The organism is Streptomyces sp. NPDC087300 (assembly GCF_044744425.1).
Taxonomy (GTDB): Bacteria; Actinomycetota; Actinomycetes; order Streptomycetales; family Streptomycetaceae; genus Streptomyces.
This window is the reverse complement of the sequence record NZ_JBIUYI010000007.1, coordinates 508227-565232: the sequence shown is the minus strand read 5'-3', so window position 1 is coordinate 565232 and position 57006 is coordinate 508227. Positions and strand designations below refer to the sequence as shown.

Annotated in this window: 46 protein-coding genes (2 of these 46 running past the window's edge); 18 read left to right on the top strand and 28 right to left on the bottom strand. The window is 71.7% G+C overall.

Going from position 1 to position 57006, the window contains the following annotated elements; translation table 11 throughout:
- Nucleotides 1-73, top strand: the end of a protein-coding gene (locus ACIO9J_RS30810; protein ID WP_402006777.1) for an RDD family protein. The gene continues 887 nt to the left of window position 1, outside the view; 73 of the gene's 960 nt are visible here — the last part of the coding sequence; its start codon lies off the left edge, out of view; the stop codon is at nt 71-73.
- Nucleotides 74-92: 19 nt separating this feature from the next.
- Here ACIO9J_RS30810 and ACIO9J_RS30805 read toward each other — a convergent pair whose 3' ends face one another.
- Nucleotides 93-707: a hypothetical protein gene (locus ACIO9J_RS30805; protein WP_402006774.1), complete on the bottom strand. Its 615-nt coding sequence runs from the start codon at nt 705-707 to the stop codon at nt 93-95.
- 201 nt (nt 708-908) lie between these two features.
- Nucleotides 909-2363, bottom strand: a complete 1455-nt coding sequence (gene ahcY, locus ACIO9J_RS30800; RefSeq protein WP_402006771.1) for an adenosylhomocysteinase — start codon at nt 2361-2363, stop codon at nt 909-911.
- Between the two features lie 365 nt (nt 2364-2728).
- Here ahcY and ACIO9J_RS30795 point away from each other — a divergent pair, with 365 nt between their 5' ends.
- Nucleotides 2729-4816: a fructose-specific PTS transporter subunit EIIC gene (locus ACIO9J_RS30795; protein WP_402006768.1), complete on the top strand. Its 2088-nt coding sequence runs from the start codon at nt 2729-2731 to the stop codon at nt 4814-4816.
- Between the two features lie 97 nt (nt 4817-4913).
- Here the strand turns inward: ACIO9J_RS30795 and ACIO9J_RS30790 are convergent, their stop codons facing one another.
- The 7 genes from ACIO9J_RS30790 to ACIO9J_RS30760 form a co-directional block, all read right to left on the bottom strand.
- Nucleotides 4914-5873: a cation diffusion facilitator family transporter gene (locus ACIO9J_RS30790; protein ID WP_402006765.1), complete on the bottom strand. Its 960-nt coding sequence runs from the start codon at nt 5871-5873 to the stop codon at nt 4914-4916.
- Between the two features lie 110 nt (nt 5874-5983).
- Nucleotides 5984-7135 carry a mannose-6-phosphate isomerase, class I gene (gene manA, locus ACIO9J_RS30785; protein WP_402006762.1) on the bottom strand — a complete coding sequence of 384 codons (1152 nt, stop codon included), beginning with the start codon at nt 7133-7135 and terminating at the stop codon, nt 5984-5986.
- A 58-nt stretch (nt 7136-7193) separates the two neighbouring features.
- Nucleotides 7194-8393: an SIS domain-containing protein gene (locus tag ACIO9J_RS30780; protein WP_402006759.1), complete on the bottom strand. Its 1200-nt coding sequence runs from the start codon at nt 8391-8393 to the stop codon at nt 7194-7196.
- 93 nt (nt 8394-8486) lie between these two features.
- On the bottom strand, nt 8487-8663 hold the full coding sequence (locus ACIO9J_RS30775; protein WP_098242904.1) for a Trm112 family protein: 177 nt from the start codon (nt 8661-8663) through the stop codon (nt 8487-8489).
- A 916-nt stretch (nt 8664-9579) separates the two neighbouring features.
- On the bottom strand, nt 9580-10944 hold the full coding sequence (locus tag ACIO9J_RS30770; protein WP_402006755.1) for a phosphomannomutase/phosphoglucomutase: 1365 nt from the start codon (nt 10942-10944) through the stop codon (nt 9580-9582).
- A 135-nt stretch (nt 10945-11079) separates the two neighbouring features.
- Nucleotides 11080-12696 carry an L-lactate permease gene (locus ACIO9J_RS30765; protein ID WP_402006752.1) on the bottom strand — a complete coding sequence of 539 codons (1617 nt, stop codon included), beginning with the start codon at nt 12694-12696 and terminating at the stop codon, nt 11080-11082.
- A 174-nt stretch (nt 12697-12870) separates the two neighbouring features.
- On the bottom strand, nt 12871-13293 hold the full coding sequence (locus ACIO9J_RS30760; RefSeq protein WP_402006749.1) for a DUF3499 domain-containing protein: 423 nt from the start codon (nt 13291-13293) through the stop codon (nt 12871-12873).
- 262 nt (nt 13294-13555) lie between these two features.
- Here ACIO9J_RS30760 and ACIO9J_RS30755 point away from each other — a divergent pair, with 262 nt between their 5' ends.
- Complete coding sequence (locus ACIO9J_RS30755) at nt 13556-14017, top strand: metallopeptidase family protein (RefSeq protein WP_402006746.1); 462 nt, start codon at nt 13556-13558, stop codon at nt 14015-14017.
- Nucleotides 14018-14125: 108 nt separating this feature from the next.
- On the opposite strand, the gene ACIO9J_RS30750 is transcribed toward ACIO9J_RS30755, so the two are convergent.
- The 3 genes from ACIO9J_RS30750 to ACIO9J_RS30740 all read right to left on the bottom strand — a co-directional run bounded on the left by ACIO9J_RS30750 (nt 14126) and on the right by ACIO9J_RS30740 (nt 19827).
- The gene (locus ACIO9J_RS30750) at nt 14126-15616 is read right to left on the bottom strand and encodes a DUF5719 family protein (protein ID WP_402006743.1); all 1491 of its coding nucleotides are present in this window, start codon (nt 15614-15616) and stop codon (nt 14126-14128) included.
- Nucleotides 15613-19248 (bottom strand): glycosyltransferase, encoded by a 3636-nt coding sequence (locus ACIO9J_RS30745; protein ID WP_402006740.1) that lies wholly within the window; start codon nt 19246-19248, stop codon nt 15613-15615. The genes ACIO9J_RS30750 and ACIO9J_RS30745 overlap by 4 nt, the downstream gene beginning before the upstream one ends.
- Nucleotides 19249-19563: 315 nt before the next feature.
- Nucleotides 19564-19827: a WhiB family transcriptional regulator gene (locus ACIO9J_RS30740; protein WP_016642094.1), complete on the bottom strand. Its 264-nt coding sequence runs from the start codon at nt 19825-19827 to the stop codon at nt 19564-19566.
- 620 nt (nt 19828-20447) lie between these two features.
- Between ACIO9J_RS30740 and ACIO9J_RS30735 the strand changes: the two genes are divergently transcribed.
- The 3 genes from ACIO9J_RS30735 to ACIO9J_RS30725 are packed head-to-tail and all read left to right on the top strand — an operon-like array spanning nt 20448 to nt 23255.
- On the top strand, nt 20448-20963 hold the full coding sequence (locus ACIO9J_RS30735) for a cysteine dioxygenase (protein ID WP_402006736.1): 516 nt from the start codon (nt 20448-20450) through the stop codon (nt 20961-20963).
- 34 nt (nt 20964-20997) lie between these two features.
- Nucleotides 20998-21954 (top strand): 2-phospho-L-lactate transferase, encoded by a 957-nt coding sequence (gene cofD / locus ACIO9J_RS30730; RefSeq protein ID WP_402006733.1) that lies wholly within the window; start codon nt 20998-21000, stop codon nt 21952-21954.
- Entirely contained in the window at nt 21951-23255 is a 1305-nt protein-coding gene (locus ACIO9J_RS30725; RefSeq protein ID WP_402006730.1) for a coenzyme F420-0:L-glutamate ligase, read from the top strand. The genes cofD and ACIO9J_RS30725 overlap by 4 nt, the downstream gene beginning before the upstream one ends.
- 274 nt (nt 23256-23529) lie before the next feature.
- Here ACIO9J_RS30725 and ACIO9J_RS30720 read toward each other — a convergent pair whose 3' ends face one another.
- The 3 genes from ACIO9J_RS30720 to ACIO9J_RS30710 all read right to left on the bottom strand — a co-directional run bounded on the left by ACIO9J_RS30720 (nt 23530) and on the right by ACIO9J_RS30710 (nt 27208).
- Nucleotides 23530-24534, bottom strand: a complete 1005-nt coding sequence (locus ACIO9J_RS30720) for a DNA-3-methyladenine glycosylase family protein (protein WP_402006728.1) — start codon at nt 24532-24534, stop codon at nt 23530-23532.
- Nucleotides 24535-24599: 65 nt separating this feature from the next.
- A complete protein-coding gene (locus ACIO9J_RS30715; protein WP_402006726.1) occupies nt 24600-25682 on the bottom strand; it encodes a sugar phosphate nucleotidyltransferase in 1083 nt (360 codons plus the stop codon).
- Between the two features lie 104 nt (nt 25683-25786).
- A complete protein-coding gene (locus ACIO9J_RS30710) occupies nt 25787-27208 on the bottom strand; it encodes a peptidoglycan recognition protein (RefSeq protein ID WP_402006723.1) in 1422 nt (473 codons plus the stop codon).
- A gap of 137 nt (nt 27209-27345) precedes the next feature.
- On the opposite strand from ACIO9J_RS30710, the gene ACIO9J_RS30705 reads away from it, so the two are divergent.
- From ACIO9J_RS30705 to ACIO9J_RS30690, 4 genes are all read left to right on the top strand, one after another.
- A complete protein-coding gene (locus ACIO9J_RS30705; protein WP_402006720.1) occupies nt 27346-28098 on the top strand; it encodes a TIGR03089 family protein in 753 nt (250 codons plus the stop codon).
- A 679-nt stretch (nt 28099-28777) separates the two neighbouring features.
- Complete coding sequence (locus ACIO9J_RS30700) at nt 28778-30052, top strand: LCP family protein (RefSeq protein ID WP_402006718.1); 1275 nt, start codon at nt 28778-28780, stop codon at nt 30050-30052.
- Between the two features lie 311 nt (nt 30053-30363).
- Nucleotides 30364-32079 carry an LCP family protein gene (locus ACIO9J_RS30695; RefSeq protein ID WP_402006839.1) on the top strand — a complete coding sequence of 572 codons (1716 nt, stop codon included), beginning with the start codon at nt 30364-30366 and terminating at the stop codon, nt 32077-32079.
- Between the two features lie 134 nt (nt 32080-32213).
- The gene (locus ACIO9J_RS30690; protein ID WP_402006715.1) at nt 32214-33890 is read left to right on the top strand and encodes an LCP family protein; all 1677 of its coding nucleotides are present in this window, start codon (nt 32214-32216) and stop codon (nt 33888-33890) included.
- A gap of 85 nt (nt 33891-33975) precedes the next feature.
- Here ACIO9J_RS30690 and ACIO9J_RS30685 read toward each other — a convergent pair whose 3' ends face one another.
- On the bottom strand, nt 33976-35013 hold the full coding sequence (locus tag ACIO9J_RS30685; protein WP_402006712.1) for a glycosyltransferase family 2 protein: 1038 nt from the start codon (nt 35011-35013) through the stop codon (nt 33976-33978).
- Nucleotides 35014-35270: 257 nt separating this feature from the next.
- Here ACIO9J_RS30685 and ACIO9J_RS30680 point away from each other — a divergent pair, with 257 nt between their 5' ends.
- Nucleotides 35271-36641 carry an LCP family protein gene (locus ACIO9J_RS30680; protein ID WP_402006709.1) on the top strand — a complete coding sequence of 457 codons (1371 nt, stop codon included), beginning with the start codon at nt 35271-35273 and terminating at the stop codon, nt 36639-36641.
- 30 nt (nt 36642-36671) lie between these two features.
- Here the strand turns inward: ACIO9J_RS30680 and ACIO9J_RS30675 are convergent, their stop codons facing one another.
- Nucleotides 36672-37220, bottom strand: a complete 549-nt coding sequence (locus ACIO9J_RS30675) for an acyl-CoA thioesterase (RefSeq protein WP_402006706.1) — start codon at nt 37218-37220, stop codon at nt 36672-36674.
- A gap of 127 nt (nt 37221-37347) precedes the next feature.
- Here ACIO9J_RS30675 and ACIO9J_RS30670 point away from each other — a divergent pair, with 127 nt between their 5' ends.
- The gene (locus ACIO9J_RS30670; protein ID WP_402006703.1) at nt 37348-38706 is read left to right on the top strand and encodes an LCP family protein; all 1359 of its coding nucleotides are present in this window, start codon (nt 37348-37350) and stop codon (nt 38704-38706) included.
- A 221-nt stretch (nt 38707-38927) separates the two neighbouring features.
- Nucleotides 38928-40046: a dipeptidase gene (locus ACIO9J_RS30665; protein ID WP_402006700.1), complete on the top strand. Its 1119-nt coding sequence runs from the start codon at nt 38928-38930 to the stop codon at nt 40044-40046.
- Nucleotides 40047-40059: 13 nt separating this feature from the next.
- Here ACIO9J_RS30665 and ACIO9J_RS30660 read toward each other — a convergent pair whose 3' ends face one another.
- Nucleotides 40060-40482, bottom strand: coding sequence for a VOC family protein (locus ACIO9J_RS30660; RefSeq protein ID WP_402006697.1), 423 nt, complete (start codon nt 40480-40482; stop codon nt 40060-40062).
- 30 nt (nt 40483-40512) lie between these two features.
- The gene (locus ACIO9J_RS30655; protein ID WP_402006694.1) at nt 40513-40881 is read right to left on the bottom strand and encodes a VOC family protein; all 369 of its coding nucleotides are present in this window, start codon (nt 40879-40881) and stop codon (nt 40513-40515) included.
- A gap of 91 nt (nt 40882-40972) precedes the next feature.
- On the opposite strand from ACIO9J_RS30655, the gene ACIO9J_RS30650 reads away from it, so the two are divergent.
- Nucleotides 40973-41479, top strand: a complete 507-nt coding sequence (locus ACIO9J_RS30650) for a CGNR zinc finger domain-containing protein (protein WP_402006691.1) — start codon at nt 40973-40975, stop codon at nt 41477-41479.
- A 307-nt stretch (nt 41480-41786) separates the two neighbouring features.
- Here ACIO9J_RS30650 and ACIO9J_RS30645 read toward each other — a convergent pair whose 3' ends face one another.
- Nucleotides 41787-43130, bottom strand: a complete 1344-nt coding sequence (locus ACIO9J_RS30645; RefSeq protein ID WP_402006688.1) for a UDP-glucose dehydrogenase family protein — start codon at nt 43128-43130, stop codon at nt 41787-41789.
- Between the two features lie 177 nt (nt 43131-43307).
- Here ACIO9J_RS30645 and ACIO9J_RS30640 point away from each other — a divergent pair, with 177 nt between their 5' ends.
- Nucleotides 43308-44465, top strand: coding sequence for an acyl-CoA dehydrogenase (locus ACIO9J_RS30640; RefSeq protein WP_402006685.1), 1158 nt, complete (start codon nt 43308-43310; stop codon nt 44463-44465).
- A gap of 195 nt (nt 44466-44660) precedes the next feature.
- On the opposite strand, the gene ACIO9J_RS30635 is transcribed toward ACIO9J_RS30640, so the two are convergent.
- From ACIO9J_RS30635 to ACIO9J_RS30625, 3 genes are read right to left on the bottom strand one after another with little or no spacing between them, the layout of a single operon-like run.
- The gene (locus ACIO9J_RS30635) at nt 44661-45845 is read right to left on the bottom strand and encodes a dipeptidase (protein ID WP_402006682.1); all 1185 of its coding nucleotides are present in this window, start codon (nt 45843-45845) and stop codon (nt 44661-44663) included.
- A gap of 4 nt (nt 45846-45849) precedes the next feature.
- On the bottom strand, nt 45850-46383 hold the full coding sequence (purE, locus tag ACIO9J_RS30630; protein WP_402006679.1) for a 5-(carboxyamino)imidazole ribonucleotide mutase: 534 nt from the start codon (nt 46381-46383) through the stop codon (nt 45850-45852).
- Nucleotides 46380-47498, bottom strand: a complete 1119-nt coding sequence (locus ACIO9J_RS30625; RefSeq protein ID WP_402006836.1) for a 5-(carboxyamino)imidazole ribonucleotide synthase — start codon at nt 47496-47498, stop codon at nt 46380-46382. The genes purE and ACIO9J_RS30625 overlap by 4 nt, the downstream gene beginning before the upstream one ends.
- 246 nt (nt 47499-47744) lie before the next feature.
- On the opposite strand from ACIO9J_RS30625, the gene ACIO9J_RS30620 reads away from it, so the two are divergent.
- Nucleotides 47745-48254 carry a GtrA family protein gene (locus ACIO9J_RS30620; protein ID WP_402006676.1) on the top strand — a complete coding sequence of 170 codons (510 nt, stop codon included), beginning with the start codon at nt 47745-47747 and terminating at the stop codon, nt 48252-48254.
- Nucleotides 48255-48288: 34 nt separating this feature from the next.
- Here the strand turns inward: ACIO9J_RS30620 and ACIO9J_RS30615 are convergent, their stop codons facing one another.
- Both ACIO9J_RS30615 and ACIO9J_RS30610 read right to left on the bottom strand, forming a co-directional pair.
- Nucleotides 48289-49566 (bottom strand): ATP-binding protein, encoded by a 1278-nt coding sequence (locus ACIO9J_RS30615; protein WP_402006673.1) that lies wholly within the window; start codon nt 49564-49566, stop codon nt 48289-48291.
- Between the two features lie 161 nt (nt 49567-49727).
- Entirely contained in the window at nt 49728-50405 is a 678-nt protein-coding gene (locus ACIO9J_RS30610) for a response regulator transcription factor (RefSeq protein WP_055544110.1), read from the bottom strand.
- Nucleotides 50406-50874: 469 nt separating this feature from the next.
- Between ACIO9J_RS30610 and ACIO9J_RS30605 the strand changes: the two genes are divergently transcribed.
- Both ACIO9J_RS30605 and ACIO9J_RS30600 read left to right on the top strand, forming a co-directional pair.
- Nucleotides 50875-52371: a peptide MFS transporter gene (locus ACIO9J_RS30605; RefSeq protein ID WP_402006669.1), complete on the top strand. Its 1497-nt coding sequence runs from the start codon at nt 50875-50877 to the stop codon at nt 52369-52371.
- Nucleotides 52372-52482: 111 nt separating this feature from the next.
- A complete protein-coding gene (locus ACIO9J_RS30600) occupies nt 52483-53313 on the top strand; it encodes an alpha/beta hydrolase (protein ID WP_402006666.1) in 831 nt (276 codons plus the stop codon).
- 265 nt (nt 53314-53578) lie between these two features.
- On the opposite strand, the gene ACIO9J_RS30595 is transcribed toward ACIO9J_RS30600, so the two are convergent.
- The 3 genes in view from ACIO9J_RS30595 to ACIO9J_RS30585 are tightly spaced (at most 5 nt apart) and all read right to left on the bottom strand, a layout consistent with a single transcriptional unit that may run on beyond the window.
- Nucleotides 53579-54937, bottom strand: coding sequence for a hypothetical protein (locus tag ACIO9J_RS30595; RefSeq protein WP_402006833.1), 1359 nt, complete (start codon nt 54935-54937; stop codon nt 53579-53581).
- A complete protein-coding gene (locus ACIO9J_RS30590; RefSeq protein ID WP_402006663.1) occupies nt 54937-56100 on the bottom strand; it encodes a hypothetical protein in 1164 nt (387 codons plus the stop codon). Before ACIO9J_RS30590 ends, ACIO9J_RS30595 begins: the two co-directional genes overlap by 1 nt.
- Before the next feature lie 5 nt (nt 56101-56105).
- On the bottom strand, nt 56106-57006 hold the 3' portion of the coding sequence (locus ACIO9J_RS30585) for a hypothetical protein (protein WP_402006660.1). The gene runs 128 nt beyond the window's last position; only the last 901 of its 1029 coding nucleotides appear in the window; its start codon lies off the right edge, out of view — the gene reads right to left on this strand; the stop codon is at nt 56106-56108.

Sequence of the window (57006 nt, the reverse complement as noted above, 5' to 3'; positions counted from 1 at the left end):
CGCGCCCGCATCTTCGGCCCCGGCTTCTGAGGAGGCCGGGCCTCCCGCCACTGGGTTCGCGCCGCCCGCGTAGCTGGTGGAGCCGGGCGGCGTCAGGTGAAGGCGGACGGCGGGGTTTCGAGGTGTTCGAGCTCGATGCCCGGGGCCGCGAGGACGACGTCGCCGGTGAGGTGGACGGCGTGCTGTTCGCCGGTGTCCAGGGCTGTGACCTGGTATTCGTCCACGGTCAGCGGGCCGTTGTCAGTGGCGTGTGCTTCGCTTTTCAGCAGGGTCCAGGACTGGTCGAGGGTGCGGGGGGCCAGGACCGGGTCCGTGAAGGCGACCAGGCGCAGGCGGGTCGCGGGGGAAGCGGGGGTCAGGCGCAGGAGCCGGGCCGTCGCGACGAGGAAGGCGGGGGATGTGCCGGTGAAGGCGTGAGCGGGGGCGTTGTTCTCCGTGGCGTGTTCGCCGGTGGAGTCGGTGCGGACCCAGGTGACGCCGTTGAGGGCGGCGGCGCGGACCTGCCAGTCGCCGGCGTGGAGTTCGAGGCGGATGGGGCGGCCGCGGTCGTCGAGTGCGAGGTCGACGGAGCCGGCTGGGTCGCCCGAGGGGGTGGTGCGCTGGGAGACGTAGCGCCAGCCGGAGGGGCCGGGGGCGCAGTGGAAGTGTTCTTCACCGAGGGGGGTGTGATCGTGCGGATCATGGAGCGAATAACGGCCGCGGGGCATGGGTCTCGGTCCTCGGTCCTGTTCCTGGCGTGAGTCTCGTCGGGCTTTGGCTTCTCGGGCTCTGGGTCGTCGGGCCTTGACTCGTCGGGCGTTTTGGCTCGTCGGCCGCAAAGCTTCGGCTCGTCGGCCGCAAAGGGGCAGGCCCCCGCCGCGGGGGCGAGGGCCTGCTGAAGTGGTGCTGACCGGTGGCCGGTCGGACCGTCAGTAGCGGTAGTGGTCGGGCTTGTACGGGCCCTCGACCTCGACGCCGATGTACGAGGCCTGCTCGGGGCGGAGCGTCGTGAGCTTCACGCCGAGCGAGTCGAGGTGCAGACGGGCGACCTTCTCGTCGAGGTGCTTGGGGAGCACGTAGACGTCGGTCGGGTACTCGTCCTGCTTGGTGAACAGCTCGATCTGGGCCAGCGTCTGGTCCGCGAACGAGTTGGACATCACGAAGGACGGGTGGCCCGTCGCGTTGCCCAGGTTCAGCAGACGGCCCTCGGAGAGCACGATGAGGACCTTGCCGTCGGGGAACTTCCAGGTGTGGACCTGGGGCTTGACCTCGTCCTTGACGATGCCCTCGATCTTCGCGAGGCCGGCCATGTCGATCTCGTTGTCGAAGTGGCCGATGTTGCCCACGATCGCCTGGTGCTTCATCTTGGCCATGTCCGAGGCCATGATGATGTCCTTGTTGCCGGTCGTGGTGACGAAGATGTCGGCCTTGTCGACGACCTCGTCGAGCGTGGTGACCTGGTAGCCGTCCATCGCCGCCTGGAGCGCGCAGATCGGGTCGACCTCGGTGACGATCACGCGGGCGCCCTGGCCGCGCAGGGACTCCGCGCAGCCCTTGCCCACGTCGCCGTAGCCGAGGACGACCGCGGTCTTGCCGCCGATGAGGACGTCGGTGGCGCGGTTGATGCCGTCGATCAGGGAGTGGCGGCAGCCGTACTTGTTGTCGAACTTCGACTTGGTGACGGCGTCGTTGACGTTGATCGCCGGGAAGAGCAGCGAGCCGTCACGGTGCATCTCGTAGAGACGGTGGACGCCGGTCGTGGTCTCCTCGGTCACGCCGCGGATCTCCGAGGCGAGCTGGGTCCACTTCTGCGAGCCCTCGGTGATGGTGCGGTTGAGGAGCTGGAGGATGACGCGGTGCTCGTCGTTCTCGGCGGTGTCGACCGCGGGGACCTTGCCGGCCTTCTCGTACTCGACGCCCTTGTGGACGAGGAGGGTGGCGTCGCCACCGTCGTCCAGGATCATGTTCGGGCCGCCGGTGGGGGTGTTCGGCCAGGTCAGCGCCTGCTCCGTGCACCACCAGTACTCGTCGAGGGTCTCGCCCTTCCAGGCGAAGACCGGGATGCCCTGGGGGTCGTCCGCGGTGCCGTTCGGGCCGACCGCGATGGCGGCGGCCGCGTGGTCCTGGGTCGAGAAGATGTTGCAGGAGACCCAGCGGACCTCGGCGCCCAGGGCGACCAGGGTCTCGATGAGGACGGCGGTCTGCACGGTCATGTGCAGCGAGCCCATGATGCGGGCGCCGGCCAGCGGCTGGGTGGCGGCGAACTCCTTGCGGATCGACATCAGGCCGGGCATCTCGTGCTCGGCGAGGGTGATCTCCTTGCGGCCGAATTCGGCGAGGGAGAGATCGGCGACCTTGAAGTCCTGGCCGTTGATGAGAGTCATGAGTGAGCTGCTCCTCGTGGATGGGTCGAGGGTGGACATGGCTGACCTGCGGCATCGGGCACAGGGGTGCGCCGGCGCGCGCAGCGCAGTCCGTCGGAGGCCCTCTCTCCCTCGGACGATCCGTGCGTGGACCGCCCGACCGCCATCAGCAGCGACGTCTGGCTCCCCACAAAGCTACACCGATTGGCCCAGGGAGCCCCAGCCCGCCTCCAGGCACGTCATCACTGGCACAGAGGCCGTCAGACCCGGACGATATGGGACCTTTGCGCTTTTGATCCTGCGCTTATGTGTTGCAGGATGCCTTGAGATCGGGAACATGTGCGCGATCTTGTTCGGCAAAAGTGTTTGGGCGTTAGGAGATCCACGTGACCAGTCCGGCCGACCCCCCGATAGGCGGGGCCAGCAGCGAGCAGAAGAAGTTGAAGCTGCTCGCGGTGACCGCCTGTCCGACCGGCATCGCTCACACGTACATGGCCGCGGAGAAGCTTTCGCAGGCCGCGGCGAGCCTCGGCATCGACATGAAGGTGGAGACGCAGGGTTCCATCGGGGCCGAGAACGTCCTGACTGACAACGATGTCAGAGACGCCGACGGCATCATCATCGCAGCCGACAAGGACGTGGACCGCAGCCGGTTCGTGGGCAAGCGCGTGCTGTCCGTCGGGGTGTCCGAGGGCATCAGCCACCCCGAGCGGCTGATCGAGCAGGTGCGCAGCGCGCCCGTGCACGGCGGGGGCGGTGGTGGCGGTTCCGCCGAGCCGCTCTCCGGCGGTGGCGGCGGCAAGGAGCGGAGCCTCGCGTACAAGGCGCTGATGAACGGCGTCTCGTACATGATTCCGTTCGTGGTGGTGGGCGGTCTGTTGATCGCCATCTCGCTGTCGCTCGGCGGGCACACCGACCCCAAGGGCGGGCTCGTCATCCCGGACGGCTCGTTCTGGATGCACGTCAACCAGATCGGTGTCATCGGCTTCACGCTGATGGTGCCGATCCTGTCGGGCTACATCGCGTACGCGATCGGGGACCGGCCCGCGCTGGTGCCGGGCATGATCGGTGGCTGGATCGCCAACACCGGTGATCTGTACGACTCCAAGGCGGGCGCGGGCTTCATCGGAGCCATCGTCACCGGCTTCCTGGCCGGTTATCTGGTGTTGTGGATCAAGAAGGTCAAGGTCCCGAAGTTCGTCCAGCCGATCATGCCGATCATCGTGATCCCGATCGTGGCGACCACGGCGCTCGGGCTGTTCTTCATCTACGTCATCGGGAAGCCGATCTCGTGGATCTTCGAGCATCTGACCAGCTGGCTCAGCGGCATGACCGGGACCAGCGCGATCCTGCTCGGCGCGATCCTGGGGCTCATGATCGCGTTCGACATGGGTGGTCCCGTCAACAAGACAGCGTTCCTGTTCGGCGCGGGACTCATCGCGACCGGCAACCAGACCGTCATGGGCATGTGCGCCGCGGCGATCCCGGTCATGCCGCTCGGCCAGGGGCTCGCGACGCTGATCCGCAAGCGCCTCTACACCGAGCAGGAACGGGAGACCGGACTCGCCTCCTTGTTCATGGGCTTCTTCGGGATCTCGGAAGGCGCCATTCCATTCGCCGCCGCGCGGCCCGCGCAGGTCATCCCCGCCAACATGCTCGGCGGCGCCGTCGCCGGTGCCATCGCCGGCATGGCGAGCGTGAAGGACGCGGTGCCGCACGGTGGCCCGATCGTGGCGGTGCTCGGTGCCGTCGGCGGCGTGCCGATGTTCTTCGTGGCCATCGCGATCGGCTCGGTCGTCACCGCGCTCACCACCGTGACGCTGGTCGACCTCAGTGAGCGCAAGCGGCGCGGCGCCCCGCTGGTCGACGTGCCGGGCGGGCCCGAGCCGGTGCTCGCCGGGGTCGGCGCGGCCGCGGGCGGCGCGGCGGTCGCGGCAGGCGGTCTCCAGAAGGCTCCGGAGGCGTCCACCGCACCGGCGCCCGCACCGGCACCCGCACCCACTGCGGCCCCCGCCGACGAGGTCCTCTCCGGCTATCTCACCGAGCAGACCGTCAAGGTCCAGCTGGCCGCCGACGACAAGGAGGCGGCGATCCGCGAGATGGCCGCGCTGCTCGCCGGGACCGGCAAGGTCAACGACGTCGAGGAGCTGGTGCAGACCGCGCTGCGGCGCGAGGCGCAGGGCACCACGGGTCTGGGCGAGGAGATCGCGATCCCGCATGCCAAGACGGACGCCGTGGACTCACCGCTCGTCGGGTTCGCGCGGTCGGCCGAGGGCATCGAGTGGGGCGCGCTCGACGGTACGAAGGCCAAGCTGATCTTCATGATCTCCGTGCCGGAGGCGGCCGCCGGGGACGAGCATCTGCGGATCCTCGCCCTGCTGTCGCGGAAGCTGATGGACACCGGCTTCCGTGAGCGGCTCGAGGCGGCGCCGGACGACGCCGCGATCCTCGACGTGCTGCGCGAGGTCCGGTAGACCACGGCATTACGCAGGCGCAGACAGCGATGGGGCCCCGCACCACACCGGTGCGGGGCCCCATCGACGTACGTAACGACGTACGTACGGAGCGGTCTCAGTGGGCGCCCGGTGCCTTCGCCGGGTTGGTGCCCTGGGCCGCGGCCGCCTCGCTGTAGATGTCCGGTTCGAGGTAGATCACCCGGGCGATCGGGACCGCGGCGCGGATGCGCTCCTCCGCGGCGTTGATCGCGGCGGCCACCTCGGATGCCGTGTCGTCGTGCTGGACGGCGATCTTCGCGGCGACGAGCAGCTCCTCGGGGCCGAGGTGCAGCGTGCGCATGTGGATGACCTTGGTGACCGTGTCGCCGTCGACCAGGGCCTTCTCGATCTTGCCGACCTCCTCGATGCCCGCGGCCTCGCCGAGCAGCAGGGACTTGGTCTCCGCGGCGAGGACGATCGCGATGAGGATCAGCAGGATGCCGATGCAGAGCGTGCCGATGCCGTCCCAGACGCCGTCCCCGGTGGCGAGCGCGAGGCCGACGCCGCCGAGGGCGAGGACCAGGCCGACGAGCGCGCCGAAGTCCTCCAGGAGGACGACGGGCAGCTCGGGCGCCTTGGCGCGGCGGACGAACTCCTTCCAGGAGAGGTCGCCGCGCAGCGGGTTGGACTCCTTGATCGCCGTACGGAAGGAGAAGCTCTCCGCGATGATCGCGAACACCAGGACCCCGACGGGCCAGTACCAGTGCTCCAGCTCGTGCGGGTTCTTGATCTTCTCGTAGCCCTCGTAGATCGCGAACATGCCGCCGACCGAGAAGAGGACGATCGAGACGAGGAAGGCGTAGATGTAGCGCTCGCGGCCGTAGCCGAAGGGGTGTTGCGGGGTCGCCTCGCGCTGGGCCTTCTTGCCGCCGAGGAGCAGCAGGCCCTGGTTGCCGGAGTCGGCGAGCGAGTGGACGCTCTCGGCGAGCATCGACGACGAGCCGCTGAAGATGAACGCGACGAACTTCGCCACCGCGATCGCGAGGTTCGCGGCGAGTGCCGCGACGATCGCCTTTGTTCCGCCTGACGCGCTCATAAGTGCGGGGTGTCCCTTCGCCTTCGTACGTAACGACCACGGCGCCGGGTCAGTGCTTTGCCCGGCCTTTGCGGTGGGTCATTGTTGCAGCACGAGAGGGCGTTGGTACGTCAGGCCACCACAGTGGCACGGAAAACCGTGCCGACTCCGGACACTTCGGCCTTTTCGCCCGCCGGGACGAATGCGGACTCACCGGGCGCCAGGGCCAGTTCGCCCGCGCGGACCGAGCCCGCCGTGCAGAGCAGGATCTGCGGGGTGGCGGCGGTGAGGTCGTGCGGGGCGGCGCCCTCGGGCAGGACGAAGCGGGAGAGGCGGAACTCGTCGATCGGGGTGTCGTAGACCTCTTCGCCGTCGGGGGACGCCTCGGGGCGCAGGACGCCGGGGTCGGCCGCCTCGAAGCGGACGATGCGCAGGAGTTCGGGCACGTCGACGTGCTTGGGGGTCAGGCCGCAGCGCAGCACGTTGTCCGAGTTGGCCATGATCTCGACGCCGAGTCCTTCGAGGTAGGCGTGCGGGACGCCGGCGCCGAGGAACAGGGCCTCGCCTGGCTGCAGTTGCACGTGGTTGAGGAGCATCGCCGCGATGACGCCCGGGTCGCCGGGGTAGTGGTGGGCGATTCCGGCGTACGCCGTGTAGGCACCGCCCAGGCGGCGGGCGGCCGCCGTGACCTCGTCGACCGTCTCGGCCATCTGCTCGGGGTCGGCGGTCAGGACGGCCGTCAGGACCTCGCGGAGCGCGGCCTCTTCGGGGTGCGCGCGCAGCAGGTCGACGTACGGCTTGAGGGAGTCGACGCCGAGGCCCTCCAGGAGCGCGGCGGTCTCCGCGGGGTCGCGGAAGCCGCACAGGCCGTCGAACGGCGTGAGGGCGCAGATCAGTTCGGGCTTGTGGTTGGCGTCCTTGTAGTTGCGGTGCGCGGCGTCGATCGGAACGCCGCGGCGCTCCTCCTCCGCGTAACCCTCCTTCGCCTGCGCGAGGTTGGGGTGCACCTGGAGGGAGAGCGGGGCGCCCGCGGCGAGGAGCTTGAGGAGGAAGGGCAGGCGGGGGCCGAACTTGGCGACGGCCTCCTTGCCGAGCTCGTGCTCCGGGTCCGCGTCGATGACCTCGTTGAGCGCGCCGCGCTCGGTGCGCGAGGGCGCGCCCGGGTGGGCGCCCATCCACATCTCGGCCTGCGGCTCCCCGGTCGGCTCGGCGCCGACGAGCTCCGCGATGGCGGTGGTGGAACCCCAGGCGTAGGGGCGGATGGTGTTGGTGAGGCGGTCCACGGAGGGGGTCTCCCTTGCTACGTACGCGAATGCTGGACTGCGACCGGGATCGGTCCGGTCATGATCGGTCCCCCGAGGCGAGCGCCAGGTAAACGGCGGCGAAATCCGTGACGGCGATCAGCTCCGCCAGGGCTTCGAGCTCTTCGGTGCTCTCCGGTTCGAGCTCGCTGAGCGCGACGTCGTGGCCGTGCGCGAGCTCGCGGGCCGCGGGCGTCGCGGTGAGCCCGCCCGCGTCGGCGGGGCGGTCGCGGAGCAGGACCACGCGGGCGCGGAGGGCCGCCGCGTCGTCGACGCGGTCGCGGAAGAAGTCGTCGGTGTCCTCGCCGCCGGTCGGATTGCCGGCGAGCAGGGCGCCGTGCGCGGGCAGCGCCTCGGGCAGCTCGGCGGCGAGGGCCGCGTGCCCTGCGAGCTCGGCGAGCGTGGCGGCGAAGCGGCGGCCCGCCGCGCCCGCGGACTGGCCCTCGGTCCAGATGAGCGGCAGCGCGTCGGAGAGCTCGACGGCGAGCGTCTTGGCGGGGTTGCTGTACGTCGTGATCGCCGGACCGCAGCGTTCCGCGACGCTGTCGAGCCGGTCGGCGACCTTCTGGAGGGTGTCGACGGGGGCGGTGATCAGGCCCGTCCTGTCGAGCAGCACGAGCAGCGGGACGAGCAGCGCCCACAGGGTTCCCGGGGCGCCGGGTGCGGCCTCGTCCTCCACGCGGCGCGCCTCGTAGGAGGCGGCGAGGCGGGTGGTCTCGTCGTGCGCGCCTTCGTAGGCGCCGTACGGGGATGTGGCCATCGGGACCGTCAGGCCGTGGCTGCCGTCCACGCCCTCGGCGAGCGGCGAGCGGGCGGGGGCGACGGCGACGACCGTGCAGCCGCGCCGGTACGCCTGCTCGGCGAGGAGCGAGAGGCCGGGCTCGGAGCCGTCGGGGGTGGCGATGAGCAGCAGGTCGACGGGGCCCACCCAGCCGGGCAGGGCCCAGCGCAGGGCGCCCGCGGCGGGGGCGACGCCCGTCGGGGCGAGGCGGACGACGGGGCAGCCGCCGCCAGCGAGGCCGCCGAGCAGATCGGCGACGCAGGCCGCGGCGGTGCCGGGGCCCGCGATCAGGATGGCGCGGGGGCGGCCGTCGGGCTTGAGGTCGGTGAGGCCGGCCTCGGCGGAGTGCCGGACCGCCGTGCGGACGCGGGCGCCCGCCTCCGCGGCGGCCCGCAGCAGCCCGCGGCGGTCCGCGCGGGTGAGTGCCTCGGGGACGTCAAGGAGTGACTCGTCGAGCATGGGGCCTCCGATCGCCGTGCGCGGCTTCCTGCCTGTGCTGGTCGGGCGCCGTCCCGCGCCGGGGGGTGCCGGGCGGGGCAGCGGGCCGCGCCGTTACGCGGGGCGGCGGGCCTCGTCGACCAGGAGCACGGGGATGCCGTCGCGGACCGGGTAGGCGAGGCCGCACTCCTTGGCGTCCGCCGTGCAGATCAGCTCGGTGTCCGTCTCCTTGAGAGGGGCGTGGCAGGCCGGGCAGGCGAGGATCTCCAGGAGGCCGGCTTCGAGCGGCATGGGGTGGGTCCCTTCAAGCTGAACGAGTGGGTTGTCGCACGACCGCGGTGCGGGCTGCCGTGGTGCGGGATTCCGGGCGGGATCCATGCGGTGGCGGCTCGGGATGCGGCCTGGTCAGCCTACCTCCGTGCGGGGCGGGGCGGAGGGGTCTGGAGGGGTGGGGTGGGGGCGGCGGGTGGGCGGGCGGCGTCCGGGACCGTCGGGCAGGGGCCGGACGGGGCGGAGGAGCCGGCAGCCCACGATCGGCGGGCGGTGCGGGCCGACCGGCCGGGACCTTGGGCGGAGGCGCTCCGGCGTGCGGTGGCGGAGGCCGTTGGCAGGGAGTCGGGGGGCGTGCGTGCGCCTGTGGCTGGCCACTGCGTGGGCGGTGCGAATCGGCAGGTCAGAGGCTTGGGTGGGGGCGAGCCGGGTGCCGGACGGCTAGGGAATTGGGCGGACGGGAGTTGGGGGGACGGGAGTTGGGGGGACGGGAGTCGCGGGGGACGGGGAGGCGGGTGGTCACGGTGCCGGGCGGCCAGGGCGTCGGGCGGCCACGGTGCCGGACGGCCAGGGCACCGGGCGGCCACAGTGCCGGACCCACGGCACCGGACGGCCACCGCCCCGGACAGCCACAGTGCCAGACGGCCAGGGCACCGGGCGGCCACAGTGCCGGACGGCCACGGCACCGGACGGCCACCGCCCCGGACAGCCACAGTGCCAGACGGCGACCGCGCCACGCGGCTACCGCGGAAACTGCCCACACGTCAGTGCCCGACCCCCGCCGTCACCGGGACGGACGGCGGGGACTGGCCGGACACGGTCTTCGGCGAAGGCGGTCGGCGCGAGCCGTGGTCCGTGGTCCGTGGCCCATGGCCCATGGCCTGTGAACCGTGGCCCATGGACCCGCGCCGAGGCCTCGACGAGGCCTCGGCAAGCGTCAGCCGCGGATGATCGACAGCGCCTCGTCGCGGGCCTTGGCCATCGTCGTCTCGTCCCTCGCCTCCACGTTGAGGCGCAGCAGGGGCTCCGTGTTCGAGGCGCGGACGTTGAACCACCAGTCGGCCGCGGTCACCGTGAGGCCGTCGAGCTCGTCGAGGGTGATGCCCTCCTGGCCCTCGTACGTCGTCTTGATCGCGGCGAGGCGCGCGGCCTGGTCGTCGACCGTGGAGTTGATCTCTCCGGAGCCCGCGTACCTGTCGTACTGCGCGACTAGCGCGGACAGCGGTCCGTCCTGGCCGCCGAGGGCCGCGAGGACGTGGAGCGCGGCGAGCATGCCCGTGTCCGCGTTCCAGAAGTCCTTGAAGTAGTAGTGCGCGGAGTGCTCGCCGCCGAAGATCGCGCCGGACTTGGCCATCTCCTCCTTGATGAAGGAGTGGCCCACGCGCGTGCGCACGGGCGTGCCGCCGTTCTCCTTCACGACCTCCGGGACCGACCAGGAGGTGATGAGGTTGTGGATGACGGTGCCCTTGCCGCCGTTCCTGGCCAGCTCGCGGGAGGCGACCAGGGCGGTGATCGCCGACGGGGAGACCGGGCCGCCGTTCTCGTCGACCACGAAGCAGCGGTCCGCGTCGCCGTCGAAGGCGATGCCGAGGTCGGCTCCCTCCGCGCGCACCCGCTCCTGGAGGTCCACGATGTTGGCCGGGTCCAGTGGATTGGCCTCGTGGTTGGGGAAGGTGCCGTCCAGCTCGAAGTACATCGGGACCAGTTCGAGGGGCAGTCCCTCGAAGACGGTGGGGACCGTGTGCCCGCCCATGCCGTTGCCCGCGTCGACGACGACCTTGAGCGGGCGGATGGCGGTCAGGTCGACCAGGCCGCGCAGGTGCGCCGCGTAGTCGGTGAGGGTGTCGCGCTGAGTGAGGGTGCCCTGGCGCGCCGCGCTCTCGGGGACACCGGTCTCGCTCCAGCTCTCCACCAGGGCGCGGATCTCCGAGAGGCCGGTGTCCTGGCCGACCGGGGCGGCGCCCGCGCGGCACATCTTGATGCCGTTGTACTGGGCGGGGTTGTGCGAGGCCGTGAACATCGCGCCCGGCAGGTTCAGCGCGCCCGACGCGTAGTAGAGCTGGTCCGTCGAGCAGAGGCCGATCTCCGTGACGTCGACGCCGCGCGCGGCCGCACCGCGCGCGAAGGCGCGGGAGAGGCCCGGCGACGAGGGGCGCATGTCGTGCCCGACGACGATGGCCTCCGCTCCCGTGATCGCTGCGAAGGCCGCCCCGAACAGCTCGGCGAGCGACTCGTCCCACTGATCCGGGACCACCCCGCGGACGTCGTACGCCTTCACGATCTGGGACAGATCAGCAGTCACGGCCAACCCTCTCTACGGTTCTGCTAGCTCAGCGAGTACGGAGAGTTCTCCCCGGTCACCACAAAAGTACCTGCTGCCGCCGACAGCCGACCGGGCCTCCCGGCAAGCTCCCGCGCGGCCGGCCGCGCAGCGGGCTCACGGCAGCATCCAGCCGAGCACCGGCGTGCTCTGGCCCACCACGATCAGGCACATCACCAGGAGCAGTCCCAGGCTCCACGGCAGCACCTTGCGCAACAGATCGCCCTCCTTGCCCGCCAGGCCGACGGCGGCGCACGCGATCGTCAGGTTCTGCGGGGAGATCATCTTGCCGAGCACGCCACCGGAGCTGTTGGCCGCGGCGAGGAGCTCCGGGGAGAGCCCCGACTGCTGGGCGGCGGTCACCTGGAGGGCGCCGAACAGCGCGTTGGCCGAGGTGTCGGAGCCGGAGACCGCGACGCCGAACCAGCCGAGCACCGGCGACAGGAAGGCGAGGCCCGCACCGGCGGCCGCTACGTAGTGCCCGATCGTGGCCGCCTGCCCGGAGAGGTTCATGACGTAGGCGAGGGCCAGCACGGAGGTCACGGTGAGGATCGCGAAGCGCAGCTCGTGGACGGTGGCGAGCCACTCCCTGACCGCCACGCGCGCGTGCACCCCGATGACGGCGGCCGTGACCATCCCGGCGAGCAGCACCAGCGTGCCGCCGGTCGACACCAGCGGCAGCGAGAAGACGTTGCCGCCGACCGGCTTGCCCGTCGGGTCCGCCACGTTCAGGAACGGCCAGTCGAAGGTGCGGGTCGCCCTGGCGAGCAGGTCCTTGACGGCCGGGATCTGGGCGAGGGAGAAGATGGCGACGATGAGCGCGTACGGGGCGTAGGCGCGAAGGACTTCGGGGCGCGGGTCGTCGTGGTCGAGGTCTTCGCTGCGGGCGCCGGTGAGGACCGCGGCGCGGACGGGCTCGGCGGCCGGCTCGCGCGCGGAGGGCACCGCCACGAGGGCGCCCGCGCCCGCCAGGGCCGCCCCGATGTCGGCGAGTTGCGCGGAGACGTAGTTGGAGGCCGCGAACTGCGCGGCGGCGAAGGCGAATCCACAGGCCAGGGCGGGTACCCAGGTCTCGCGCAGGCCGCGCCGTCCGTCGACGAGGGCGACCAGGAGCAGCGGCACGACGAGCGCGAGCAGCGGCGTCTGGCGGCCGACGACGGTGGCGACGGTGTCCAGGGGCAGGCCCGTCACCTGAGCCAGCGTCACCACCGGGGTGCCCATGGCGCCGAAGGCCACGGGCGCGGTGTTGGCGACGAGCGCGACGACCGCGGCGCGCACCGGGTCGAAGCCGAGGGCGACGAGCATCACCGAGCAGATCGCGACGGGCGCCCCGAACCCGGCGAGTGCCTCCAGGAGCGCGCCGAAGCAGAAGGCCACCACGAGGGCCTGGATGCGGGGGTCGTCGGAGAGGCGTCCGAAGGAGCGGCGCAGGATGTCGAAGTGCCGGGTGCGGACCGTCATCCGGTACACCCACAGGGCGTTGACGACGATCCACAGGATGGGGAAGAGGCCGAAGAGCGCTCCTTGGGCCGCGCTGGAGGCGGTCTGGCCGAGCGGCATGCCGTACGCGAGCCAGGCGACGACGACGGCGACCGCGAGGCCGATGAGGCCGGCCAGGTGGGCCTTCATGCGGACGGCGCCGAGCAGGACGAGGACGGTCAGGAGGGGCAGGGTCGCGACGAGTGCGGACAGGCCGAGCGAGTCGGCCACGGGCTCCAGTTGCTGGGTGAACACAGGCGGCTCCCCGGTTTCCGTGATGCGGAAAGTGATCTCTCGCGAGTGGGGGAATGCTCGTGTCCGCGACGAGGGCACGTCAATGGGTCGTACGCCGACTGTTGTTCAGCGATAAACGACAGGGGTCTACGGAGACGGGATCTACGGAGACGGGGCTCTACGGAGAGGTGCCGTTCAGGACTCGGGTGAGCGCAGCACCCGGAGATGGCCGCGTCGTGCGACCTCCATCGGGTCCGCCGTACGCGGGCCGCCGCCCGCCTCGGCCGCGCGCTGCTGCGGGCGGGCCGCCTCGCGCACCGCGTTGGCGAGCGCTTCGAGATCGTCGCCGCTGGGCCTGGCGGGACCGGACGCGTCGGCGAGCCGGACGACGTCCCAGCCGCGGGGCGCGGTCAGCCGCTCGGAGTGCTCGGCGCACAGGTCGTAGCAGTGGGGTTCGGCGTAGGTGGCGAGGGGGCCGAGGACCGCGGTCGAGTCGGCGTAGACGTACGTCAGCGTCGCGACGGCGGGACGGCCGCAAGCGGTGCGCGAACAGCGACGTACAGGGCTCACGACGTTGGACGGTACCGCACTCTTGAGCGGGCCGCGACGACTCCCCATGAGCTCACCCCACCGTGTCGTGCCGCTCGCTCCCCTCCGGAGTACCGCGCGGGCGCCTCGTTGACCTGCGCGGACACCAGTGACCACTGGGGCGGGTGGTGTTGAATCCGGTCACCACATGGCGCGAATCACGTCATTTGTCGCGAGGCCGACGGTCCCGGAGAGATATGTAATCGAGCCCCACCTTGGCCGGAATGGTCAGGAAGCGACATGGCGTGCGCCGTGCGGAAAGAGCGATCTCGAGGACTACGCTTCGTCAGTGATGGACGACCCCGTACAGCCCCGCTCAGCAGACCCGAGGCCCCGCCGCCGCGACCGGCACGGCAGGGGCATGCGCGGTCCCGTCGCGCCGCCCCAGGTGCCGCTCTCGGCGAGCCGTGCCGAGTCGTTCACCGACCTGGTGCAGGACTCCGTGGAGCGTCTCGAGCGGCGCTGGCCGCAGCTCACCGAGATCGAGTTCGTGGTGCTTGAGGTGCCGCCCCTCGGCGGCTCCGACGGGGGCGACGGGGAGTGGCGCGACGAGGTGGTGCCGCTCGGCGGCACGATCGCGGCGAACGAGGGGCGGCCCGCCCGCGTCGTCATCTACCGGCGCCCGGTGGAGATCCGCACCAAGGGACGCGACGAGCGCGCCGCCCTGGTGCACGAGGTGGTCGTCGAGCAGGTCGCCGAACTCCTCGGCCTCTCCCCCGAGTCGGTGGACCCGCGCTACGGGGACGAGGAATGACGTCCACCGCCCCGCGCGCGGGAACCGGCTCTCACTGACCCGCGGGCCCAGGCGCCGTCACCGCTGGAGCCCCGTCACTTCTGGAGCGCCATCGCTTCTGGAGCACCGTCACTTCTGGAGCACCGACAGATCCCGCTCGGCCCTGGGTACCGCGACCGTCCCCCGGTCGTCCGGCAGCGTCTGCACCGTGAACATCGGGATGCCGTCCTCCGGCAGCGCCAGCATCCGCGAGCCGTGGACCTCGCCGCCGGACACCGACTCCACCGTGAGGGCGTACTGCCCCTTGAGGCCCTCGGGCACCGGCGGGTCCGCGATCTCCAGGGTCGTGCCGCCCTTGACCGTGTACGTCTTCGAGGCCGGTGAGCCGCCGCCGGTGCCCGCGGAGGCGGTGACCTTCACCTTCGCCGACTTGCCGGGCGCCACCAGGGAGAGCGTGGAGCCCTTGGCGCGGTTGTCGGCGACCGTCGCGCGCGTGCCCACCGCGTCGGTCGCGGGGATGAACGCCGTCTCCTGCTTGCTGCCCTTGCCACGGGTGACGCGCAGCCCCGCCACCACGGGCACCGCCGTGTCCGTCGGCGTCAGGATCAGCGAACCGGGCTCTCCCTTGGTGACGTCACCGAGGTCGACGGCGGCCGTCATGCCGGACTTCACGTGCAGGTTCTCGTGGCCCGCCGGGGTGATCGTGCCGTTCGGCGAGGCCAGTTGCACCTTGAGGTCCGCGTCGTCGGATCCCGGCGTGAAGGCGACCAGGCGTACCGAGGTGGCGTCCTTGGGGATGCCGGGCAGCACGAGGCTGCTCGCGGGGTCGGCCGACGGGGGCAGCCAGTCGCCGCCGAGCTTCTCGTCGGAGGACTGCACATGGGCCGCGACCCGGCCGCTGCGCGCCGTCACGTGCATCGTGAGGTTCGTGTAGGGCTTGCCGGTGAGCGTGGAGAGGAGCACCGGGACGCTGGAGTGCGGCTGGACCTGGATCGCCTCGCCCACCTCGGCCTTGACGACGCCGTTGGGACCGTAGAGCTGGACGTCGACGACGGCCGCGGAGTCGTCGGGGTTCGTCAGGTGGATGTAGTCGCTGCGGTCCTTGGCGGTGCTCGCGCCCGGGAACCAGAAGTCCGTGTCGGGCGCGGTGCAGTTGGTGCCCTGCACGCCGCGGCCGCTGCCCACCGCGTACGTCGTGGTCTGCTGCACGCTCCAGCCGGGCGCGAACCCGCCGTCCGCGGTGCCGATGAGCGCGGGCGAGTCACCGCCGGACGTCTCCCCCGCGACCGGCTCGCCGGGCTTCTTCTGGGACAGGAAGGGCTTGGCCTTCTTCTTGTCCTCCTGCTTGGCCGCGTCCGTCAACGCCTTGCTCACGGGCAGCAGTTCCGCGGTGCCCTTGCCCTCGGCGCCGCTCGACCTCGGGGTGAACGCCGTGTACGAGGTCTCGGCGAGGTCCGATGCGCTGGGCACCGGGCAGAGCAGGCTGGTGCGCTCGACGGGCAGCCGCGCCGCGGCCTTCGCCCCGCCGTCCGAGGCTTGCGTGCCGCTGGACGCGGCGTACCCGGTGACGGCGCCGAGCACGACGACCACGGCGATCAGGGACTGGGTGGTGCGGTTCACTGCTGGCTCCCGTCGGGGCGCTCACTGTCGGTGCCGTGCGGCGGTCGCGGAGGGGCCGGCGGCATCGGAGGCTGCTGCTGCGCGTAGGGGTCTTCGTACTGCCCGTACTGCTGCTGCTCGCCTCCGTAGGCGCCGCCCGCTCCTCCGTAGGAGGCGTACGGGTCGTACTGGCCGCCCTGGTAGGCGTCCGACGGGTACGACGACTGGTCGTAGGACCCGGCCGGGTACTGCCCGCCCTGGAACTGCTGCTCGGCGCCCGCGTGTGCCGGGGTCTCCCACTCGTCGTACGACGGCGACTGCTGCGGGACCGCGGCGTGTTCCTCCTCCGGAGGAGGAGGAACGTCCTGGCCCGCCTCCTGCGCGGCCTGCTCGTTCTGGGCCCGCAGCCTGCGTGCCCTGCGGCCCTCGCCCTCGACCGCCTGGGCGGGGATGACGGGCTCCTCGGGCAGGTCGTCGTCGACGTCGCGGCGGCGGCCCGGCAGCGCGAGCACCACCAGGACGAGGGCGAGCGCGCCCTGCGTCCACAGCCAGGCCGCGTGGCTCAGCGGGGTCTCGAAGGTGACGTCGAGACGGCCGCCCGCGCTGGGCAGTTCGAAGCCCTGCGCCCAGCCGTCCAGGGTGACGCGGTCGAGCGGGCGGCCGTCCAGGGTGGCGGTCCAGCCCGGGTCGGCCGAGTCGGCGAGCCGCAGGACGCGGCCCTGGTCGCCGGAGGGGATCTTCGTGTGCAGTTCGACAGGGCCCGCGGCGACCGGCTCCGGGTCGCCGCTCTTCGGGACGACGGCGGCGCGGGAGACCTGCCGGTCCACGCGCCACAGGGCGCTGCCGTCCTCCTGGCTCAGCCGGGTCAGGCCGGGCGTCGCGTCCAGGGTGCGGCTCATCTGGCGGGGCGCCCCGTCGCGTACGAGGACGTAGCGGACGGCGAAGCCGCCGAGCTGGTCGGCCTGGTCGGCTCCGGAGCCCGCGATCAGGCGGGCGACGATCTTGTCGAGCCGGTCGTCGGCGGCCGTGGTCGCGGTGAGTTCGGCGTCGCCGAGGCGCGCGCCGGAGCCCCGGACCAGGGAGTACGCGACATCGGCCGCCGACTCGCTGTCCAGGACGAGGGTGCGGGCCTGGTCCTGCGTGCCGCTCTCCTCGGCGACGAACGCGGGCACCTGCACCGGGTCGCGCCTCTCCAGGGGCCCTTCGGCGCCGCGGATCATCCATCCGGCGGCCACCAGCAACGGCCCGGCGGCCGCCGCGAACGCGATGAGCGCGGCGAGCGGCTGACGCCACCCGAAGCTCTGCTCGGCGACACGCGCGCGTGCCCCGTCGGCGCCGAGCGCGGCGGCCGCGAGGAGCGCGATGCCGTACGCCAGGGTGGCCGGGCCCGCCCAGGCCGACTGGTTCGACAGGACGGCGAAGACCAGCGCGACCAGGGCGACGGCCCAGGCGGTGCGCACGGCGAGCTGCCGCTCGGCGCGCAGCAGGGCGCCGAGCGCGGCGAGCACGATGCCGATGAGCAGCAGCCCGTCGACCGTGCCGGGGCCGCCGGGGCTGCCGCCGAGCAGGTCGAACGCGCTCGCGGAGCCGGTGCCGAACTCCAGGCCCGCTTCCCGGAAGAAGCCGAAGGGCAGCAGCGAGAGGGACCACGGGGCGAGCATCAGGAGCGGCGTGCCGAGCGCGGCGAGGAACCGCGGTGCGTAGGCCGTGAGGTCGCGGCGGCGCAGCACCAGGAGGGCGAGGCCGAGCACCAGGGCGATCGGCCAGACGATCGGCGTGAAGGCCGTGGCGAGCGTGAGCAACAGCGCGTACGCCCAGGTGGCGCGCCAGGTGCCGCGCGTGCCCTCGGGGGCCGTCAGACCGCTGGCCGCGATGCCCGCGCGGGCGATGAGCGGCAGCAGGACGGCGAGGACGGCGGTGCCGATGCGGCCGCCCGCGAGCGCGCCGGTGGCGGCGGGCAGGAAGGCGTACGCGACCGAGGCCCAGGCCCGCAGGAGCCGGGACTGGACGAGCGGGCGCGAGGCGAAGTACGCGGCGAAGCCGGCCAGCGGCACGGAGCCGACGAGCAGCACGGTGACCGCGAGTCCGGTGGAGCCGAACAGCAGGGTGGACAGGCCCGCGACGAGCGCCACGTAGGGCGGCGCCGCCTGGGTGCCGCCGGTGCCGACGGCGTGCCAGCCGTCCAGGTAACGCGACCACAGGCCCGAGGAGTCGGCGGGCGCGGGCAGCAGCGCGCCGCCCGCGAGCGCACCGCTGCCGAGCAGCGCCCGGCAGGCGATGAGCGAGACGAAGAGCAGGACGACGAAGAGCATCGGTCCCGGCTTGCGGGCGATGCGCTTGAGCCGGGCGAACTGCTCGATCTGCAGGAAGTCCGCGTCGTCGCCGCCGGGTCCCGACTCGACGGCGCCGTGCCGTCCCGCGCCCGCGGGGGCCTCCGCGTCGGCGCGGCCGACGACGCTGCCCGCCGCCTGTTCGACGGTGGCGCGCACGGTGGCGCCGGGCGGCGGGAACAGCGGCCGCATCTCGCCCGCTTCCAGCGCGGACTTGCCGCGCGTCTTGCGGGCGCCGAGGATCCGGCCGGGGCGCAGCAGCGTCGCGAGGAGTCCCGCGATCTCGTCGATGGCCTGTCCCGGCGCCTTGCCGACCAGATACGCGACGGTGCGCAGCAGCGTGCCGACCACGAGCCGGAACAGCACCCAGGGCAGCACGGCCGTACGCGCGTTGACGAGCAGGGTGTAGGCGGCGCCCGCCTTGTCGACGCGGTGCGGCGACGTCGCCGTGCGCCCGACGCAGTCGACGGTGCGGCGCTCGCGCGAGGACGCCTCCGCGTGCCGCACGACGGCGTCGGGGGCGACCAGGACGCGGTGGCCCGCGGCGTGCGCGCGCCAGCACAGGTCGACGTCGTCGCGCATCAGGGGCAGCCTGCGGTCGAAGCCGCCCAGCTGTTCGTAGACGTCGCGCCTGATCAGCATGCCGGCGGTGGACACGGAGAGCACGGGCCGTACGTGGTCGTGCTGGCCCTGGTCCTGTTCGCGACGGTCGAGGCCGGTCCAGCGGCGGCCGCTGTTGGCGATGGAGACGCCGACTTCCAGGAGCTGCCTGCGGTCGTACCAGCCGCGGAGCTTGGGGCCCACGACGGCTACGTCCTTGCCGAGCTCGTGTTCGTTCTCGACGACGCGCAGCATCTCGGCGAGGGCTTCGGGCTCGGGCGCGCAGTCGTCGTGCAGCAGCCAGAGCCACTGCACGGGCTCGCCGTGCGGCAGTTCGGGCATGTCGTACGCCTCGTCGCGCCAGGTCCTGCTGACCGGGTCCCAGCCGCTGGGGCGCTTGAGGTACGGCAGCTCCTCGGGGGTGAGCACCCCGGCGGTGCGGGCGGCCTCGTCGACGGCGGTGCCGAAGCCGGAGCGGCGGGCGAGGTGCAGCACGCGGTCGGCGCCGAGGGCCTCGGTGACCAGGCGGGCGGAGTCGTCCGCGCTGCCGGTGTCCGCGGCCACCGCGTTCTGCACGGGGCGCTCCTGGCCGAGCAGGCCGGCCAGGGCGTCGGGCAGCCAGCGGGCGCCGTCGTGGGAGACGAGCACGGCGGTCACGACGTGCCGCGGGAACTCGGGAGCGGCGGCCTCTTGATGGGCTGCCGAATGGCTGTGCACGGACATCGAGGTACGGGCCCCGGTTCGATGGACTGCGGTGGACGCCTGCGCCCTGCGGGGGCGCCGGGGCGTCTCGGACGGGGCCCCACACTAACGGCTGGCACCAGGGCGGCCCGCCGCCTGTGGATAACCCACGGGTGACGGGCCGTTCGTTGCGCATTGTTTGAGGGAGGTGTGTGCCGAATTGGTCGGGCGGCACGCGCCGTGGCGGTCCGGGCTCCGCACGCGCTTCCTTCACGTACGCGCGCGTGGCGGCCGCCGGGGTCGCGCGGGCCGCAGGGCGGCGGTCGCGCGGGAGTTCAGACGGTGGTCGTGCGGGTTTCAGACAGCGGCCTTCTTCAGGCGGCGGCGCTCACGCTCCGACAAGCCGCCCCAGATGCCGAATCGTTCGTCGTTGGCGAGTGCGTATTCGAGGCATTCGGAGCGGACTTCACAGGCGAGGCAGACCTTCTTGGCCTCGCGCGTGGAGCCGCCCTTCTCGGGGAAGAAGGACTCGGGGTCGGTCTGGGCGCACAGCGCGCGCTCCTGCCAGCCGAGTTCCTCGTCCGCGTCCTCGACCAGCAGTTCCTGAACCAGCTCGGTCATGTGCGCCCCTCGTCTGTCTGTGCGTCCCCGTGGTGCTTGCCGTTACCGATTTCGGCTGAACGACACGAGTGAAATTACAAGTGTGCCGATCCGGGCCAGTCAAGCCGAGATCTGCTATTGGGTCCCTTATTCACTCTGCGGAACCAAGGCTATGCGGAAAGTGTTCAAATCGGCATAAACCCTGACACTGGTCAGCGACCCGCTCCGGCGCACTCCGGCGCAACCCCGGAAGGTCTCACCGGGAAAGACGTCGATGTTTGAGTGCCGGTTGCTGCGCCATGTGTCCTGTGCGCCGACTGCACAAACCTTTCGCCTGAGAGAACAACCGGATGAGGTGAAACATATCCCACATTCCGGACATAGAGTTGACACCGAAGGTATGAGCCGGTGTCCTAGTGGGCATGCTCGCGAACCTGGCTCTTTCGATGACCCGCACCAGCGGGTCCATCGGTGCTGCCCACGCGCGCTGTTGCTGTTCCTGCTCCAGCTGTTGAGTTCTTCCAGCTGTCGAGCCGCGTTCCCCGCTCCACGTCTCCACCTCTCCACACGTCTTCGCATCTCTGCGCTTCACCCTTCCTTCGCGACACCCCAGCACTCTTACGTTGAGGAACCACCGCACGATGAACAGCGACAGCGACCTCCAGATCGCCGGCGACATCCTCGAAGTCCCGCACCTCCTGCAGCCCGCCCGCGAGCACCCCGCCACCGTGGCCGAGTTCGTCGGCCTGGCCCGCACCATCGCGGCCGACCGCGCCCAGTGGGCACACCTCGTCGAGTACGACGCGACCAGCCGCTGGTACCACCGCCTGCGCACCGGACCCGGCTACGAGGTCTGGCTGCTCTCCTGGGTGCCCGGACAAGGCAGCGGCACGCACGACCACGGGCGCTCGTCCGGCGTACTCACCGTCCTGGAGGGTGAGTTGACCGAGCGGACGGAGCGGGGCACGCGGGCGCTCGGCGCGGGCGCCCAGCGCGTCTTCGCGCCGGGGTACGTCCACGAGGTCGTCAACGACTCCCTCGAACCGGCCGTCAGCCTGCACGTCTACCACCCCGGCCTGACCGAGATGCCGATGCACGCGGCCCGGTGCGCCGCCGCCACCACGGACGACGTCGCCGGGGATGTCGTAACCGCCTGACACGTTGTCGTACCCGCCTGACATGCTGGGGCACATGCGCATTGTGGTTCTGGCCGGCGGCATCGGCGGTGCTCGTTTCCTCCGCGGACTCAAGAAAGCCGCGCCCGACGCGGACATCACGGTCATCGGCAACACCGGTGACGACATTCACTTGTTCGGGTTGAAGGTCTGCCCCGACCTGGACACCGTGATGTACACGCTCGGCGGCGGCATCAACGAAGAGCAGGGCTGGGGACGTACGGACGAGACGTTCAAGGTCAAGGAAGAGCTCACGGCGTACGGCGTCGGGCCCGAGTGGTTCGGGCTAGGCGACCGGGACTTCGCCACGCACATCGTGCGGACGCAGATGCTGGGCGCGGGATATCCGCTCAGCGCCGTCACGCAGGCGCTGTGCGAGCGGTGGCAGCCCGGGGTGCGGCTCATCCCCATGTCCGACGACCGCGTCGAGACACATGTCGCCGTCACCGTCGACGGCGAGCAGAAGGCCGTGCACTTCCAGGAGTACTGGGTGCGGCTTCGCGCCTCCGTGGACGCGCACGCCGTGGTGCCCGTCGGCGCCGAGCAGGCCAAGCCCGCGCCCGGCGTCCTCGAAGCCATCGCCGAGGCCGACGTCGTGCTCTTCCCGCCGTCCAACCCCGTGGTGAGCGTCGGGACCATCCTCGCCGTGCCCGGCATCCGCGAGGCCATCGCCGACGCGGGCGTGCCGGTCGTCGGGCTCTCCCCCATCGTCGGCGACTCCCCCGTGCGCGGCATGGCCGACAAGGTGCTCGCCGCGGTGGGCGTCGAGACCAGCGCCGCCGCCGTCGCCGAGCACTACGGAAGCGGGCTGCTCGACGGGTGGCTCGTCGACACCGTCGACGCGGGCGTCGTGGAGCGGGTGGAGAGCGCCGGGATCCGGTGCCGGGCCATCCCGCTGATGATGACCGACCTGGACGCCGCGGCCGCCATGGCCGCCCAGGCCCTCGCGCTGGCCTCGGAGGTCCGCGCGTGACCGCCCCGGCCTACCGCGCGTGGGCCGTGCCCGGCCTGCCCGAGGTGCGCACGGGCGACGACCTCGCCAAGCTGATCGCCGCCGCCGAGCCGGGCCTCGCCGACGGGGACGTGCTCCTCGTCACCTCGAAGATCGTCAGCAAGGCGGAGGGGCGCGTCGTCCAGGCGGACGACCGCGAGGCCGCCATCGACGCGGAGACCGTGCGGGTCGTGGCGCGCCGCGGGACCCTGCGCATCGTCGAGAACCGGCAGGGCCTCGTGATGGCCGCGGCCGGGGTCGACGCCTCCAACACGCCCGCGGGGACCGTGCTGCTGCTGCCCACCGACCCGGACGCCTCGGCCCGCGCCGTGCGGGACGGGCTGCGTGACGCGCTCGGCGTGGACGTCGGCGTCGTCGTCACCGACACCTTCGGCAGGCCCTGGCGCTCCGGGCTCACCGATGTCGCCATCGGGGCCGCCGGGGTGCGGGTCCTCGACGATCTGCGCGGCGGCGTCGACGCGTACGGCAATCCGCTGAGCGCGACCATCGTCGCCACCGCGGACGAGCTCGCCGCGGCGGGGGACCTCGTCAAGGGCAAGGCCGCAGGGCTGCCCGTCGCGGTGGTCCGCGGGCTGCCGCACGTGGTGGGCGGCGACGGGCCGGACGAGGGGGCGCGGGCCCTGGTGCGCGTCGCACGCGACGACATGTTCCGGCTCGGTACGTCGGAGGCGGTGCGGGAAGCGGTGACGCGGCGGCGGACCGTGCGCGAGTTCACCGACCAGGAGGTCGACCCCGGCGCGGTGCGGCGGGCGGTGGCCGCGGCGGTGACCGCGCCCGCGCCGCACCACACGACGCCGTGGCGCTTCGTGCTCCTCGAATCCGCCGCGTCGCGGGTCGAACTCCTCGACGCCATGCGGGACGCGTGGATCGCCGATCTGCGCCGTGACGGCAAGTCGGAGGAGTCCATCGCCAAGCGGGTGCGCAGGGGGGACGTGCTGCGGAAGGCGCCCTACCTGGTGGTGCCCTGCCTGGTGACGGACGGCGCCCACACCTACGGGGACGAGCGGCGGGACGCCGCCGAGCGCGAGATGTTCGTGGTCGCGGCGGGCGCGGGTGTGCAGAACTTCCTGGTCGCGCTGGCCGGGGAGCGGCTGGGCTCCGCGTGGGTTTCGTCGACGATGTTCTGCCGGGATGTCGTACGGGACGTTCTCGGGCTGCCTGCGGGGTGGGATCCGATGGGGGCGGTGGCCGTGGGGCATCCCTTGAGTGAGCCTCCGGCTAGGGGTGGGCGGGTTGTGGAGGACTTCGTCGCCGTCCGGTAAGGGATCTGGCCCCTGGGCCTTGGACCTTGCGCCTTGGGCTTGGGGGGGCTCGGGTTCTTGGGCGGGTGCGGGGTGGTGGGGGGTGTTTGCGCAGTTCCCCACGCCCCTTGAACGTCCGTCGCTGTCCTTGGTCGGGTGCGGGTCGTGGGGGGTGTTCGCGCAGTTCCCCGCGCCCCTTGAACGTCCCCTCGCCGTCCCCGGGCGGGTGCGGGTCGTGGAGGGTGTTTGCGCAGTTCCCCGCGCCCCTAGTAGGTCTGCCCCGTGGGCGTGGTTGTCACAGTGCCGCGATGTTGCCCCTCGGCATGCGGGGCTGTCTGCGGGGTGGGGTTTTGCCGCTCAGGAGGATGAGGCGGGCGGCTCTGTGGCGTTGGCCCTCGTAGGGGGTCAGGAGCTTGAGCATCTCGGAGTCGTCCGCTTGGCGGTTGTCCGCCAGGGCGTAGCCGATGATGCCCGGCAGGTGGAGGTCGCCCGTCGTCACCGCGTCGGGGGCGCCGTTGCTGCGCTGGACCGTCTCCGCCGAGGTCCAGGGGCCGATGCCGGGGATCAGTTCCAGGCGCGCCTGGGCCTGGAGCGGGGACATCGTCGCCGCCTCCTCCAGGCGGGACGCCCTGGCCACCGCGCGCAGGATCGTGGCCGCGCGCTTGTCGTCCACGCCCGCCTTGTGCCACTCCCAGGACGGGATGAGGGACCAGGTGCGGGGGTCAGGCATGACGTGCATGCGGGCCTGGGCGGGGGTCGGTCCCGGGGCCGGCTCGCCGTACTTGCGGACCAGGAGGCGCCAGGCCCGGTACGCCTCGTCCGTGGTGACCTTCTGTTCCAGGATCGACGGGATCAGCGATTCGAGGACCAGGGACGTGCGGATCAGGCGCAGGCCGGGGCGGCGGCGGGCCGTCGCGGCGACCAGGCGGTGCCGGGGCTCGAAGAGCCCGGGGTCGTCCAACTCGCCCAGGAGTCCGGGGAGTTGGTCCAGGAGCCAGTCCGCACCCGGGCCCCACGCCTCGGCCTCGACGGTGCCCGCGCGCAGCGCGACCCGCAGCGTGCCGGGCCCGCCCGGGGTGCGGCTGGCGCGCCAGACCGACCCGTCGGGCGTCGTACGGAAGGTGGGGTCGGCCGGGCCGCGCCGCAGCGGGCCCAGGATCAGGCCCAGGTCCAGCGGGTAGGGCGGCCGCCACGTACGCGTCAGGGGCGCCGTGGCCGGGCGGGGCACGCCCGCCGGTACGGCCGTCTCGCCGCCGCGCACGGAGGTGCGGGTGGGGCGCGGGGCGAAACGGGACGACATCTCAACGAGGGTAGGCGACGCCCGCCCCCGCCGTGGCGGTTACCGGGAGGAGCGGATCCCGGCGGTCACTGGTCGGAGGAGAACCGCACCGCGCCGGCCGGCAGCGTGGCGTCGCACCAGACGCGGACTCCGTCGCGCAGTTCGTTGTCGGCGCCGACCCGCGCGCCGTCGCCGATCACCACGCCGGTGAGCGCCGTGCGGGCGCCGATCCGCGCACCCGCGCCGATCAGGGAGTCCGTGACGACGGCGCCGGGCTCGATGACCGCGCCGGACAGGACCGTGCTGCCGTCCACGCGCGCGCCCTCGCCGATTCGCGCGCCCTCGCCGACGACCGTGCCGCCGGTGAGCTTCGCGTCGGCGGCGACGGACGCGGTGGGCAGGACGAGGCGGTCGCCGCAGCGGCCCGGCACCGCCGGGGAGGGGGCGCGGCCGAGCACCAGGTCCGCCGAGCCGCGGACGAACGCCTGGGGAGTGCCGAGGTCCAGCCAGTACGTCGAGTCGACCATGCCCTGGAGGTGGGCTCCGGAGGCGAGCAGGCCGGGGAACGTCTCGCGCTCCACGGAGACCGGTCGGCCCGCGGGAATCGTGTCGATGACCGAGCGGCGGAACACGTACGCGCCCGCGTTGATCTGGTCGGTGACGATCTCCTCGGGGGTCTGCGGCTTCTCCAGGAAGGCGGTGACCCGGCCGGTCGCGTCGGTCGGCACGAGGCCGAAGGCACGGGGGTCCTCGACCTTGGTGAGGTGGAGGGAGACGTCCGCGGCCGATTCCTCGTGGGTACGGACCAGGGCGCCGATGTCCAGGCCCGTGAGGATGTCCCCGTTGAAGATCAGTACCGGCTCGTCGGGCGCCGAGCGCAGCCGCGACGCCACGTTGCGGATCGCGCCACCCGTGCCGAGCGGCTCGTCCTCGGTCACGTACTCGATGTGGAGGCCGAGCGCCGAGCCGTCCCCGAAGTACGGCTCGAAGACCTCGGCTAGGTAGGAGGTGGCGAGGACGATGTGGTCCACGCCCGCCGCACGGGCACGCGCCAGCTGGTGGGTGAGGAACGGGACGCCCGCCGCCGGGACCATCGGCTTGGGGGTGTGGACCGTGAGCGGTCGCAGCCGGGTTCCCTTGCCGCCGACCAGGAGGATCGCTTCTGTCACCTGTCGTCTCTGCTTCCTGCTGGGGCCGGCCGAACTTGAGTTTCGGCCGGCCAGTGTATGCAGACGGATGTGCAGATCGTGCGGTTCGAGCGGTGCGTCGGACCTCAGCGGCCCTGGAAGCGGGCCGAGCTGGACCGGGCCTTGCCGAGCTTCTTGTACAGGCGGCTACCGGGGCACTCGGTGGCGAATCCGTCCCGATGACCGGAGATCACCTTGAGCCGGACGTTCGCGCCTTTCTTGTACAGGTTGCCACCGCCGGACTTCAGGTGTGTCGTCCCGCGCGGATTGGCGCCGTACAGGCCGAGCTTCCACGCGGTCAGCCGGGCGACGGCGTTCACGGCGGCCTTCGGGGGGGTGGAGCTGCTGTACGTGCCGAGGACGGCGATGCCCATGCTGTTGGTGTTGAAACCGAGAGTGTGGGCCCCGAGGACCGGCTTGGCCACACCTCCGGCACGTCCTTCGTAGATGTTTCCGCACTTGTCGACCGCGAAGTTGTAGCCGAAGTCACGCCAGCCGCTGCTCTCGACGTGGTAGCGGTAGATGCTGCGCAGCACGGATGAGGCCTGTGAGCAGCGGTAGTTGTTGCCGGACGCGCTGTGGTGCACGAAGGCGGCCTTCACGGTCTTGGTGTAGGCGAAGTCCTTCTCGCGGAGCTTCTCGTCGGCGCCCCAGCCCTTGCGCGTGATGATGCGCGGGCGCGGGCCGATGAAGGGACCCGCCTTGCCGGCCGCCTCGGTGCCGCCCCGCGCGGCGATCAGGTCGTCCTGCGTCTGGCGCCTGGTCAGTTCGGGGATGACGGTGGCGCCCATCGGGGCGAGGTCCGCGTTGACGGCGGACGCCGCGGCGGTCTGGGCGGTCAGGGTGGTGGCGCGGGCGGCCTCCGCCTGGGCGCCCTGCTGGGGCGGCTCGTCGCCGGGGTCGACCAGTTCGAGGCGCAGGCCCTTCGGCAGGGGCGCCGCGGACGGCGATTCGGTGGTCGTGGCCGTGGCCGCGGCGCGGGCCGGCCGGGCGGGGCGCTCCGGTTCCGCCCGTACGCGGATCTCGACGCCGTCCGAGTCGCCGACCCACAGCGGGGCGGTCGAGCCGCGCACGGCGCCGGTGCCGCGCTCGGGGGTGCCCGGGTCCGCGGCGTGTTCGTGGTTGTGGGTCTCCACGTCCTGCCAGCCGGACCAGACGGTGGTGCCGGTCGCCCGGGTGCGGACCTGGACGGAGCCGTGCAGTTCGGCTTCGGGGTCGTCCCAGACGACGCCGACCAGGGAGAAGGGACGTACGTCGCGCCGGGCGATGCCCTGTTCGCTGGAGGCGGGGCCCAGCGAGCGGTCGGAGCCCGACGGGGCGAGCGGGAGGGACTGGGTGCTGCCGGGGACCGATCCGGCGGCCCGCGCGGGGGCCGCCGCCACCGCGGACCCGGCGGGGGACTCCGCGGCGGGTGTCGCGGCACGGGCGCCGGACGACGGCAGGGTGAGGGGCAGGGCCAGGGCGGCCGCGCACGTGACGCCGATCGAGGAAGCAAGAAATCCACGCATACGTATGATCGTCGGCAACCGGAACATATCTGTCCATTGGGGAACTGACGGACCGTCGGCCCGGAGCGGCCGAACCGGTGGCCCGCGCTCCCCCGCCACGCCGAGGGGCCACGGCGCGCCCGCGTACCCTTGCGCCCGTGAACGCCAACGACCGCACCCCCGCCGACCTGCTGCGATCCGCGCTCGCCTCGGATCCGGGCCGCCCACTTGTCACCTTCTACGACGACGCCACCGGTGAACGCGTGGAATTGTCCGTGGCCACCTTCGCCAATTGGGTGGCCAAGACCGCCAATCTGCTCCAGGGCGACCTCGCCGCCGGGCCCGGCGACCGGGTCGCGCTGCTGCTGCCCGCGCACTGGCAGACCGCGGTGTGGCTGCTCGCCTGTTCGTCGGTGGGAGTCGTCGCCGACGTGGGCGGGGATCCGGCGGCGGCCGATGTCGTCGTGAGCGGTCCCGACTCGCTGGACGTGGCGCGCGCGTGTTCCGGTGAGCGGGTGGCGCTGGCGCTCCGTCCGCTGGGCGGGCGCTTTCCCGAGACGCCGGAGGGCTTCGCCGATTACGCGGTGGAGGTGCCGAGTCAGGGGGACCGGTTCGTGCCGTTCGCGCCGGTGGACGCCGACGAGGCCGGGCTCGTGGTCGGCGGGGTCGAGCTGACCTCGGCGGAGGTCGTGGCGCGGGGCCGTGCGGACGCGGGGCGGCTGGGGGTCGTGGCGGGGTCCCGGATTCTCTCCGGGCTCTCGTACGACGCGTGGGATGGGCTCAGTGCGGGGCTTTACGCGGCGCTGGCTGTGGGGGGGTCCGTGGTGCTTTGTCGGCATCTTGGGGAGCTTGGGGAGGGGGGGCTTGAGAAGCGGGTGGGGGATGAGCGGGTGACGGTCACCATGCGGTGAGCTTGGCGGTGGGGGTTTGTTTTCGGGTGCGGGTTCGTGGGGGCTGGTCGCGGTGTTCCTCGCGCCCCTGGCCGGGCCGTGGTCTCTCTCGTCCTCGTGGCGCGGCCACCCGTGGCCGGTCGCGCAGTTCCCCGCGCCCCCTTTAGCCGCACCGTGGCCCGGCCCCTCCTCGTGGCGCAGCCACCCGTGGCTCGTCGCGCAGTTCCCCGCGCCCCTGAGCCGCACCGTGGCCCCTCCCCACCTCGCCGCGCAGCCACCCGTGGCTCGTCGCGCAGTTCCCCGCGCCCCTGAGTGACCCGTGGTCCGTCCCACCCTCGCCGCGCAGCCACCCGTGGCCGGTCGCGCAGTTCCCCGCGCCCCTGAGTGACCCGTGGTCCGTCCCACCCTCGCCGCGCAGCCACCCGTGGCCGGTCGCGCAGTTCCCCGCGCCCCTTTAGCCGCACCGTGGCCCCTCCCCACCTCGCCGCGCAGCCACCCGTGGCTCGTCGCGCAGTTCCCCGCGACCCTTAGCCGCACCGTGGTCCGGCCCCCCTCGCGGTGCCGTAGGCCGGCCCGTCCGTGGGCCTTTCGCCCGTTCGGCGTACGTCTGGTGCGGGTCCAGAGGCCTCTTGGGGGTGTGCGGGCCATGGTCGTAGGGACGGACCATGCACCGACGCAGCCATGAGGGGTGGACGTACACGTGGTCGAGACCGCAGGCACGCCGACCGGTACGTACGGGCCGGGCGCGGGCGCCAGTCCCAGTGGGGCGGGGGGCGTCCGGCGACGGCGGCGGTGGCTGCGCTACGGCGCGCTCGGGCTCGCCGTCCTGGTGCTCGCCGCGGGAGGCGTCGGCTGGGCGGCGTACCAGAAGCTCAACGGCAACATCACCAAGGACACCGACGCGGCCGCCGAGCTGGCGCGCTACGAGAAGGAGCGGCCCACACCGCTGGTGCACGACGCGCAGAACATCCTGCTCATCGGCTCGGACACCCGCGCGGGCCGGGGCAACAAGAAGTACGGCAGGGACCCGGGCACCCAGCGCTCGGACACCACGATCCTGCTGCACCTGGCGGCCGACCGGCAGAGCGCGACCGCCGTGTCGATCCCGCGCGACGTGATGGTGGACATCCCGAGCTGCCGGCGCCCCGACGGCTCCCGCACCCGGGCCCAGTTCGCCCAGTTCAACTGGGCGTACGAGTTCGGCGGGACCGCCTGCACCATCCGTACGGTCGAGAAGCTGACGAGGATCCGCGTCGATCACCACATGGTGGTGGACTTCGCCGGGTTCAAGGACATGGTCGACGCGGTGGACGGCGTGCAGGTCTGTCTGCCGGCCCCGATGAACGACACGGACGCCCATGTGAAGCTCGCCGCGGGCAAGCAGACCCTCAACGGCGAACAGGCACTCGGTTATGTGCGGGCGCGCAAAAGCCTCGGCAATGGCAGTGACACCGACCGGATGGACCGCCAGCAGGAGTTCCTCGGCGCGCTCGTCAACAAGGTGCAGAGCAATGACGTCCTGCTGAATCCCGCGAAGCTCTATCCCGTTCTCGACGCGGCGACTTCTTCGCTCACCACCGATCCGGGACTCGCCAGCCTGCGGGGTTTGTACGAACTGGTGCGCGGTATGCGCAATATCCCCACAGAACGGGTGCAGTTCCTCACCGTGCCCCGGCAGTCGTACTCCTACGACGCCAATCGCGACGAGCTCGTCGAGCCGGCCGCCGAGGAACTCTTCACCCGGCTGCGCACCGACAGCCCGGTCCAGGTGACCCCCAGGGAGCCCGAGAAATCGGCGCCGCGCCAGGAGCAGGCGTCCGAGGAGTCGTCGTACGAAGAGGACTCGGGATACGAAGAGGACTATGCGGACTCCGACGAGTACGGGAGCGACGAGAAGCCGGACGACCCTTCCCATACGCCGTCGCCCGCGCCGACATTCCGGGGCAACACGGCCGCTGGAGCGACCTGCGAGTAAAGCGATCACCAAGCCCGAGAGGCTCTCCATCAAGAAATAGGGCGGATTGCCCAGTTGTAGGGGAGTGGAATTTGTCACCGGCGTCGTTCAGCGCTGAACTGGGCGGATAGTGTGAGCGATCCGGCGCGCCTGGCCTTCGGGCCGCGCGCCGCTGAACGACTGACCGAGCGCCTTCTTGAGGGGGGAAAGGCGCCGCGTGGCCCCGACGGAGGACGCAAACAACCGTGGACGCGCAAGGCCGTGGGCCCAATAGGGGCGAGCGAAGCGACTTCCCTACAGGGGCGGTGGCGGGAGACGGGCGGGCGGAGAGCATCGACCCCGCAGACCAGTGGGTACTCAACCCGACCACCGGTGACTACGAACTGCGACTGAGCCCCTCCGCAGGGCAGTCATCGGTTCCCGGACCCCGGAGAACCGCGCCCCGTGGCGGCGGCCGAGGCCGCCCCGCGCCGGGCGGTGACCGCCCGCGTCGTGACGAGCGCGACGAGCGCGACGAGCGCCGTGAGGTGCCCGGACAGCGCAGGCGCCGGGTGAAGGAGCCGGAGACCGCGTCGAGCGGCAGGCGCAAGCAGAAGCCGAGGAAGTCCAAGGGCAAGAAGGTCCTGATGTGGACCGGCGGCTCGCTCGCCTTCCTGCTCGTCGCGGGCTGTGCCGGTGGGTACCTCTACTACCAGCACCTCAACGACAACATCACGTCGATAAACGATGACGGCGCGGGCACCGGCGGCTTCAGCAAGGACCGGGCCATCAACATCCTGGTGATGGGCACCGACAAGCGCAGCGGCAGCGGCAACAAGGGCTACGGCGACGAGGGCAGCGTCGGGCACGCGGACACCACGATCCTGCTGCACGTCTCCAAGGACCGGACGAACGCGACCGCGCTGAGCATCCCGCGCGACATGATCACCGACATTCCGGACTGCCCGACCACGATGGACGACGGCACCAAGAAGACCATCAACGGATCGCAGAACGTCCGCTTCAACGAGAGCCTCGGGCAGTACGACCGCACGCCGAGCTGCACGATGCGTACGGTCACGAAGATCACGGGGATAAAGCTCGACCACTTCATGGTGGCCGACTTCAACGCGGTCAAGACGCTCTCCAGCGCGGTCGGCGGCGTGGACGTCTGTCTGGCCAAGGACATCGACGACCCCAAGTCGCACCTGAAGCTGTCCAAGGGCAAGCACACGATCGAGGGTGAGCAGGCGCTCGCCTTCGTCCGCACCCGCCACTCGGTGGGCACCGGCGGCGACTTGAGCCGGATCGAGCTCCAGCAGCAGTTCCTCAGCGCGCTGATGCGCAAGCTCAAGTCGAGTGACACGCTCACCGACCCGAAGAAGATGATCAGCCTCGCGGAGGCGGGCACCAAGGCCCTCACCGTCGACTCCAAGATCGCGGACATAATGAAACTCCGCGACCTCGGCATGGAGCTCGGCAAGCTCGACATGAAGAACCTGAGCTTCGCCACGCTGCCGGTCATCGACAACCCCGCCGAGAAGGTCCACACCACGGTCGTCCCCGACCCGGCCAAGTCCGAGCAGCTCTTCGCGATGATGCGCGCCGACGAGTCGCTGACCGAGGTGAAGAAGAAGGAGAAGAAGGAGAAGGCCGCGGTGGCCGCCCGGCTCAAGGGCCCCAAGGCCGACCCCTCCGAGGTGCGGGTCGACCTCTACAACGGCAGCGGGAAGACCGGCGCCGCTCAGACAACTCTCACGTGGCTGCAGAACACTGAGGGAGTGCTCAAGTCCAGCCAACTGGGCAACGCGCCCTCGGACATCAAGAAGACGACGCTCGAGTACGCGCCCGACCAGGCGGATCAGGCCCGTCGGCTCGCCGACATCATGGGCCTGCCCGCCACGGCCCTGAAGCCGGGCAAGAGCGAGAAGAACGCACAGGGCCTCCCGGCCATGAAGCTGACGCTCGGCGGAGACTTCAAGGGCGCGGGGGTGCCCGTCTCCGCTCCGGCGAAGGCGCCGGAGGGGATCCAGAAGGTCGAAGCTGACAAGACTGTGTGTGCCAAGTGACCTGAAGCGGTCGTTCTGCGTCTAACAATGCGCCAATGCAAGTACGTCGGCCCGGCCGCGCGTACGTCGCACCCGGGCGTCAACAGGACGCGGGGCGGCCGCGGTTCGGGAATGGGGCGGGGAGGGGCATGGGGATGAGGCAGAAGAGCGTGCGTGAGGAGGGGGCGCGACAACGCGCCCCGCACGCAAGTGATCACGGCTGGGACGAGGGCCCGCACGAGAGCGAGGAGCGCCCCGGGGAGCCCCCGGACGGCGGCGGCGATTCCTCGCCGGGCACCAGCCGCCATCGGCACCGGCGCGGCGGAGGCGGCGGGGGGCGCCCGCCGCGCCGCAAGCGCGGAATACTGCGCTGGTCGGCAACGGTCCTCGCCGTACTGATACTTGGCACGGCCGGCGCCGGATACCTGTACTACCGGCACCTGGCCGACAACCTGGAGACGGACGACCTGAACCTGGGCGAGCACAAGGCCCCGGCTCCCACGCCCAACGCGGCAGGTCAGACCCCGCTGAACATCCTGCTCATCGGCTCGGACGCGCGGGACTCCAAGGCGAACCAGAAGCTCGGCGGCGCCAAGGAGACCTTCGGCGCACCGCCGCTCGCGGACGTCCAGATGCTCCTTCACGTATCGGCAGACCGCAGCAACATGTCCGTGGTCAGCATGCCGCGCGACACCCTGCTCCAGATCCCCAAGTGCACCGACCCGGACGGCGGCAAGGTCTATCCGCAGACCGGCCCGAAGTTCATGACGAACGAGTCGCTCGGCCGCGGCGGACCCGGCTGCACGGTCGCCACCTGGGAGAAGCTCACCAACATCCACATCGACCACTTCATGATGGTCGACTTCGCGGGTGTGGTCTCCATGGCCGACGCCATCGGCGGCGTACCGGTCTGCGTGGACAAGAACATCCACTCGCGCACCAGCGCGGGCAAGGGCTCGGGCCTGAAGCTGAAGAAGGGCACCACGGAGGTCAAGGGCAAGCAGGCCCTGCAGTGGCTGCGCACCCGCTACGGCTTCGAGGGCGGCACCGACATCAGCCGCGCCAAGGCCCAGCACATGTACATGAACGCGCTGGTCCGCAAGCTCCGCGAGAACACCAGCCTGACCAGCCCCAACGAGCTGCGCAAGCTCGCCGAGGAAGCGACAAGCGCGCTCACGGTCGACGACGGCCTCGGCAGCCCCAAGAAGCTGTACGACCTGGGCAACGAGCTCAAGAAGGTCTCGCCGGAGCGCACGACGATGACGACCATGCCGTTCGACTACGCCGGCGAGCGCGTCGTCCCCAAGCCCGGCGACGCGGAGCAGCTCTTCCGCCTGGTCCGCGACGACATCCCGCTGGACGGCAAGGGCAAGAAGAAGAAGCACGCCGAGGAGAAGCTCTCGGACGACCCGCCGGCCGCGGACGACAAGATCGCGTTGCAGGTGCAGAACGGCACGCGCACCGCCGAACTCGCCCCGGTCCCCGGCCGCGCGAGCACGGTGGCGCAGCTCCTCGCGGGCAAGGGCTTCACCAAGACCGCCCCGGACCAGACGACGTCGGTGGCCGAGGCGCGGACGGTCGTGCGCTTCCCGAGCGTGGACCTGGAGGGCGACGCCCAGCGGGTCGCCAAGTCCCTGGGCCTGCCGCTGAGTTCGGTGAAGAAGTCGACGGACGTCTCCGGGGTGACGCTGGTCGTCGGCGCCGACTGGCGCGAGGGTGACGTACCGCCCAAGCCGAAGAAGAAGGACGACAAGACGCCGGACTCGGCGGACGCGCTCAGCGGGTCCGACAAGAAGGCGTGCATGAAGGTCGACCCGAACTTCACCTGGTAGCGGTCGGTACGGACGACTTCGGGGCACCCGCCGCTCTCGGCCGGTGCCCCGAAGTCATGTCTCACAAGACGTCCGAAGTCGCCGCTCAGACCTCCTGGGTCTCCCCCATGACGGCCGGGCGGCGCGAGGCGATGACCTTCTTGGCCAGCGCGCGCGGGCTGGTCAGGAAGCCCCAGCCCCACGACATGTGCATGGTCGCGAGGGCCACCGGGATCTGGAGCCTGGCCTTGAGCGGCAGGCCCTTGCCCGCGGGGACGGAACCGGCGGCGATGGCCGCGAGGTAGCCGGCCGGGATCACCAGGCCCCACGGCGTGAGGGCCGCGCCCACGACCAGGCCCGCGGCGATCGCGCAGACCGCGGTCGGCGGCGCGAGGTAGCGCAGGTTGATCGAGCCCTCGTGGTAGCGGGCGACGACGTGGCGCCAGCGGCCGTAGTCCTTGTACTGCTTGGCGAGCGCCTTCACGCTCGGGCGCGGGCGGTAGGAGACCTTCAGCTCGGGCGAGAACCAGATCAGACCGCCGGCCTCACGGATGCGGAAGTTCAGCTCCCAGTCCTGGGCGCGGATGAACTCCACGTTGTAGCCGCCCTGCTGCTCCAGGGCCTCGCGGCGGAAGACGCCGAGGTAGACCGTCTCGGCCCGCTGGGCCTCGCCCCCGGTGTGGAAGGCGGCGTTGCCCACGCCGATCTTCGAGGTCATGGCGGCGGCGACCGCGTGCTCCCAGTCGTTCTGGCCCTCGGCGTGCATGATGCCGCCGACGTTCATCGCGCCGGTCTCCTCCAGGAGGCGCACGGCGGTCGTGATGTAGCCGGGCGAGAGCGCCGCGTGGCCGTCCACGCGCACCACGACCGGGTGACGGGACGCCTTGATCGCGGCGTTCAGCGCCGCGGGGGTGCGGCCCGTCGGATTGGGGACCGTGTGGACCCGGGGGTCTTCGCGCACCAGTTCGGCGGCGATCTCGTCCGTGCGGTCGGTGGAGGGGCCGAGCGCGACGACGACCTCCATCTCGCCCGCGTACTCCTGCTCCAGGATCGCGTGCACCGCCTCGCGCAGGTGCCGCTCCTCGTTGAGGACGGGCATGATCACAGAGACGGCGGGAGGCTGCACCTCAGACTTCGCGTTCATCACGCGTCACGTTACCGCGAACGGGGGACACGGGCGCGCGCCGCCGGGGTCGCTACCCCGGGCCGCATTTCGTATGGCCTTACGTTTCTCGGGTCCCTGGCCCGTCACCCACCCCCAAGACCAGGCCCGTCGCCGCGGAGGTGTCCCCCCTCGTGCCCACACCGCCCCGCTCCCCCGCCCGCTCACCGCGTCCGCGTCCACCGGCCCGAAAGTCCGCTCGTAAGCCGACAGGGCGGGGGAAGCGGCCCCGCTGGGCCATGCGGGTGGCTACCACGTTCTCCGTGACGGTCCTCGCCGCGGCCGGCATCGGGCACGGCGTCGTCACCAGCCTCGACACCGGCATCAAGCGGGTCGACGCCTTCAAGGACATGAAGAACAGGCCCGCGCCCGGCAACGGCATGAACGTGCTGCTCGTCGGCACCGACGGGCGCGACAAGATCAGCCCCGCGGAGAAGCAGAAGTACCGCCTCGGCGGCGCGCCCTGCCACTGCACGGACACGATCATGATCGTGCACATCTCGGAGGACAGGGACCGCGCCAGCGTGGTCAGCCTGCCCAGGGACTCCTACGCCGAGCTGCCCGCGCACACCGACCAGACCACCGGCGAGAAGCACCACGAGCACGCCAACAAGATCAACGCGGCGTACGCGGAGGGCGGGCCCAACCTCACGGTGCGCACCGTCGAGCACATGACGAAGGTCAAGATCGACCACTATCTGGAGGTCGACTTCACCAGCTTCATGAAGACGGTGGACGTGCTCGGCGGCGTGGAGATCTGCACCGCGCGGCCGCTCAAGGACTCGCACACCGGGCTCGACCTGTCGGTCGGCACGCACGACCTGAACGGCGGCGAGGCGCTCCAGTACGTCCGCTCGCGCTATGTCGACGGCGCGTCCGACCTGGGCCGCATGCAGCGCCAGCAGCGCTTCCTCGCGGCGCTCATCGCGAAGGCCACGGGCAGCGGCGTGCTCCTGAACCCGGTCAAGTTCCGCGACGTGACGCGCACGCTGCTCGGCTCGGTGCGGGCGGACAAGGGCTTCGGCACGGGCGAGATGCTGGACCTGGGGCGGGCGATGCGGGGCTTCTCGCCGTCGTCGTCGGAGTTCACCACCGTGCCGCTGAGCGCCAGGGGCAAGAGCATCCCCGGCATCGGCTCGACGCTGAAGTGGCAGAAGGCCAAGTCCAAGAAGCTCTTCAAGGCGCTGCGCGAGGACCGGCCGCTCGCCGCGCACCACAACAGGGCGAAGGCCGCGCTGGTGGGCGTATCGCCGGAGCAGATCCGGGTCCAGGTGGACAACGGCGCGGGCACCCCCGGCCTCGGCAAGCGGGTCGACTCCGCGCTGCGGACGACCGGGTTCCGCACCACCGGGGCGCCGGGGAACGTGCCGGGCGCCAAGGAGAAGCCCGCCGAGCGGACCGTCGTCGCCTACGACCCGCGCTGGGACCGCTCGGCGAAGGCCCTGGCCACCGCCCTGCCGGGGTGCGAGCTGCGCAAGGTCAAGGGCCAGGGCTCGACCCTGAAGGTGATCGCGGGGCAGGACTACAGGGCGGTGCGGCAGGTACGGGCCGAGGACGCCTATCAGGGCGAGTTCGGCGCGCTCACCGGAGACCAGGTCGTCTGCCCGTAGGACGGGCGCGGGGACCGGCCCCGGCGGGCCTCAGTCCTCGAAGCCCTCGGCCGCCCGCGCCTCCCGGAGCTCCTTGATCGCCCGGCGCCGCGCGAGGCGGTGCGTGCGGCGGATCTGGGCCTCCTGGTAGCGGCGGCGGTCGCGGTCCGTCTCGGTCAGCACCGGGGGGACCGTGCGCGGCTTGCCGTCCGCGTCGACGGCGGCGAAGACGAGATAGGCGGAGCCGACCTGCTGGGCGGGCGTCGACTCGTTCCAGCGCTCGGCGAGGACCCGTACGCCGACCTCCATGGAGCTGCGGCCCGTCCAGTTGACCTGGGCCTTCACATGGACGAGGTCGCCGACGCGGACCGGTTCGAGGAAGGCCATCTCGTCCATGGACGCGGTGACCGCGGGCCCGCCGGAGTGGCGTCCCGCGACGGCACCCGCCGCGTCGTCCACGAGCTTCATGATCACGCCACCGTGCACCGTGCCGAGGAGGTTGGTGTCGTTGTGCGTCATGATGTGGCTGAGGGTGGTGCGGGACGCGGAAGTCGGCTTGCCCGGAATATCTGATTCCGGTCTGGGAGCCTGGTCTGTCATCCCTCCACCCTATGCCGGACATATGTCCGACCCCTCCCCGGTGGTTTGCATCAGCTCTGCAACAGCACTGGCCCGAAATCCCGACCGCTCTTGTAAGGCACACCGTGCGAGGCGGCACACTAACCACATGAGCGATTGGCCTGACGATCAGGGGGGCGGCCGGCGATACGGCCGCGGCAGCGGGGACGCACAGCCGGACGGCGCCCGCGTGATGCGGCATGTGCAGCGCGGCCAGACGTCCCGTCCGGCCGGACCGCCGCCGGGCGGCGTCCCGCCGCAGCCCGGCTACGACGACGGGTACGGGGACCCGCAGTACGGGAACGGACAGCCCTACGGCGACGCCCGTGACGAGGTCTTCGAGCCGCGCACCCCGCGCCAGGACCCCTACGGGCGAAGCCAGGGGTACGACAGCGGCTACAACACCGGACAGGTGTACGGCCAGCCGAGTGGCGGGGGCCCGGGTGGCGGCAACGGCGAGGGGCAGCCGCCGCGCGCCCCGCGTCCCGCGCCGAACTGGCGCAAGCGGATCAAGTGGGGCGCGATCACCCTCGTCACCGTGCTCGTGGTGACGTCCGTCGTGACGTACTTCTGGGCCGACAGCAAGCTCAAGCGCGAGGTCGACCTCTCCAAGGTCATCGAGCGCCCCGAGGGCGGCGCGGGCACGAACTACCTGATCGTCGGCTCCGACAGCCGCGAGGGCATGTCCGCCGAGGAGAAGAAGAAGCTCCACACGGGCTCGGCCGAGGGCAAGCGCACGGACTCGATGATGATCCTGCACGTCGCGGACGACGGCGGGAACACGATGATCTCGCTGCCCCGCGACTCGAACGTCACGATCCCCTCCTTCAAGGGCGCCGAGTCCGGCAAGCTCTACCCGAACCAGGGCCGCCAGACGAAGCTGAACGCCGCGTACGCGGAGGACGGCCCCGAGCTGCTCGTGCGGACCGTCGAGTACAACACCGGCCTGAAGATCGACCACTACGCCGAGATCGGCTTCGGCGGCTTCGCCAAGATCGTGGACTCGGTCGGCGGCGTCGAGATGGACATCCCCAAGGCCTTCAAGGACAAGTGGTCGGGCGCCGACTTCAAGGCCGGCAAGCAGACGCTCAACGGCCAGGAGGCCCTCGCCTTCGTCCGTACCCGGCACGCGTTCAGCAGCGACCTGGACCGTACGAAGAACCAGCAGAAGTTCCTCGCGGCCCTGGCCCACCAGGTGGCGACGCCAGGCACGATTCTGAACCCGTTCAAGCTCTACCCCACGATGGGCGCGGGCCTGGACACGCTGGTCGTCGACAAGGACATGGGCATCACCGACGTGGGCTCGATGTTCTGGGCGATGAAGGGCATCACCGGTGGCGACGGCACGTCCATGAACATCCCGATCGCGGGCTCCACTGGCGGCAACCTGCTCTGGGACAAGGCCAAGGTCAAGACGCTGGTGAAGGAGCTGAACAACGACGAGAAGGTGACGGTCTCGGGCAACTGAGGACACCTTCCCCCGACACCTCCCTTCGAGGCGTACGACGTGAGGGCCCCGCCGATCCGGTCGGCGGGGCCCTCACGCGTACCCGCCCGCATACCTCCCCCGAGCCCTCGCGCGGCGCGACACGCCGTCGTATACCCCCGAACGCTTCGCCCGCCGCGAAGCCGCGCAAGACCCGTGTCACGGTGGTCCGAACTGCCTTCGCCGACATCCGGAGCACTGCCATGGCAGACCTGCTGGAGGAACTCAACACCACCGCCGAGGCCGGGGAGGCCGACAGTCCCCCAGCTCCGCCCGAGCCACCACCCGCCCACGACCCCCTTCCCCCGCCCGTCGCGGCCCCGGCCGCACGGGCCCGCTCGCTGCTGGCCGCGCACCCCGTCGCGGACGGCTACAGCGGACTGCCCTGGGCGCTGCGCGAGCTGCCCTGGTACGACTTCGAGACCGGCGACAGCGGCCTGGAGAGCGATCTGCCGCGGCTGCGCGAGGGCCGCGTCGGGGCACAGTTCTGGTCCGTGCACGTGCCGGAGGCGCTGCACGCCGACCGCGCGGTCAGCGCGACCCTGGAGCAGATCGACCTCGTCAAGCACGTCGTCGCCGCTCATCCCGAGGGGCTGCGGCTCGCCCACAACGCCTCGGAGACCGTCGACGCCCGCAACTGCGGGCGCATCGCCACCCTGATCGGCCCGGCCTGCGGCGCCGCGCTCGGCGACTCGCTGGGCACGCTCCGCGCGCTGCACAGCCTGGGCCTGTGCGCGGTCACCCTGTCCGGCACGTCGTGGGCGGGCGCGGACGGGCTGAGCACGTTCGGCGAGGAGGTCGTGCGGGAGATGAACAGGCTCGGGGTCATCGCGGACCTCTCCGGCGCCTCCGAGGCGACGGCCCACCGGGTCATCGCCGTCTCCAAGTCCCCGGTGATCTTCACCCGCTCCGGGGCGCGCGCCGTGCGCGACCACCCGGCCAACCTGACCGACGAGCTGCTCGCCGAGGTGGGCGCCGCCAAGGGCCTGTGCCTGGTGCCGCTGGCCGCCGAGCGGACCGGCTCCTCGGTGCGCGAGGTGGCGGACCACCTCGACCACGTGCGCCGGATCGCGGGTCCCGAGTGCGTCGGTCTCTCCGGTGCGTACGACACCTCGGTCGTGCATCCGGACGGCCTCGCCGACCCCTCGTGCTATCCGCTGCTGATCGCCGAGCTCATCGAACGCGACTGGTCCGAGGCCGAGTTGGCGCAGTTCACCTGGGGCAATGCCCAACGGGCGCTGCGCGGCGCCGACTTCACCGCGCGGGCGGCACGGGAGCGCAGGGCGGCGTCCACGGCGACGATAGAGCTGCTCGACGGGTAGGCCCGCCGGACGGTCAGGGGATCTTGCAGAGGCAGAACGGGTGCCCCGCGGGGTCGGCGTAGACGCGGAAGTCGCGCTTGCCGCCGTCGTCGTCCAGGTCGAGGGGGCGCGCGCCGAGCGCGAGCACCTTCGCCTGGGCGGCGTCCATCTCCGCGTCGGTGCTTCCCGCGTCCAGGTCGAGGTGGATCTGCTGGCCGTTGGCGTCGGAGCGCGGCCAGTCCGGCGGGCGCAGCCCTTCCGCCCGCTGGAACGAGACCCGCACGCGCCCCTCGGCCAGGAGATCGACCCAGTCGCCCGTGTCCTCCTCCTCGATGGTGCCGCCGATGATCCGTGCGTAGAACTCGGCGAGCCCGCGCGGATCCGGACAGTCGAGGACGACGGTGCGCAGGCGTGCGACGGGGCGGGTGGTGCCGTCGGCGTTCTCGGTGGCGGTCATGTCTCGCTCCTTCTCGGGGGCTCGGCGGGCTCAGCGGGCGCAGAGGCAGAACGGGTGCCCCGCGGGATCGGCGTACACGCGCCAGGTGCGGTCCGGGGGCCCGGCGTCGAGGAGGGTGGCGCCGAGGGCGAGGACCTGCTTCTCCGCGGCGTCGACGTCCGCCACCGTGAGGTCCAGGTGCATCTGCTGCGAGCCGTCGGAGGACGGCCACTTCGGCGGTACGTGGCCGGGGGACCGCTGGAACGCGAGGATCGTGCCCTCGTGGCTCTTCAGCTCGATCCAGTCCGGCTCCTCCTCGTACCGGACGGGAGTGCCGCCGATGATCGCGGCGTAGAACTCCGCGAGGGCGAGGTGGTCGCGGCAGTCCAGGGCCATGGCGCGGAGCTCGGCGGTGGGCATGGTTCCTCCGGTCTTCCGGGGGCTTACCGGCTGAGGCGCTCAACCGGTAACGGTTACTCCATGGTCCCGCAGAAGCGGTAACGTCGCAAGCATGACGGACAGGGCGCCCGCGCCGGGCGGGCTCGCGCTGGTCCAGCGCCTGGTGAACACGCTGGACCTGGAGTCGGGCGCGGACGCGCTGGACACGGCGGAGGGGCTGCGCGCGTTCGGCATCGCGCCGGACGGGGTGGCGGCGGCCCGCGAACTCCGCGAGGCCCTGCGGGCGGCCTGCCTCGCCCACGCCGGGCACGGGCCGCACGGGCCGGTGGCCGACCTGTGCCAACTCCTGGCGGCGGGGCCGCTGTTGGTGACGGTGGACGCGGCGTCGGGCGCCGCGTCGCTGGCCCCCGCGGACGCCTCGTCACTGGTCGCACGGGTGGCGTCGGCGATCGCCGAGGGGCTCACCGCGGGCACCTGGGGGCGCCTCAAGGCGTGCGAGGCGCCGGACTGCCACTGGGCGTACTACGACCGCAGCCCTGCCGGGCGGGGCCGGTGGTGTGACATGGGGGTGTGTGGGTCGCGGGCCAAGATGCGGGCGTATCGGCTGCGCCGGGCTTGAGCGGATTCCGTGTGACGTGGCTCCGGGCGACGACGCCTGCCCGCGACGGGGCTTGCCCCACTTCCGGGTGCGGGCCCGCCGGGGCTGGTCGCGCAGTTCCCCGCGCCCCCAAACAACGCCTGCCCGCGACGGGGCCTGCCCCACCTCCGGGCGCGGGCCCGCCGGGGCCGGTCGCGCAGTTCCCCGCGCCCCCAAAGCCCCTCCCCGCCCGCAGCCGGGCCCCGTCAGGGGCGCGGGGAACTGCGCGAGCAACCACAGGCGAGCCGCAGGCCACGAACCACAGAACGAGGCACCCCCGGCGGAGTGGCTAGGCCGCAGGCCTGCCCATCGCCCGGTACGTCCAGCCGGCCGCGCGCCACACCGCGGGGTCGAGCGCGTTGCGGCCGTCCAGGATGACCGGTGACGTCGTCACGGCGCCGAGCTCCGCCGCGTCGAGTTCGCGGAACTCGCTCCACTCCGTGAGGTGCAGGACGACGTCCGCTCCCCTGACCGCGTCCAGCGCGGTCTCCGCGTAGCCGAGGGTGGGGAAGAGGCGGCGCGCGTTGGCCATGCCCTTGGGGTCGTAGACGGTGACCTGGCCGCCCTGGAGGTGGATCTGGCCCGCGACGTTCAGCGCGGGCGAGTCGCGGACGTCGTCCGAGTCCGGCTTGAACGTGGCGCCGAGCACCGCGACCCGCTTGCCCAGGAAGGACCCGCCGCCGAGCGCCTCGCGGGCCATCTCGACCATCTGGCCGCGGCGGCGCATGTTGATGGAGTCGATCTCGCGCAGGAACGTCAGCGCCTGGTCGGCGCCGAGCTCGCCCGCGCGGGCCATGAAGGCGCGGATGTCCTTGGGCAGGCAGCCGCCGCCGAAGCCGATCCCGGCCCGCAGGAACTTCTTGCCGATCCGGTCGTCGTGCCCGAGCGCCTCCGCGAGCTTCACGACGTCGCCGCCGGCCGCCTCGCACACCTCGGCCATCGCGTTGATGAAGGAGATCTTCGTGGCGAGGAAGGAGTTGGCGGAGGTCTTCACCAGCTCGGCCGTCGGGAAGTCGGTGACCACGAAGGGCGAGCCCTCGGCGATCGGCGTCGCGTACACCTCGCGGAGCTGCTTCTCGGCGCCCTCGCTGCCCACGCCGACGACGATGCGGTCGGGGTGCAGGGTGTCCTTGACGGCGAAGCCCTCGCGCAGGAACTCCGGGTTCCAGGCCAGCTCGGCCGCGGCGCCCGCCGGGGCGAGTTCGAGGATGCGCGCGGCGAGGCGGGCCGCGCTGCCGACCGGCACGGTGGACTTGCCGACGACCAGGCACGGCTTGGTCAGGTGCTTGGCGAGGGACTCGACGGCACTGTCGACGTAGCTCATGTCGCACGCGTACTCGCCGTGCTTCTGCGGGGTGTTCACGCAGACGAAGTGGACGTCGCCGAACTCGGCGATCTCGGCCCAGTCCATCGTGAAGCGCAGCCGCCCGCTGGCGCCCTCGATCCCGGCGACGTGCTTGCGCAGGAGCTCTTCGAGCCCCGGCTCGTACATCGGGACCTCGCCCCGCTGGAGCATCTCGATCTTCTCGGGGACGACATCGAGGCCGAGGACCTCGAAGCCCAGCTCGGCCATGGCCGCGGCGTGGGTGGCCCCGAGGTATCCGGTGCCGATCACGGTGATCTTGGGGGCCATGCGGAGCTCCAGAGGTGAACAGGCGGCGATTGCGCTGCCCGAGCATAGTCGGGCATGGCGGGCGCTCTCACAGGGCACGTTTCCCGCTGTCGCCAAGCTCACGTATCCCTCTGCTGAGCAGGCGCCTAAAATTTGGGTTACTTAACGGTAATTAGCGTCCTTGGAGCGTGAGAGACCTTGGCCGGATCGGCTGATTTCGACCTGTACCGCCCGTCCGAGGAGCACGACATGCTCCGCGACGCGATCCGTTCGCTGGCCGAGGCGAAGATCGCGCCGTTCGCCGCCGCGGTGGACGAGGAGGCCCGCTTCCCGCGGGAGGCACTGGACGCGCTGGTCGCCAACGACCTGCACGCGGTGCACGTACCGGAGAGCTTCGGCGGAGCGGGCGCCGACGCGCTCGCCACCGTCATCGTGATCGAGGAGGTGGCGCGGGTCTGCGCCTCGTCCTCGCTCATCCCCGCCGTGAACAAGCTGGGCTCGCTGCCGGTCATCCTGTCCGGCTCCGAGGAGCTGAAGAAGAAGTACATGACGCCGCTCGCCAAGGGCGAGGGCATGTTCTCGTACTGCCTCTCCGAGCCGGACGCCGGTTCGGACGCGGCGGGCATGAAGACCAAGGCCGTACGCGACGGCGACTCGTGGGTGCTCAACGGCGTCAAGCGCTGGATCACCAACGCGGGCGAGTCCGAGTACTACACGGTCATGGCCGTCACCGACCCGGAGAAGCGCTCCAAGGGAATCTCGGCGTTCGTCGTCGAGAAGGGCGACGAGGGCGTCTCCTTCGGCGCCCCGGAGAAGAAGCTCGGCATCAAGGGCTCCCCCACCCGCGAGGTCTACCTCGACAACGTCCGTATCCCCGCCGACCGCATGATCGGCGAGGAGGGCACGGGCTTCGCGACCGCCATGAAGACCCTGGACCACACCCGCATCACGATCGCGGCGCAGGCCCTCGGCATCGCGCAGGGCGCCCTCGACTACGCCAAGGGGTACGTCAAGGAGCGCAAGCAGTTCGGCAAGCCGATCGCCGACTTCCAGGGCATCCAGTTCATGCTCGCGGACATGGCGATGAAGATCGAGGCCGCCCGCCAGCTGACGTACGCCGCCGCGGCGAAGTCGGAGCGCGGCGACAAGGACCTCACCTTCCAGGGCGCGGCCGCCAAGTGCTTCGCCTCCGACGTGGCGATGGAGGTCACCACGGACGCGGTGCAGCTCCTCGGTGGGTACGGGTACACCCGGGACTACCCCGTCGAGCGGATGATGCGCGACGCCAAGATCACGCAGATCTACGAGGGCACGAACCAGGTCCAGCGGATCGTGATGGCCCGCAACCTTCCGTAGCGGCGGCGCTTGAGCGGTGACGGTGGCCTCTCCCTGAAGTCAGGGAGAGGCCACCGTCTTTAGGGGCGCGGGGAACTGCGCGCTCGGCCACGACGGACCCGCAGCCGCGTCTGCCTGCGGCGGTTGCCACGCGGGTGCGGCTCTGTTCTTGGTTGCTCGCGCAGTTCCCCGCGCCCCTGACGGGGCGCCCCTGCCTCAGGCGTCCAGTTGTTCCAGCGTCGCCACCGACGGGCCCCGGCGGGCGCTGATGTCGCGGGAGACGTCCTCCGCCGCGCCCAGGACGCGGACCGCGTTCTGCCACGTCAGCTTGGCGAGATCGGTGCGGGACCAGCCGCGCTCGATGAGCTCCGCGATCAGGTTCGGGTAGCCCGCCACGTCGTCCAGGCCGGACGGCGTGAACGCCGTGCCGTCGTAGTCGCCGCCGATGCCGATGTGGTCGACGCCCGCGACCTCGCGCATGTGGTCGAGGTGGTCGGCGACCGTGGCGGCCGTGGCGATCGGGCGCGGGGTCGTCGCCTCGAAGGCCTCGTGCACCTTCATCGCCGCGGGCGTCGTGTCCAGGTGGTGGAAGCCGTTGGCCCGCATGTTCTCGTCGGCGGCGAGCGTCCAGTCGACCGCCGCCTGGAGCACGAACTTCGGCACGAACGTCGCCATCGCGACGCCGCCGTTGGCGGGAAGGCGCTCCAGGACGTCGTCAGGGATGTTGCGCGGGTGGTCGCAGACCGCGCGCGAGGAGGAGTGGGAGAAGATCACCGGCGCCTCGGACGTGTCCAGCGCCGCCCGCATCGTCGTCGCCGCGACGTGCGAGAGGTCCACCAGCATGCCCACGCGGTTCATCTCGCGTACGACCTCGTGGCCGAACGGCGAGAGGCCGCCGACCCCGGGCTCGTCCGTCGCCGAGTCCGCCCACGCGATGTTGTCGTTGTGCGTGAGGGTCATGTAGCGGACGCCGAGCGTGTGCAGCGCCCGCAGCGTGGCCAGCGAGTTGTTGATGGAGTGGCCGCCCTCGGCGCCCATGAGGGACGCGATGCGGCCCTCCGCGCGGACCTTCTCCATGTCCGCGGCCGTCAGCGCGCGGGCCAGGTCCGCCGGGTAGCGGGTGAGCAACTGGTCGACGCAGTCGATCTGTTCGAGCGTGGCGCTGACCGCCGCGTCGCCCGCCATGTCCGTGCGGACGTACACCGACCAGAACTGCGCGCCGACGCCGCCCGACCGCAGCCGGGCGATGTCCGTGTGCAGACTGCCGCGCTGGTCCGTGGCGATGTCGAGCTTGTCGATGTCGTAGCCCGCCTTCTCACGGAGGGCCCACGGCAGGTCGTTGTGGCCGTCGACGACCGGGAAGTCGGCGAGGATGGCGCGCGCTTGTTCGAGGGACGTCATGCGATCACTTTCCCGAACCGAAGCCGAAACCGGAACCCGCTCCCTCGACCTTGGCCCGCAGCCGCTTGCCCTTCTCCGTCGCCTGGTCGTTCAGCTCCTGCTGGAACTCCCGCATGCGGCCCAGGAGTTCGGTGTCGTGCGCGGCGAGCATGCGGGCGGCGAGCAGGCCCGCGTTGCGCGCGCCGCCGACCGAGACCGTCGCCACCGGGACGCCCGCGGGCATCTGCACGATGGACAGGAGGCTGTCCATGCCGTCCAGGTACTTCAGCGGGACCGGCACCCCGATCACCGGCAGCGGCGTCACCGACGCCAGCATCCCGGGCAGGTGGGCCGCGCCGCCCGCGCCTGCGATGATCGCCTTGAGGCCGCGGTCCGCCGCCCGCTCGCCGTACGCGATCATCTCGTGCGGCATGCGGTGCGCGGAGACGACGTCGACCTCGAAGGGGACCTCGAACTCGGCGAGCGCCTGCGCCGCGCCCTCCATGACGGGCCAGTCCGAGTCGGAGCCCATGACGATGCCAACAACGGGGGAAGTCATTCGGTGATCGTTCCTCTGAGGTAGCCGGCTGCGTGACGGGCGCGCTCCAGCACGTCGTCGAGGTCGTCGCCGTAGGTGTTGACGTGACCGACCTTGCGGCCGGGCTTCACGTCCTTGCCGTACATGTGGATCTTGAGCTGCGGGTCGCGGGCCATGCAGTGCAGATACGCGGTGTACATGTCGGGGTAGTCACCGCCGAGCACGTTGCCCATCACGGTCCACTTGGCGCGCGGGCGCGGGTCGCCGAGCGGCAGGTCCAGGACGGCGCGGACGTGGTTGGCGAACTGCGAGGTCACCGCGCCGTCCTGCGTCCAGTGGCCCGAGTTGTGCGGGCGCATCGCCAGTTCGTTGACGAGGATGCGTCCTTCGGGCGTCTCGAAGAGCTCGACCGCGAGGTGGCCGACCACGCCGAGTTCCTTGGCCACCCGCAGCGCGAGCTCCTGGGCCTCGCCCGCCAGGGCCTCGCTCAGGCCGGGCGCCGGGGCGATCACCGTGTCGCAGACGCCGTCGACCTGCTGGGACTCGACGACGGGATAGGCCACGGCCTGGCCGTGCGGCGAGCGGACGACGTTCGCCGCCAGTTCGCGCACGAAGTCGACCTTCTCCTCGGCGAGCACGGGCACCCCGGCCCTGAACGGGTCGGCGGCGTCCTCGACGGAACGTACGAACCACACCCCCTTCCCGTCGTAACCGCCGCGCACCGTCTTCAGGATCACGGGGAAGCCCGTGCCCTCCGCCGCGAAGGCCGCCACGTCGGCCGGATCGCGCACGATCCGGTGGCGTGGACACGGCACGCCGATCTCCATGAGCTTCTCGCGCATCACGCCCTTGTCCTGGGCGTGCACCAACGCGTCGGGCCCCGGGCGCACGGGAATGCCGTCCGCCTCCAGGGCCCGGAGATGCTCGGTGGGTACGTGTTCGTGATCGAAAGTGATCACGTCGCAGCCCCGCGCGAAGTCACGCAGCGTGTCGAGGTCGCGATAGTCGCCGATGACGACATCGCTGACGACCTGCGCCGCGGAATCCTGTGGGGTGTCACTGAGGAGCTTGAATTTGATGCCGAGCGGGATGCCCGCCTCGTGTGTCATACGAGCGAGCTGCCCCCCGCCGACCATGCCGACTACCGGGAACGTCACACCCCCAGGGTATCGGCCGGTATCGGCCACCCGGGAACGGCCGGATCCCGTGGCCCACGGGCCGTCCTGTCACAGGGCCGCCACAGAGTCCGAGCGCCCCCGCGCGCCGATGGAGCGCGCTGGTTAGCATGGCTGGGTTGACGCGACCGTATGACCAATCCGTCGGCATGTACGTGACCAAGGACCGAGGACCGACGAACATCGACGGGGGTTGGGGCGACCACCATGACGGAACATGGCGCACTGCGGGGACGCCTGGACAGGCTGGGCCGCGAGGTAGCCAAGTTCGGGGCCGTGGGGGCGGTCGGGACGCTGGTGAACTTCGGCGTCTTCAACCTCGTCCGCCATCTCACCGATCTGCACGTGGTGCGCGCGAGCGTGGTCGCGACGGTCGTCGCCATCGCCTTCAACTACGTGGGGTACCGCTACTTCACGTACAAGGACCGTGACAAGAGCGGCCGTACCAAGGAACTCACCCTGTTCCTGCTGTTCAGCGCGGTCGGCCTGGTGATCGAGAACGGCGTGCTCTACGCGGCGACGTACTGGTTCGGCTGGGACGGCAGGCTGGAGGCGAACTTCTTCAAGTTCCTCGGCATGGGCATCGCGATGCTGTTCCGCTTCTGGTCGTACCGCACCTGGGTCTTCAAGGCGCTGCCCGCCCGCGAGGCGGTCGCCCATGCCGAATCGTTCCTGGAGGAATCGGACGAGCGGCCCGTGGCGCGCCGCGCCAGCTGAGCCGCCGCGCCACGCCTGACGGCCTCGCGGCCCGTCAGCGCACCGTCTTCTCGTCGGGATCGCTGTCCGTGCCCTTGGCGAGCGGCGTACGGGACAGGAAGAGGCCGAACACCGGCGGCTTCGTCTGGAGCATCTCCAGGCGCCCGCCGTCCGCCTCGGCCAGATCCCTGGCCACCGCGAGGCCGATTCCCGTCGAATTGCGGCCGCTGATGGTCCGCTCGAAGATCCGCGCCCCGAGGTCCGGCGGAACCCCTGGCCCCTCGTCCGTGACCTCGATGACCGCCTGGTTGCCGGTCACGCGGGTGCGCAGCGCGACCGTGCCGCCGCCGTGCATCAGCGAGTTCTCGATCAGCGCGGCGAGCACCTGGGCGACCGCGCCCGGCGTGCCCACGGCCTCCAGATGGCGCTTGCCGGAGCTGACGATGGCCCGCCCCGCGCTGCGGTAGGCCGGGCGCCACTCCTCCAGCTGCTGCTTGACCACCTCGTCCAGGTCGAAGGCGACGGCGGAGCCGGTGCGCGGGTCACGGGAGTTGGTCAGCAGCCGCTCCACGACGTCGGTGAGCCGCTCGACCTGGGCGAGCGCGATCGTCGCCTCCTCCTTCACCGTGTCCAGCTCCTCGGTGACGGTGATCTCCTCCAGGCGCATGGACAGCGCGGTCAGCGGCGTACGCAGCTGGTGCGAGGCGTCGGCGGCGAGCCGGCGCTCGGCGGTCAGCATGCGGCCGATGCGCTCGGCGGAGCCGTCCAGGACATCGGCGACGCGGTCCAGCTCGGGCACCCCGTACCGCTTGTGCCGGGGCCTCGGGTCACCCGAACCGAGGCGCTCCGCGGTCTCGGCGAGGTCGGTGAGCGGCGACGCGAGGCGGTTGGCCTGGCGTACGGCGAGGAGTACCGCGGCGATGATGGCGAGCAGCGCCACGGCGCCGATGATCAGGAGCGTGCGGCCGACCTCGCGGGTGACGGCGGCCCGTGGCTCCTCCACGGTGACCCGCTCGCCCTGTTCGCCGGGGCGGGTCGCGCTGATCACGTCGCCGGTGGGGCGGGTGCCGATCTCGATGGCGTCGCGGCCGGGGATCTCGATGCGGGCGTACCGGTCGGACGCGACCTGGTCGCGCAGGATCGAGCCGCTGATCCGCTCGTCGCCGATCAGCCGGCTGTCGACGATGCTCGCCAGGCGGAGCGCCTCGCCCTCCACCCGCTCCTGGGCGCTGTTGCTGATGGTCCTCGTCTCGACGATCACGAGGCTCACCCCGAAGACGGCGATGACGACGAGGACGACGGCGAGGGTGGAATTGATCAGTCGGCGACGCATCTACCCAGTGTCGCGGATCGAGCGCCCCCTCAGGGGCGCGGGGAACTGCGCGAGCGGCCACGGTCACAGCCGCACCCGCCGTGCGACCGCTGTGGGCAGACGCGTCCGCGGGTGCGTCGTGGCCGGCCGCGCAGTTCCCCGCGCCCCTGACGGGGCACGCGTCAGCTCTTCTCGAAGCGGAAGCCGACGCCCCGCACCGTGGCGATGTAGCGGGGATTCGCCGCGTCGTCGCCCAGCTTCTTGCGCAGCCAGGAGATGTGCATGTCGAGGGTCTTCGTGGAGGACCACCACGTGGTGTCCCAGACCTCCCGCATCAGCTGGTCGCGCGTGACGACGCGGCCCGCGTCCCGCACGAGCACCCTGAGCAGGTCGAACTCCTTGGCGGTGAGCTGGAGTTCCTCGTCGCCCATCCACGCGCGGTGCGACTCGACGTCGATCCGCACGCCGTGCGTGGCGGGCGCCTCCTTGGGTTCGGTGGCGCCGCGCCGGAGCAGCGCCCGGACCCGGGCCAGCAGCTCGGCGAGACGGAAGGGCTTGGTCACGTAGTCGTCGGCGCCCGCGTCCAGACCGACGACGGTGTCCACCTCGTCGGCCCGCGCGGTCAGGATCAGGATCGGCACCGTGAGCCCGTCGGCCCGCAGTCGGCGGGCCACCTCCAGGCCGTCCATGCCGGGCAGTCCCAGGTCCAGTACGACCAGATCGACGCTGCCCTGCAGTCCGGCATCGAGAGCGGTCGGGCCGTCCTCACGCACTTCGACCTCGTAACCCTCCCTGCGCAGGGCGCGGGCCAGCGGCTCCGAGATGGACGCGTCGTCCTCGGCGAGCAGTACACGGGTCATGGGGTGATGGTAGTCCGCAGTGGACAACAGCCGTGCGGTGATCGCGCAGTGGCCGGGGAAGCCTGCGGCTATGCGGTGGGATTCTGAGAAACACCTTTGAATGTGCGACGTTGGTTGCAGCGACACCTGTGATCCATGTCTCAAGTCCTTCCATATGCATCACTGACGTGTCGTATGGTGACCCAACGCCTGATGCACTACTCAAGGACCTATGGCCCGCTGTGCGCGCCTTAGGTCTCTTTTATGTGCGGGCCGGCTTCGGCCAGCCTTGAAGGAATGACCTGTGGTCGGGCCCTGCGCGCGAGGATGCGCCCAGGGTGTGGATCCCGGAGTCACCGTCCCTCATCCCCTCGCGTGGGGGTGAACTCCCCCCGGGCGTGGGGTTGGACGGGGGCGACGGTGCCGACCGCCCCCCACCGGGCGCGCTCACGCTCCTGCCGCGCGCGTCCCGAACCACGAGGATCGACCCATGGCGTCCAGCCTGACGAAGGACTCCGCCGGTACCCCTGGCTCTGAGAAGACCTTCTTCGGCCACCCCCGCGGACTGGCCACACTCTTCATGACCGAGATGTGGGAGCGGTACAGCTTCTACGGCATGAAGGCACTGCTCCCGCTGTATCTGATCGCGCCCGGCGGCATGGACATGAGTGCCACCACCGCGACGGCGATCTACTCCGTATACATGTCGATGGTCTACCTGCTCGCCATGCCCGGCGGCTGGATGGCCGACCGCTTCTGGGGACCGCGCAAGACGGTCATCATCGGCGCCTCCGTGGTCATCCTCGGCCACATCACGCTCGCGCTGCCGAGTTCGGTCAGCTTCTTCGCCGGACTCGCGCTCGTCGCGCTCGGCTCCGGCCTCCTGAAGGCCAACATCTCCGTGATGGTCGGCCACCTCTACGACGGCCCGGAGGACCCGCGCCGCGACGGTGGCTTCACGCTCTTCTACATCGGCATCAACCTCGGCGCCTTCTTCGCCCCGCTGTCCATCGGCACGGTCGGCGAGAACGTCAACTGGCACCTCGGCTTCGCGCTCGCCGCGGTCGGCATGGCGCTGGGCCTGGCCCAGTTCGTGCTCGGCTCGCGCCACCTCAGCGGCGAGAGCAGCGTCGTCTCGCAGCCCGCGACGCAGGAGCAGCGCTCCCGCGCCCTGCGCAACGGCCTGATCTGGCTGATCGTCGCCGCCGCGCTCTACACGATGCTCGGTGTCACCGGTAACTTCGCCGACTGGGCGCTGATGCCGCTGATCATCGCGGGCCTGGTCATCCCGGTCGTGGTGCTCGCCCGGATGAAGCGTGACAAGGAGCTCACCAGCCTGGAGCAGGCCAAGCTCTCCGGTTACGTCTGGTTCTTCGTCGTCGCCGCCGTCTTCTGGATGATCTACGACCAGAACGGCTCGACCCTGTCGATCTTCGGCAAGACGTCGACGACGAACAGCCTGCTCGGGTTCGACTTCCCGACCTCCTGGTACCAGTCGCTGAACCCGATCTTCATCATGGCGCTGGCCCCCGTGGTCGCCTCGGCGTGGCTGTGGCTGAACAAGCGGGGCAAGGAGCCGAGCACCGCGGTCAAGTTCGCCTCCAGCCTCACGCTGATCGGCATCTCCTTCGCCGTCTTCCTCATCCCGCTGATCGACACCGCCAACAACGGCGGCAAGGTCAGCCCGATGTGGCTGGTGTCGATCTACTTCATCCAGACCGTCGGCGAGCTCTGCCTCTCCCCGGTCGGCCTGTCCCTGACGACGAAGATGGCGCCCGCGAAGTACAGCGCCCAGATGATGGGTGTCTGGTTCCTCGCGGTCACCGCGGGCGACTCCGTGACGGGTCTGCTGACCTCGCCGCAGCTCGGCGTCGACCTGAACACATCGGGGGCCGTCGCGGTCGAGGCGATCATCGCGGTCCTCGCGGGCTTCGGCATCTGGACGTCCCGCAAGAAGGTCAAGGAACTGATGGGCTCGGTCAACTGACGGCCCACGCCGCCGCCGACTGACCCGAACTGAGGGCCGCCGCACCACCCGGTGCGGTGGCCCTTGGCGTTTCTGCCGGTCCGCCGCCGCCCGCCGGTGGACCATCTGGCCATGCGCCGTACGTTGCTCACCCTGGCCCTCTGCGGAACGCTCCTCTCCGCGAGCACCGCCGCCGGGACCGCCGCCCCCGAGCCGCCGTCCGGGCGGCTCTTCGCGTACGGGGGCCATGCCCGCCAGAACATCACCGTGTACGGCCACGGGGGCACTCCCCTGGTGATCCTGCACGGCGGCTACTGGTCCAAGGACACGGACTGGAGCGGCTGGGCGCGCTGGTTCGCGGCCCGCGGGTTCACCGTGTACGACACCGACTACCGGCTGACGTCGGACGCCGTCTGGCCCGCGCAGCGCGACGACGTGCTCGCGGCGCTGCGCTGGGTCAGGCACCGGCAGAGCGGCGCCCTGCCGCTGGTGCTCGGCTCATCGGCAGGCGGCCATCTCGCCCTCCAGGCGGCCACCTACGGCGCGGGCCGCTCACGGGTGCGGGGCGTCGTCGCCCTCTCCCCCGTGGCCTCGCCCTACCGCGCGTGGCGGGACGGTGCGGCGCCCGGCGCCTCCGCCGAGCGGCGCGAGCTGCGCGGGGCCGCGCGGCGGCTCGCCGGGTGCGATCCGGACCGCGACGGGGTGCGCTGCTGGGAGCGGTGGGGCGATCTGGCCGCCCTCTCCCACGCCTCCGGCGCGGACGACGCGCCCCTCTACCTCGTCCACTCGACGGGCGACTTCGTCCCCGTGGCCCACTCCGCCGAACTCGCCACGGCACAGCGGAGACAGGGCCTGCGGGACGTCACCGTACGCACGGTGGGTGGCTCCGCGCACGGGGGCCCGCTCCTGAAGAAACGGGGCATGGCACAGGACGTACTCCGCTGGCTCCGGGGGCGCCCTTAGGAGCGCGGGGAACTGCGCGGCCGGCCACCGGTGGCCCGCGGACGCGTCTGCCCACGACGGTTCAACGGCGGGTGCGGCTCGTTCTCGCTCGCTCGCGCAGTTCCCCGCGCCCCCTACGGGGTGGCTCCGGGGGGCGCCCTTAGGGGCGCGGGGAACTGCGCGGCCAGCCGCCGACGCACCGCGGACGCATCTGCCCACAGCGGCCGCACGGCGAGCGCGGCCTTGACCTCGGCCGCTCGCGCAGTTCCCCGCGCCCCTTGCGGGGCTACCGGAGGCCACCCCTGCGACGGGGCAGGAACGTGAACACCGCGCCGCCCAGAAGGATCACCGTGCCCGCGACCAGACCGAGCGCCCGCAACGCCCCGTCGGACTCCGCACCGGTGTCCGCGAGGCCGCCACCCGTGGCCGAGCCGCCCGTGACAGAACCCCCCGACCCGGAGGAGCCCCCCGCCGAACCGCTGCCGGAACCGGACGCTCCGCCGGGCTGCGCCTTCGTGTCGATCTCCAGGGAGACGTCGCTCTTGGACGGCGTGCACGTCGTGGTCGTACCGAGTGCCTTGACCGTCAGGACGCCCGGCGACAGGGTCGACTTGCCGTCGGCGCCCGGCTTGTAGGTGCCGGTCAGGTCGGGGATCGTCATCGGCTCGCCGGACTTGATGGGCGCCTTGTTGGTCGGGCCCTCGACATGGACCGTGCCCTTGTCCGCGCCGCCCAGCTTGACCTCCATCGACGGCTTCACGGAGTCGGCGGGGATGTCGGCGGGGCTGTCCATGACGGCCTTCTTGAACTGCACGGTCAGGCCGTAACCGCCGCCGTCCTTCTTGGCGTTGATCTGGACGGGCGAGGTGGCTTCCTTGTCGCCGATGGGCGTCTTGCACTTGTACGGGGTCTGGACCTCCTTGCCGGGGAAGTCGGTCTGCCCGTCGCCACCACCGGTCGTACCGCCGTCGCTGCCGCCCGCGCTGCCGCCGGTGGACCCACCGGTGGACCCGCCCGTGGAGCCCCCGGTAGAACCGCCGGTGGAGCCGCCGGTGGAGCCGCCGGTGGAGCCGCCCGACGATCCGCCCGAACTGCCGCCGCCCGCCGTCACCTTGATGGTCGCGCCCGCCTTCACCTGCTCCTTGGGCGTGCACTTGGTGTCGGTCGAGATCGGCTTGCTGACGTTGATGTTGTACGCGTCAGGGGTGAGCGTGACGTCGCCCGCCGCGGTCAGCTTCAGCTTGCCCTTCATGTCCGAGAGGATCATGGGGCTGTTCTTCTTGATGGGCGGATTCGTGCGGGTGCCCTCGACCTTCAGGTCCCCGCTCTGGCCGCCGCCGACCTTGATGGTGCCGGTCGGCTGCACGGTGTCCTTGCCGAGGTCGAGCACGTCCGGGTTCTTGGACGCGGCCTGGGTCGTCTTCCACACGACCTCGATCTCGTCGCCGACCTTCGCCGTGGCCGGCGCGCTGATCTCCACCTCGGTGGTGCCCTGCACGGGCGGCAGCCCCGAGATCGGCGGCGGAACGCACTCCGTCTTGTACGCGACCGGCGCGGCCTGCGCCGGACCCGCCGTCAACAGGACGCCCGCCCCGCCCAGCAGGAGCGCGACCGAGGCCGCGCCCGCTCTCCGTCGTTGCGTGATCACGTGTTTCCCTTCGTCGGACTGTTGTCGGACGGTGCGGAGAGCTGACCGGCCGGTGCGCCGGGGTCGGTGTCGGGGGTGAACCACGGCAGGGCCGGCGTCGACGCCGACGCCGGGTCGCCGCTGGAGCCGGGTTCCTTCGGCGGACGGGGGCGCGGTTCCCGCACCCGCTGGTCCGCCGCGACCGCCCCCTGTGGCAGTCGCAACTTCGGGAGTCGTCCGGTGAGTTCGGACAGGCGCCCGGTGCGGTGGCGCCCGCTGCGCGAGGTGCGGCGCCGGTGCGGGCGGAGCCGGTCGACGACCACCATGCCGATGCGGAAGACCGCGCCGGGCACGACGACGCAGAGCAGGATCCAGAACACGGTGACGCCCCACGGACGGCCCACGCCCCACGGCCGCTCGGCCAGTACCTTCTCGCCGAACTTCAGCGAGACCAGATAGTCGCCGTGCGCGCCCGCCGACAGCTCGACGGGCAGCTTGATCTGCGCCTTCTTGCCGGGCGCGATGGTGCCGCGCCACTGCTGTTCCTCCCACTGCGGGGCGAACACGCCGTGCGAGGTGCCGACCTGGAAGACGGGGTTCTTCACGGGCGCGGAGCCGACGTTGCCCACGGTGAAGACGAGCTTGCGCGAGGGCGGCGCGCCGAACCAGGTCAGGACGCCGCTCGAACCCTCGAACCGGGTGTCGGTCAGCACGGACAGCTTGCCGCCCGTGGCCTGCTCGGGCAGCGGCTTCACGGGGTGGCCCGCGACCTTGAACGCGGTGTCGGCCTGCGCCTTCTCGCCCGTCACCGTCGCCACGTGGACGACGCACGGGCAGGGCTTCGGCGGCTCGGCCACGGGGAGCTTCTTGCTGAAGGCGCCCTTCTTGTCCGTGGTGACGGCGCGGCCCTCCGCGTTGGCGCAGGAGTTGGTGCCGCCGACGACGCCCTTGCCGGGCTCGGACTGGCCGCACACCAGCATCATCAGGAGCGTGTCGGGCCGCCATCCCGCACCCTCGACGGTGACCGAACCGCCCTTGCCCGCCTGGGACTTGGACAGTTTCACGCTCGGCCCGTCCGCGGCGGACGCGGTCGCCTGCGACCCCAGCGCGAAGCCGAGCAGCGCGAGGACGACGCAGCCCCACAGCGCGTGCCTGCCGCGCCGGTCCCGCCTGTTCCGCATCCCGTTCACAGTCCCTCTCCCGTCCCCGTCCGCGTCCCCGTCCCCGTCCCCGCTGTGCCCACCGTCTCCAGCTCCCTCGTACCGCCGCCCCGCAGCCGCTCCCGCTCCTCGTCGGGTACGGGCTCGTCGGGGTCCCGCCGCCGTCTGCGTACGAGAGGGAAGGCGCCGCCCGCGAGGGCGAGCAGCAGGGCCGTGCCGCCCGCCACCGCGCTCCACGGCACGAAGCGGGCGGAGCCGCTCGCCTCGGCGCGGGCGCCGCCCGGGGCCGTCGCCGTCAGCCGTACGTCGACGGAGTCGAGCGCGGGCGCGTCGGGCCAGGGCTCGGTCAGGGAGACCCTGCGCCCCGGCAGCAGTTCGACGGGCAGGGTGCGCGGCGCGCGGTCCAGGAGCGTGCCGAAGACGCCCTCCGCGTGCACGGCGAGCTTCGGGGTCAGCACGGTGTTGCCGCGGTTGACCAGGTCGTACGTGATGCGGCCCGCGTCCTTGTCGACCTTGACGCGCTCCACGGTGAGCGCGGCGAGCGTCGGCCCGCCGACCCGCAGATGCAGCCGGACGCCGACCGTGCGGCCGCCGCCGGAGGCGACGATCGCGCCCGGGTGGTCGCCGGGCAGCGCGCCCGTCGGCACCGTCACGGTGAACGGCACCTCGGCGCGGGTCCTCGGGGGCACCTTCACCTGCCGTTTCGCGAAGGTGATCCAGGCGCCGCTGTCCTTCGGTCTGCCCTTGGCCGGGGTGACGGAGAAGGCTCCGGAGCCGGTGTTGGCCGCGTCCGCGCCGCGCAGGGACACCGTGCGGGGCTCGGGCCCCGGGTTGGTGACGGTGACGATGTCCTGGAGCACGGTGCCCGGGGTGCCCTCCGCGTAGAAGTAGGGGCGCCCGTCCTTCGCGGGCCGGGTGCCGCCGCCC

Excerpts from the sequence above, each read along its gene's own strand:
- ACIO9J_RS30805 (WP_402006774.1), bottom strand. The coding sequence starts at position 707 with ATGCCCCGCGGCCGTTATTCGCTCCATGATCCGCACGATCACACCCCC.
- ahcY (WP_402006771.1), bottom strand. The coding sequence starts at position 2,363 with ATGACTCTCATCAACGGCCAGGACTTCAAGGTCGCCGATCTCTCCCTC.
- ACIO9J_RS30790 (WP_402006765.1), bottom strand. The coding sequence starts at position 5,873 with ATGAGCGCGTCAGGCGGAACAAAGGCGATCGTCGCGGCACTCGCCGCG.
- ACIO9J_RS30780 (WP_402006759.1), bottom strand. The coding sequence starts at position 8,393 with ATGCTCGACGAGTCACTCCTTGACGTCCCCGAGGCACTCACCCGCGCG.
- ACIO9J_RS30775 (WP_098242904.1), bottom strand. The coding sequence starts at position 8,663 with ATGCCGCTCGAAGCCGGCCTCCTGGAGATCCTCGCCTGCCCGGCCTGC.
- ACIO9J_RS30760 (WP_402006749.1), bottom strand. The coding sequence starts at position 13,293 with ATGGGGAGTCGTCGCGGCCCGCTCAAGAGTGCGGTACCGTCCAACGTC.
- ACIO9J_RS30755 (WP_402006746.1), top strand. The coding sequence starts at position 13,556 with ATGGACGACCCCGTACAGCCCCGCTCAGCAGACCCGAGGCCCCGCCGC.
- ACIO9J_RS30745 (WP_402006740.1), bottom strand. The coding sequence starts at position 19,248 with ATGTCCGTGCACAGCCATTCGGCAGCCCATCAAGAGGCCGCCGCTCCC.
- ACIO9J_RS30740 (WP_016642094.1), bottom strand. The coding sequence starts at position 19,827 with ATGACCGAGCTGGTTCAGGAACTGCTGGTCGAGGACGCGGACGAGGAA.
- ACIO9J_RS30735 (WP_402006736.1), top strand. The coding sequence starts at position 20,448 with ATGAACAGCGACAGCGACCTCCAGATCGCCGGCGACATCCTCGAAGTC.
- cofD (WP_402006733.1), top strand. The coding sequence starts at position 20,998 with ATGCGCATTGTGGTTCTGGCCGGCGGCATCGGCGGTGCTCGTTTCCTC.
- ACIO9J_RS30720 (WP_402006728.1), bottom strand. The coding sequence starts at position 24,534 with ATGTCGTCCCGTTTCGCCCCGCGCCCCACCCGCACCTCCGTGCGCGGC.
- ACIO9J_RS30710 (WP_402006723.1), bottom strand. The coding sequence starts at position 27,208 with ATGCGTGGATTTCTTGCTTCCTCGATCGGCGTCACGTGCGCGGCCGCC.
- ACIO9J_RS30690 (WP_402006715.1), top strand. The coding sequence starts at position 32,214 with ATGAGGCAGAAGAGCGTGCGTGAGGAGGGGGCGCGACAACGCGCCCCG.
- ACIO9J_RS30685 (WP_402006712.1), bottom strand. The coding sequence starts at position 35,013 with ATGAACGCGAAGTCTGAGGTGCAGCCTCCCGCCGTCTCTGTGATCATG.
- ACIO9J_RS30680 (WP_402006709.1), top strand. The coding sequence starts at position 35,271 with ATGCGGGTGGCTACCACGTTCTCCGTGACGGTCCTCGCCGCGGCCGGC.
- ACIO9J_RS30675 (WP_402006706.1), bottom strand. The coding sequence starts at position 37,220 with ATGACAGACCAGGCTCCCAGACCGGAATCAGATATTCCGGGCAAGCCG.
- ACIO9J_RS30670 (WP_402006703.1), top strand. The coding sequence starts at position 37,348 with ATGAGCGATTGGCCTGACGATCAGGGGGGCGGCCGGCGATACGGCCGC.
- ACIO9J_RS30665 (WP_402006700.1), top strand. The coding sequence starts at position 38,928 with ATGGCAGACCTGCTGGAGGAACTCAACACCACCGCCGAGGCCGGGGAG.
- ACIO9J_RS30660 (WP_402006697.1), bottom strand. The coding sequence starts at position 40,482 with ATGACCGCCACCGAGAACGCCGACGGCACCACCCGCCCCGTCGCACGC.
- ACIO9J_RS30655 (WP_402006694.1), bottom strand. The coding sequence starts at position 40,881 with ATGCCCACCGCCGAGCTCCGCGCCATGGCCCTGGACTGCCGCGACCAC.
- ACIO9J_RS30650 (WP_402006691.1), top strand. The coding sequence starts at position 40,973 with ATGACGGACAGGGCGCCCGCGCCGGGCGGGCTCGCGCTGGTCCAGCGC.
- ACIO9J_RS30645 (WP_402006688.1), bottom strand. The coding sequence starts at position 43,130 with ATGGCCCCCAAGATCACCGTGATCGGCACCGGATACCTCGGGGCCACC.
- ACIO9J_RS30635 (WP_402006682.1), bottom strand. The coding sequence starts at position 45,845 with ATGACGTCCCTCGAACAAGCGCGCGCCATCCTCGCCGACTTCCCGGTC.
- purE (WP_402006679.1), bottom strand. The coding sequence starts at position 46,383 with ATGACTTCCCCCGTTGTTGGCATCGTCATGGGCTCCGACTCGGACTGG.
- ACIO9J_RS30625 (WP_402006836.1), bottom strand. The coding sequence starts at position 47,498 with ATGGTCGGCGGGGGGCAGCTCGCTCGTATGACACACGAGGCGGGCATC.
- ACIO9J_RS30620 (WP_402006676.1), top strand. The coding sequence starts at position 47,745 with ATGACGGAACATGGCGCACTGCGGGGACGCCTGGACAGGCTGGGCCGC.
- ACIO9J_RS30615 (WP_402006673.1), bottom strand. The coding sequence starts at position 49,566 with ATGCGTCGCCGACTGATCAATTCCACCCTCGCCGTCGTCCTCGTCGTC.
- ACIO9J_RS30610 (WP_055544110.1), bottom strand. The coding sequence starts at position 50,405 with ATGACCCGTGTACTGCTCGCCGAGGACGACGCGTCCATCTCGGAGCCG.
- ACIO9J_RS30605 (WP_402006669.1), top strand. The coding sequence starts at position 50,875 with ATGGCGTCCAGCCTGACGAAGGACTCCGCCGGTACCCCTGGCTCTGAG.
- ACIO9J_RS30600 (WP_402006666.1), top strand. The coding sequence starts at position 52,483 with ATGCGCCGTACGTTGCTCACCCTGGCCCTCTGCGGAACGCTCCTCTCC.
- ACIO9J_RS30590 (WP_402006663.1), bottom strand. The coding sequence starts at position 56,100 with ATGCGGAACAGGCGGGACCGGCGCGGCAGGCACGCGCTGTGGGGCTGC.